56 protein-coding genes (2 of these 56 only partly in view) are annotated in these 57,671 nt (G+C 49.9%); 35 read left to right on the top strand and 21 right to left on the bottom strand.

What is annotated here, in order from left to right:
- Positions 1-192, top strand: partial view of an MFS transporter gene (locus M977_RS17430; protein WP_064517368.1) — the 3' end only. 1,032 nt of this gene lie to the left of the window's left edge; only the last 192 of its 1,224 coding nucleotides appear in the window; the start codon falls outside the window, past its left edge; its stop codon occupies positions 190-192.
- A complete protein-coding gene (locus M977_RS17425; protein WP_064517366.1) occupies positions 189-1,004 on the top strand; it encodes a Cof-type HAD-IIB family hydrolase in 816 nt (271 codons plus the stop codon). Before M977_RS17430 ends, M977_RS17425 begins: the two co-directional genes overlap by 4 nt.
- A gap of 40 nt (positions 1,005-1,044) precedes the next feature.
- Here the strand turns inward: M977_RS17425 and M977_RS17420 are convergent, their stop codons facing one another.
- Positions 1,045-2,163 carry an SLC13 family permease gene (locus M977_RS17420; protein WP_064517364.1) on the bottom strand — a complete coding sequence of 373 codons (1,119 nt, stop codon included), beginning with the start codon at positions 2,161-2,163 and terminating at the stop codon, positions 1,045-1,047.
- Positions 2,163-2,633: a manganese-binding transcriptional regulator MntR gene (mntR, locus tag M977_RS17415; protein ID WP_064517362.1), complete on the bottom strand. Its 471-nt coding sequence runs from the start codon at positions 2,631-2,633 to the stop codon at positions 2,163-2,165. Before mntR ends, M977_RS17420 begins: the two co-directional genes overlap by 1 nt.
- A 190-nt stretch (positions 2,634-2,823) precedes the next feature.
- On the opposite strand from mntR, the gene mntS reads away from it, so the two are divergent.
- Both mntS and M977_RS17405 read left to right on the top strand, forming a co-directional pair.
- On the top strand, positions 2,824-2,952 hold the full coding sequence (gene mntS, locus M977_RS17410) for a manganase accumulation protein MntS (RefSeq protein ID WP_034456469.1): 129 nt from the start codon (positions 2,824-2,826) through the stop codon (positions 2,950-2,952).
- 319 nt (positions 2,953-3,271) lie between these two features.
- On the top strand, positions 3,272-4,858 hold the full coding sequence (locus M977_RS17405) for a phosphoethanolamine transferase family protein (protein ID WP_064517360.1): 1,587 nt from the start codon (positions 3,272-3,274) through the stop codon (positions 4,856-4,858).
- Between the two features lie 68 nt (positions 4,859-4,926).
- Here M977_RS17405 and ompX read toward each other — a convergent pair whose 3' ends face one another.
- Positions 4,927-5,427 (bottom strand): outer membrane protein OmpX, encoded by a 501-nt coding sequence (gene ompX, locus M977_RS17400; protein WP_064517357.1) that lies wholly within the window; start codon positions 5,425-5,427, stop codon positions 4,927-4,929.
- A gap of 369 nt (positions 5,428-5,796) precedes the next feature.
- On the opposite strand from ompX, the gene rhtA reads away from it, so the two are divergent.
- The 6 genes from rhtA to ybiO all read left to right on the top strand — a co-directional run bounded on the left by rhtA (position 5,797) and on the right by ybiO (position 12,594).
- Entirely contained in the window at positions 5,797-6,684 is an 888-nt protein-coding gene (gene rhtA / locus M977_RS17395; protein WP_064517354.1) for a threonine/homoserine exporter RhtA, read from the top strand.
- Positions 6,685-6,990: 306 nt separating this feature from the next.
- A complete protein-coding gene (gene dps / locus M977_RS17390) occupies positions 6,991-7,494 on the top strand; it encodes a DNA starvation/stationary phase protection protein Dps (protein WP_064517352.1) in 504 nt (167 codons plus the stop codon).
- A 364-nt stretch (positions 7,495-7,858) separates the two neighbouring features.
- Positions 7,859-8,605, top strand: coding sequence for a glutamine ABC transporter substrate-binding protein GlnH (gene glnH / locus M977_RS17385; protein ID WP_064517672.1), 747 nt, complete (start codon positions 7,859-7,861; stop codon positions 8,603-8,605).
- Between the two features lie 211 nt (positions 8,606-8,816).
- On the top strand, positions 8,817-9,476 hold the full coding sequence (gene glnP, locus M977_RS17380; RefSeq protein WP_034456474.1) for a glutamine ABC transporter permease GlnP: 660 nt from the start codon (positions 8,817-8,819) through the stop codon (positions 9,474-9,476).
- Positions 9,473-10,195 (top strand): glutamine ABC transporter ATP-binding protein GlnQ, encoded by a 723-nt coding sequence (gene glnQ, locus M977_RS17375; protein WP_064517349.1) that lies wholly within the window; start codon positions 9,473-9,475, stop codon positions 10,193-10,195. Before glnP ends, glnQ begins: the two co-directional genes overlap by 4 nt.
- A gap of 143 nt (positions 10,196-10,338) precedes the next feature.
- A complete protein-coding gene (ybiO, locus tag M977_RS17370; RefSeq protein WP_064517346.1) occupies positions 10,339-12,594 on the top strand; it encodes a mechanosensitive channel protein in 2,256 nt (751 codons plus the stop codon).
- Here the strand turns inward: ybiO and rlmF are convergent, their stop codons facing one another.
- A complete protein-coding gene (rlmF, locus tag M977_RS17365) occupies positions 12,595-13,536 on the bottom strand; it encodes a 23S rRNA (adenine(1618)-N(6))-methyltransferase RlmF (RefSeq protein ID WP_064517343.1) in 942 nt (313 codons plus the stop codon). It lies immediately after the preceding gene.
- A 101-nt stretch (positions 13,537-13,637) separates the two neighbouring features.
- On the opposite strand from rlmF, the gene M977_RS17360 reads away from it, so the two are divergent.
- The 6 genes from M977_RS17360 (at position 13,638) to ybiJ (ending at position 18,521) form a co-directional block, all read left to right on the top strand.
- A complete protein-coding gene (locus M977_RS17360; protein WP_064517340.1) occupies positions 13,638-14,261 on the top strand; it encodes a flavin reductase family protein in 624 nt (207 codons plus the stop codon).
- 178 nt (positions 14,262-14,439) lie between these two features.
- Positions 14,440-14,700, top strand: coding sequence for a DUF1471 family periplasmic protein McbA (gene mcbA, locus M977_RS17355; RefSeq protein WP_034456479.1), 261 nt, complete (start codon positions 14,440-14,442; stop codon positions 14,698-14,700).
- A 369-nt stretch (positions 14,701-15,069) separates the two neighbouring features.
- Positions 15,070-16,056 (top strand): TRAP transporter substrate-binding protein, encoded by a 987-nt coding sequence (locus tag M977_RS17350; RefSeq protein ID WP_064517336.1) that lies wholly within the window; start codon positions 15,070-15,072, stop codon positions 16,054-16,056.
- Between the two features lie 81 nt (positions 16,057-16,137).
- A complete protein-coding gene (locus M977_RS17345; RefSeq protein WP_064517332.1) occupies positions 16,138-16,635 on the top strand; it encodes a TRAP transporter small permease in 498 nt (165 codons plus the stop codon).
- Positions 16,635-17,936 (top strand): TRAP transporter large permease, encoded by a 1,302-nt coding sequence (locus M977_RS17340; RefSeq protein WP_064517329.1) that lies wholly within the window; start codon positions 16,635-16,637, stop codon positions 17,934-17,936. The genes M977_RS17345 and M977_RS17340 overlap by 1 nt, the downstream gene beginning before the upstream one ends.
- A 324-nt stretch (positions 17,937-18,260) precedes the next feature.
- Positions 18,261-18,521, top strand: coding sequence for a DUF1471 family protein YbiJ (gene ybiJ / locus M977_RS17335; protein WP_034456483.1), 261 nt, complete (start codon positions 18,261-18,263; stop codon positions 18,519-18,521).
- Positions 18,522-18,655: 134 nt separating this feature from the next.
- On the opposite strand, the gene ybiB is transcribed toward ybiJ, so the two are convergent.
- Positions 18,656-19,624 carry a DNA-binding protein YbiB gene (gene ybiB, locus M977_RS17330; RefSeq protein ID WP_064517326.1) on the bottom strand — a complete coding sequence of 323 codons (969 nt, stop codon included), beginning with the start codon at positions 19,622-19,624 and terminating at the stop codon, positions 18,656-18,658.
- 14 nt (positions 19,625-19,638) lie between these two features.
- Positions 19,639-21,798, bottom strand: coding sequence for an ATP-dependent DNA helicase DinG (dinG, locus tag M977_RS17325; protein WP_064517670.1), 2,160 nt, complete (start codon positions 21,796-21,798; stop codon positions 19,639-19,641).
- A 166-nt stretch (positions 21,799-21,964) separates the two neighbouring features.
- Here dinG and M977_RS17320 point away from each other — a divergent pair, with 166 nt between their 5' ends.
- The 3 genes from M977_RS17320 to M977_RS25820 all read left to right on the top strand — a co-directional run bounded on the left by M977_RS17320 (position 21,965) and on the right by M977_RS25820 (position 24,095).
- A complete protein-coding gene (locus M977_RS17320; RefSeq protein ID WP_064517324.1) occupies positions 21,965-23,086 on the top strand; it encodes a ribosomal protein uL16 3-hydroxylase in 1,122 nt (373 codons plus the stop codon).
- Positions 23,087-23,156: 70 nt separating this feature from the next.
- Positions 23,157-23,912 carry a MerR family transcriptional regulator gene (locus M977_RS17315; RefSeq protein WP_064517321.1) on the top strand — a complete coding sequence of 252 codons (756 nt, stop codon included), beginning with the start codon at positions 23,157-23,159 and terminating at the stop codon, positions 23,910-23,912.
- Positions 23,913-23,987: 75 nt separating this feature from the next.
- The gene (locus M977_RS25820) at positions 23,988-24,095 is read left to right on the top strand and encodes a membrane protein (RefSeq protein WP_034456488.1); all 108 of its coding nucleotides are present in this window, start codon (positions 23,988-23,990) and stop codon (positions 24,093-24,095) included.
- On the opposite strand, the gene M977_RS17310 is transcribed toward M977_RS25820, so the two are convergent.
- The 5 genes from M977_RS17310 to bglX all read right to left on the bottom strand — a co-directional run bounded on the left by M977_RS17310 (position 24,076) and on the right by bglX (position 30,486).
- Positions 24,076-24,807 (bottom strand): ABC transporter permease, encoded by a 732-nt coding sequence (locus M977_RS17310; RefSeq protein WP_064517317.1) that lies wholly within the window; start codon positions 24,805-24,807, stop codon positions 24,076-24,078. The genes M977_RS25820 and M977_RS17310 overlap by 20 nt on opposite strands.
- Complete coding sequence (locus M977_RS17305) at positions 24,791-25,735, bottom strand: ABC transporter ATP-binding protein (RefSeq protein WP_064517314.1); 945 nt, start codon at positions 25,733-25,735, stop codon at positions 24,791-24,793. The genes M977_RS17310 and M977_RS17305 overlap by 17 nt, the downstream gene beginning before the upstream one ends.
- Complete coding sequence (locus tag M977_RS17300) at positions 25,732-26,889, bottom strand: ABC transporter permease (RefSeq protein WP_064517311.1); 1,158 nt, start codon at positions 26,887-26,889, stop codon at positions 25,732-25,734. Before M977_RS17300 ends, M977_RS17305 begins: the two co-directional genes overlap by 4 nt.
- A gap of 112 nt (positions 26,890-27,001) precedes the next feature.
- On the bottom strand, positions 27,002-27,913 hold the full coding sequence (osmF, locus tag M977_RS17295; protein WP_064517307.1) for a glycine betaine ABC transporter substrate-binding protein OsmF: 912 nt from the start codon (positions 27,911-27,913) through the stop codon (positions 27,002-27,004).
- 275 nt (positions 27,914-28,188) lie between these two features.
- Complete coding sequence (bglX, locus tag M977_RS17290) at positions 28,189-30,486, bottom strand: beta-glucosidase BglX (protein ID WP_064517669.1); 2,298 nt, start codon at positions 30,484-30,486, stop codon at positions 28,189-28,191.
- 193 nt (positions 30,487-30,679) lie between these two features.
- Here bglX and dld point away from each other — a divergent pair, with 193 nt between their 5' ends.
- Both dld and M977_RS17280 read left to right on the top strand, forming a co-directional pair.
- Positions 30,680-32,425 (top strand): D-lactate dehydrogenase, encoded by a 1,746-nt coding sequence (gene dld, locus M977_RS17285; RefSeq protein WP_064517304.1) that lies wholly within the window; start codon positions 30,680-30,682, stop codon positions 32,423-32,425.
- A 118-nt stretch (positions 32,426-32,543) separates the two neighbouring features.
- The gene (locus M977_RS17280) at positions 32,544-33,107 is read left to right on the top strand and encodes a GNAT family N-acetyltransferase (RefSeq protein WP_064517301.1); all 564 of its coding nucleotides are present in this window, start codon (positions 32,544-32,546) and stop codon (positions 33,105-33,107) included.
- A 125-nt stretch (positions 33,108-33,232) separates the two neighbouring features.
- Here the strand turns inward: M977_RS17280 and pbpG are convergent, their stop codons facing one another.
- Together pbpG and M977_RS17270 are read right to left on the bottom strand one after the other, a co-directional pair.
- The gene (pbpG, locus tag M977_RS17275; protein WP_064517298.1) at positions 33,233-34,174 is read right to left on the bottom strand and encodes a D-alanyl-D-alanine endopeptidase; all 942 of its coding nucleotides are present in this window, start codon (positions 34,172-34,174) and stop codon (positions 33,233-33,235) included.
- A gap of 133 nt (positions 34,175-34,307) precedes the next feature.
- Entirely contained in the window at positions 34,308-34,895 is a 588-nt protein-coding gene (locus M977_RS17270; RefSeq protein ID WP_064517294.1) for a Yip1 family protein, read from the bottom strand.
- A gap of 297 nt (positions 34,896-35,192) precedes the next feature.
- Here M977_RS17270 and M977_RS25505 point away from each other — a divergent pair, with 297 nt between their 5' ends.
- Together M977_RS25505 and M977_RS17260 are read left to right on the top strand one after the other, a co-directional pair.
- Positions 35,193-36,425 (top strand): MFS transporter, encoded by a 1,233-nt coding sequence (locus M977_RS25505; RefSeq protein WP_064517291.1) that lies wholly within the window; start codon positions 35,193-35,195, stop codon positions 36,423-36,425.
- A gap of 345 nt (positions 36,426-36,770) precedes the next feature.
- A complete protein-coding gene (locus M977_RS17260; protein WP_064517288.1) occupies positions 36,771-37,340 on the top strand; it encodes a DedA family protein in 570 nt (189 codons plus the stop codon).
- On the opposite strand, the gene M977_RS17255 is transcribed toward M977_RS17260, so the two are convergent.
- The 3 genes from M977_RS17255 to M977_RS17245 form a co-directional block, all read right to left on the bottom strand.
- The gene (locus M977_RS17255) at positions 37,337-38,110 is read right to left on the bottom strand and encodes an SDR family oxidoreductase (protein WP_064517285.1); all 774 of its coding nucleotides are present in this window, start codon (positions 38,108-38,110) and stop codon (positions 37,337-37,339) included. The genes M977_RS17260 and M977_RS17255 overlap by 4 nt on opposite strands.
- Before the next feature lie 65 nt (positions 38,111-38,175).
- Positions 38,176-39,621, bottom strand: coding sequence for a multidrug resistance outer membrane protein MdtQ (gene mdtQ / locus M977_RS17250; protein WP_064517282.1), 1,446 nt, complete (start codon positions 39,619-39,621; stop codon positions 38,176-38,178).
- A 165-nt stretch (positions 39,622-39,786) separates the two neighbouring features.
- Positions 39,787-40,251: a winged helix-turn-helix transcriptional regulator gene (locus M977_RS17245; RefSeq protein ID WP_064517279.1), complete on the bottom strand. Its 465-nt coding sequence runs from the start codon at positions 40,249-40,251 to the stop codon at positions 39,787-39,789.
- Between the two features lie 242 nt (positions 40,252-40,493).
- On the opposite strand from M977_RS17245, the gene M977_RS17240 reads away from it, so the two are divergent.
- From M977_RS17240 to M977_RS17230, 4 genes are all read left to right on the top strand, one after another.
- A complete protein-coding gene (locus M977_RS17240) occupies positions 40,494-41,642 on the top strand; it encodes an MFS transporter (RefSeq protein ID WP_064517666.1) in 1,149 nt (382 codons plus the stop codon).
- 130 nt (positions 41,643-41,772) lie between these two features.
- The gene (locus M977_RS17235; RefSeq protein ID WP_064517276.1) at positions 41,773-42,510 is read left to right on the top strand and encodes a class I SAM-dependent methyltransferase; all 738 of its coding nucleotides are present in this window, start codon (positions 41,773-41,775) and stop codon (positions 42,508-42,510) included.
- A 106-nt stretch (positions 42,511-42,616) separates the two neighbouring features.
- Positions 42,617-42,700, top strand: coding sequence for a small membrane protein YohP (gene yohP, locus M977_RS26010; protein ID WP_072009412.1), 84 nt, complete (start codon positions 42,617-42,619; stop codon positions 42,698-42,700).
- A gap of 120 nt (positions 42,701-42,820) precedes the next feature.
- Complete coding sequence (locus M977_RS17230; RefSeq protein WP_064517273.1) at positions 42,821-43,735, top strand: LysR family transcriptional regulator; 915 nt, start codon at positions 42,821-42,823, stop codon at positions 43,733-43,735.
- Positions 43,736-43,791: 56 nt separating this feature from the next.
- Here the strand turns inward: M977_RS17230 and M977_RS17225 are convergent, their stop codons facing one another.
- The 3 genes from M977_RS17225 to licT form a co-directional block, all read right to left on the bottom strand.
- Positions 43,792-45,183, bottom strand: a complete 1,392-nt coding sequence (locus tag M977_RS17225; RefSeq protein ID WP_064517269.1) for a glycoside hydrolase family 1 protein — start codon at positions 45,181-45,183, stop codon at positions 43,792-43,794.
- Between the two features lie 15 nt (positions 45,184-45,198).
- On the bottom strand, positions 45,199-47,046 hold the full coding sequence (bglF, locus tag M977_RS17220; protein WP_064517266.1) for a PTS beta-glucoside transporter subunit IIABC: 1,848 nt from the start codon (positions 47,044-47,046) through the stop codon (positions 45,199-45,201).
- Positions 47,047-47,190: 144 nt separating this feature from the next.
- Complete coding sequence (licT, locus tag M977_RS17215; RefSeq protein ID WP_064517664.1) at positions 47,191-48,033, bottom strand: BglG family transcription antiterminator LicT; 843 nt, start codon at positions 48,031-48,033, stop codon at positions 47,191-47,193.
- Between the two features lie 318 nt (positions 48,034-48,351).
- Here licT and M977_RS17210 point away from each other — a divergent pair, with 318 nt between their 5' ends.
- The 3 genes from M977_RS17210 to hpdC all read left to right on the top strand — a co-directional run bounded on the left by M977_RS17210 (position 48,352) and on the right by hpdC (position 49,697).
- Positions 48,352-48,747, top strand: a complete 396-nt coding sequence (locus M977_RS17210; protein WP_064517263.1) for a helix-turn-helix domain-containing protein — start codon at positions 48,352-48,354, stop codon at positions 48,745-48,747.
- A gap of 22 nt (positions 48,748-48,769) precedes the next feature.
- Positions 48,770-48,979, top strand: coding sequence for a multiple antibiotic resistance regulatory protein MarB (gene marB / locus M977_RS17205; protein WP_064517260.1), 210 nt, complete (start codon positions 48,770-48,772; stop codon positions 48,977-48,979).
- 430 nt (positions 48,980-49,409) lie between these two features.
- Positions 49,410-49,697, top strand: coding sequence for a 4-hydroxyphenylacetate decarboxylase small subunit (hpdC, locus tag M977_RS26140; RefSeq protein WP_134183664.1), 288 nt, complete (start codon positions 49,410-49,412; stop codon positions 49,695-49,697).
- 104 nt (positions 49,698-49,801) lie between these two features.
- Here the strand turns inward: hpdC and dusC are convergent, their stop codons facing one another.
- The gene (gene dusC, locus M977_RS17200; protein ID WP_064517257.1) at positions 49,802-50,734 is read right to left on the bottom strand and encodes a tRNA dihydrouridine(16) synthase DusC; all 933 of its coding nucleotides are present in this window, start codon (positions 50,732-50,734) and stop codon (positions 49,802-49,804) included.
- A 68-nt stretch (positions 50,735-50,802) separates the two neighbouring features.
- On the bottom strand, positions 50,803-52,170 hold the full coding sequence (gene rhlE, locus M977_RS17195; RefSeq protein WP_064517254.1) for an ATP-dependent RNA helicase RhlE: 1,368 nt from the start codon (positions 52,168-52,170) through the stop codon (positions 50,803-50,805).
- Between the two features lie 251 nt (positions 52,171-52,421).
- On the opposite strand from rhlE, the gene cecR reads away from it, so the two are divergent.
- The 5 genes from cecR to M977_RS17170 form a co-directional block, all read left to right on the top strand.
- Positions 52,422-53,117, top strand: a complete 696-nt coding sequence (gene cecR / locus M977_RS17190; protein WP_064517251.1) for a transcriptional regulator CecR — start codon at positions 52,422-52,424, stop codon at positions 53,115-53,117.
- 1 nt (position 53,118) lies between these two features.
- Complete coding sequence (gene hlyD, locus M977_RS17185; protein ID WP_413498117.1) at positions 53,119-54,105, top strand: secretion protein HlyD; 987 nt, start codon at positions 53,119-53,121, stop codon at positions 54,103-54,105.
- The gene (locus M977_RS17180; protein ID WP_064517246.1) at positions 54,098-55,846 is read left to right on the top strand and encodes an ATP-binding cassette domain-containing protein; all 1,749 of its coding nucleotides are present in this window, start codon (positions 54,098-54,100) and stop codon (positions 55,844-55,846) included. The genes hlyD and M977_RS17180 overlap by 8 nt, the downstream gene beginning before the upstream one ends.
- Positions 55,833-56,972, top strand: a complete 1,140-nt coding sequence (locus M977_RS17175; RefSeq protein WP_064517243.1) for an ABC transporter permease — start codon at positions 55,833-55,835, stop codon at positions 56,970-56,972. The genes M977_RS17180 and M977_RS17175 overlap by 14 nt, the downstream gene beginning before the upstream one ends.
- 146 nt (positions 56,973-57,118) lie before the next feature.
- Positions 57,119-57,671, top strand: partial view of an ABC transporter permease gene (locus M977_RS17170; RefSeq protein WP_064517240.1) — the beginning only. It continues 554 nt past the right edge of the window; 553 of the gene's 1,107 nt are visible here — the first part of the coding sequence; its start codon is at positions 57,119-57,121; its stop codon lies beyond the right edge, outside the window.

Raw genomic sequence — 57,671 nt, 5'->3', positions numbered from 1 at the left:
GTGGTTGCTGCATCGGGTTATATTGCATTCCTGGTGGGGCCACCGCTGCTTGGCTTCCTCGGTGAGCATTACGGCCTGCGCCTTGCCATGTTAGTCGTATTAAGTTTGATGGTCGTCGCAGCCCTGGTCGCGAAAGCGGTCGCAAAACCTACAGACCTTGTTACTAACTCGCTTGAAGGGAGAGTTCGATGAGTGTGAAATTAATTGCCGTCGACATGGATGGTACGTTCCTGAACGATAACAAAGAGTACAACCGCGCACGCTTTGCTGAACTTTATGCACAGATGAAAGAGCAAGGGATTCGTTTTGTGGTCGCTAGTGGCAACCAGTATTTCCAGTTGATTTCATTTTTCCCGGAGATTGCCCACGAGATCTCGTTCGTTGCCGATAATGGCGGCTGGGTAGTGAGTGAAGAAAAAGACACCTTCAATGGCGAGCTAACAAAGCAACAATTCAATACGGTTATTGACCACCTGCTGACACTGCCGCATGTGGATATCATCGCCTGTGGCAAACGTAACGGCTATACCCTGAAAAGCTATGACGATGCCTTTATCACCATGGCGCGTAGCTACTATCACCGCCTGGAGCTGGTAGAAAACTTCGCGAATCTGGACGATGTGTTCTTTAAGTTCGCGCTGAATCTGCCTGATAGCCTATTAGATGACACCATGAACTCCCTGTCTGAAATTCTTGATGGTGTGATGGTCCCAGTCACCAGCGGTCACGGCTCGATTGATCTGATTATTCCAGGTATTCATAAAGCCAATGGCTTGCGGATATTGCAGGAAAAATGGGGTATTGATGACAGCGAAGTCGTGACCTTTGGCGACGGCGGCAACGATATAGAAATGCTGCGCCAGGCCAAATATGGTTTTGCGATGGCAAATGCCCCTGAAAAAATCAAACAAATTGCCTCTTTTCAGGCTGGGCATTGCAACCAGCAAGGTGTGCTGGATGTGATTGAAAAAGTGTTGAAGAAAGAAGCGCCGTTTAACGCGTAATACGAAGCGAGGGGCGGTAAAGCCCCTCTCCTCTGCCGCCCTACAGTTGTTTTAGTAGCACCAGCAGACCGTAACCTACCGCAGCCGCCCACAACAGCATCGGCAATGAATAGTAGTGAAAGCGTATCCAGATGCGGCGATCGTTAGCCATGCGCAGAGCTATCAGATTTGCCAGCGAGCCCGGTAGTAGGCCAAAACCGCCGATGTTTACCGCAAAAGCGAGTAACACCGAGGCCGGAACGTAATTGAGCAGTAAAATGGTCGATGGAACATTGCTAATAAATTGCGATAAACCTATGCCCAGAGCAAACAACCCGCCGCTTGAAAGCTGATTAATCCCCGCCAGCGCATGCTGTAACACCGGCAACTGCGTTATCAGGTAAACGTCGATAAACATCACCATAAACACCAGCAGCAAACTCCAGTCGATACTCAGTAACACCCGGCGCGCCAGTAGCAAAAAGCCTACAGCCACCACAGCCAGTCCCCAGATCTCCTGCTTTAACTCCAGTGAAACAATAAATACAACGTAAAGTACCAAGCAGCTCAGCACTAATCGCGGCTGCCAGTCATGGCGTTTATCGTGAGTCTGATAGATAAGCTTTTTAGTGGGGAAGCAGAACCAGCACAACACAAGCAAACTGGCCATTATCGCCAGCGCCAGCGGGGCCATTTGCCAGGTGAATTCGCCAAACGATAAACCCGACCGCCCCCACAACAAAATATTCTGCGGATTGCCAATCGGTGTGAGCAGCGACCCGGCATTCACCGCCAGGGCTTCAAATATGATGAGCCGACTGGTCGGTATCGCACATAGTTTCTTCAACGTAATGGTCAACGGAACAATAATAAACAGAGCGACATCGTTAGTCAGAAATGTAGAAAGCAGAGCCGCTGCGCTGACCAAAAACATCGCCAGGGTTCGTTCGTTATCAAAACGCTTCACCATGCGGCGGCCCAGCACATCGAAATAACCGCTTAGCTCCACGCCTTTGGTCAACATCATTAAACCTGCGAGCGTAATGATGGTGTGCCAGTCGATAGCATGGACCCAACTCTTCGGCTGAAATGGCGCAACAAAACTCAGCGCCACACCGACAAGCAGCAATAGATGAAGAAAGCGGTCGCGCGCAAAGGGACGAACCAGGTTGAGCAACATTACTGCGTGAACCCTCGCTTCTCACTAAACAGGCGAAATGCTTCCAACGTCTCTTCACTAACGTGGTGCTCAACACCTTCGGCGTCAATTCTTGCAGTTTCTGCACTAATACCCAGCGCGAGGAAAAAGTTTTCGACGATCTGATGACGTTCACGACTCATTTGCGCCAGTTTCTCCCCTTCCGGAGTCAGAAACACACCGCGCCATGGAATTTGTTCAATAAGCCCAACCGAGGCGAGTCTTTTTAACATTTTTGCAACCGTAGGTTGGGAGACTCCCAGACGTGCGGCCATATCAACCTGGCGCACCTCTCCAACCTCGCGAATTAAATCAGAAATCAGCTCAACATAATCATCAATTAATTCACGGCGATGCGCTTCCCGCACCTGCCTAAAGCCTTCAACATGCTCTTCAACATTTACCAACGGCATCACTTTCTGTTTATTTTTTTGGCCCGTAGTACGGCTCATGATGCTTCCTCTAACAGTGGCACGGCATCGTCCAATGACGACATTTGGCCCCATTGTAAACCAGCAGCTCGGAAGCACAAAAATTTAACGAATTAGCAATAGCTATACAATATAGCCTATGCTATATCTGTATGTAATGCAGTCAGCCTTTAAAGGATCTAAGGGCAGCAGATGTTAAGAGGAGGAAAAAATGAACGAATTTAAGAGGTGTATGAGCGTGTTTACACATTCCCCGTTTCAAGTGCGGCTAATGCTGCTCAATATGTTGTGTGATTGGGTTTCCGGGAAACCACAGCAGGGCGAAAAACCGAAGTCGTAGGCAGTCGCCCTGCCTTCTTCTCCTTCAGTCTCTCTGAATGGTTTCTTTCGCCTGTTTGTCATTTTTCATTTAAATAGATTCAGTGAGTATCCCGCGTTTTCGGGCTTTAACCCTATCATTTGTCGGATTTGTTACCGGCTTCGCAAAACACATTTCGCTTATCAGTTGATCTTCTTATCGTACCGCTCTATCTTCTTGCAGCCCTGAACATGAAGCGGCCCGCAGATGCGGTCCAGTTTCCTTTCTTTTCCGTCTGTCAGGCAGGTTCTTACCCTCGTCGCCAGGGTTTTCGCATGGCGTTTAGTAGATCTCGATAAACATGAATTTAACGGTTAAAGATACCCTGACGACCCGCGCAATTGCGCTCAATCCGTGGACTGGCTTTTATTTCCTGCAGTCATTACTGATTAACTTCGCACTCGGTTATGAATTTAGCATTCTCTACGCAGTCGCATTTAGTTGCGTATTAATGCTGTTGTGGCGCAGCGCGCCCAAATTACAAAAAGGTTTGCTGGCGATTTGCAGCCTGATTGCTGCAATGTATTTCCCTTTTGGTCAGGCCTACGGCTCGCCGAACTTTAATACCCTGCTTGCCCTGCATTCGACCAACTTCGAAGAATCCACGGAATTGATGACTATTTTCCCGTGGTACAGCTATTTGGTGTCGGTGTTTATTCTGGTGCTCGGTGTTATCGCCGTACGGCGCAAAGTCACACCGAAAAAAAGATCATGGTGCCATTTCGACAGTTTATGTCTGGTGGTGAGCGTGGTCTGCTTCTTTGTCGCACCAGTACAAAACCTGGCTTACGGTGGCGTGTTCAAAATCAAAGACTCTGGTTATCCAGTATTCCGCTTTGTTAAAGATGTGGTGGTTAACAACCAGGAAGTCATTGACGAACAAACTCGTATGCAGGCCTTCTCACAAATGAAGGACACCTGGAATGTGCTGGCGGTTAAACCAAAGTACCAAATTTATGTAGTGGTGATTGGTGAAAGCGCGCGTCGCGATGCGTTAGGTGCATTCGGCGGTCACTGGGATAACACCCCGTTCGCAAGCAAGGTGAATGGCAATATCTTCATGGATTATGTATCGGCCAGTGGTTCCACACAGAAATCGCTGGGCATGACGCTTAACCGCGTCATTGATGGCAAACCGCAATATCAGGACAACATTATTACGCTGGCAAACCGTGCTGGTTTCCAGACCTGGTGGTTCTCAAACCAGGGGCAAATTGGTGAATACGACACTGCCATCGCCAGCATCGCCAAGCGTGCTGATGAAGTACAGTTCCTGAAAAGTGGGGATTTTGAAGCGGATAAAAACACCCGTGACGAAGCGCTGCTTAAGATGACGGCACAAGTATTTGCCACCCCGCGCACCACTCCACAGCTGATTGTGTTGCATTTGATGGGTTCACACCCACAGGCTTGCGACCGTACTCAGGGTAAATATAAAGATTTCGTTCAGTCGAAAGAGACCTCTTGTTATATCTACAGCATGACGCAAACCGACGACCTGCTAAAACAACTCTATCAGCAGCTGCAAAATAGCGGTGAAAGTTTCTCGATGGCTTACTTCTCCGATCACGGTCTTGCCATCAAAGAACGCGGCACCAAGGTGCAATATCTGGCGCATGATGATGAGTTCCAGCAAAACTTCCAGGTGCCGTTTATGGTGCTATCAAGTGATGATAAAGAACATCGCCAGATAAAAGCACGGCGTTCAGCGAACGATTTCCTGAATTTCTTCTCAGCCTGGACGGGGATTAAAACCAAAGAGTTAACGCCAAAGTACAAGTTCATTTCTGAGCAGAACGCGGGGCCTGTCTACATCACCAACTTTAAGCTTAAGAAGGTGGACTATACTCATTTGCAGACGGATGTATTTGAAACTAAAACGCGCTAACTCAAATTGCAGAGATAAAAAAATCCGCCACTATGGGCGGATTTTTATTTTCACTAGTTAAAGTGAAATTAGAAGCGGTAACCCACGCCTGCGATCCAGGTGCCAACATCAACATTACGGATGCGGCTCTGCTCGTAGGAAACGTCCAGAGCAACGTTTTCAATTGGGTTGAACTGCATACCTGCGCCGTAGGAGAAACCGTAGTCGCTGGTGTTTGTATCAGTTGCGCCAGTAGTCTGGAATTTACCGTAACCAACACCGACTACACCGTAGATGCTTGCCCAATCATTGATGCGGTAAGCTGGACCAGCAGTGATGCCGTAGTATTGTGATTTGTTATAAACGTCAGCTTCGCTGCGGTTTTTCTCGGTGTAAGTGAAAGAACCGATGTAACCCAGCGGGGTGTCGTTTTCATAACGGTATTTCAGGTTGAAACCGCCAGCTTTGTTAGCTTTGCCCTGCATATCGCTTTGTGCGTAGCCACCAGTTACGGTGCTAGCTGCAGATGCGGTACCAACGGAAACGGCCAGAACACAAGCCAGTGCTGAAAGACATGCAATTTTTTTCATAATCCACCTCAAATGTGCTTCAAGTAACTTCTAAGTTTTTAATATATCAAAATTGTGTAAGAAACTCTGCGACATTTACGTTGTCTAACGATTCCTTTCCTGTAACAGAACATTTCCATTACATCGTAGTCCCTTCAATTTGCAGCGCTTTTAACCAAAAACGCGCTAATTATTGGCATGAATCGCAACATCGTCATCCAGATAATTCTTAAACTCACCTGAACAAAACTTACGCAATCAGGCTGTTATGGTACTGCATCAGACAATTATTTTTTTCAATGAATTCTCAACCAGCCATAACTTATTCATTTACACTGGGGTTACTTTTATTTTCTTGACCGAATTAGACACTGACTGACAGGAAGCAGGATGCCGCTATCGCCACGTAAAACCCCAGTTTGGTTACCCATCGTCGTTCTTTTAATTGCTATGACCTCAATTCAAAGTGGCGCTTCACTTGCGAAATCTTTGTTCCCATTGGTTGGTGCGCCAGGTGTTACAGCACTGCGTCTTGCCTTGGGTACGCTAATTTTGGTGGTGATTTTCAAACCATGGCGTTTGCGTTTTAAAGCAGAGCAACGTTTCCCCTTGCTGATGTATGGCCTGGCTCTTGGTGGAATGAACTACCTCTTCTATTTATCTATTCAGACTGTTCCCTTGGGTATTGCCGTCGCCCTGGAGTTCACCGGCCCGCTTGCCGTAGCGTTGTTTGCTTCGCGCCGTGCCGTTGATTTTGTCTGGGTAATTCTTGCGGTGTTGGGTTTGTGGTTCCTGCTGCCGCTCGGGCAGTCGATTTCGAGCGTTGATTTAGCGGGGGCCGCTTTTGCTTTGGGTGCAGGTGCTTGCTGGGCGATTTACATTCTATTTGGCCAAAAAGCGGGGGCCGATCACGGCCCGGCAACAGTGGCTTTCGGGTCGTTAATCGCGGCTGTTATTTTTGTCCCAATTGGCGCCTGGCAGGCGGGTGAAGCGCTTTGGCACTGGTCACTAATACCGCTCGGTCTGGGTGTCGCGATTTTATCGACGGCTCTGCCCTACTCTCTGGAAATGATCGCTCTTACACGCTTACCCACACGCACTTTTGGTACGTTGATGAGCATGGAGCCTGGACTTGCGGCGCTGTCTGGCATGCTCTTCCTTGGTGAACATCTGACGCTTGTACAATGGCTTGCACTACTGTCAATTATCGCAGCGTCCATCGGTTCAACACTGACCATCAAACGTGAAGCTCAGATTACCAGCGTTGACGTAAATTAATTACCCATATTATATACCGTGGTTATTGTGACCACGGTAAATATTCTCCCGCAATCAAGCATTAATATTTAGACTTATTCTTAGATACAAACAAAAATTATTCCCATTTAATAATCACGCTTTGTTTATTTAAGTAACGCCTCGCAACAATAAATTTAAAATCCACTACTAACAATCAGTTACTAAAATCCATCCTGAAAATGCTATTTGTCTGATAGGTATAACCTGCTCCATTAAAATCAAAATCCGGTGCTATACTTATTTCCGGTAATTCAATTAGACATAACATCAAGAGGAAGAAAGATTATGACTACCGCTAAACTGGTAAAAACCAAATCTACTAACCTACTGCATACCCGTAATGATGTTGCAGACAGCGAAAAGAAAGCTACCGTTGAGCTGCTTAATCGCCAGGTCATTCAGTTCATTGATTTGTCGTTAATTACCAAGCAAGCGCACTGGAACATGCGTGGTGCTAACTTTATTGCCGTTCATGAAATGCTCGACGGCTTCCGTACAGCACTCACAGACCACCTTGATACCATGGCAGAACGCGCTGTTCAGCTCGGTGGTGTCGCACTGGGTACCACACAGGTCATTAACAGCAAAACCCCGCTGAAGAGCTATCCGCTGGATATTCACAGCGTGCAAGATCACCTGAAAGAGTTGGCTGACCGTTACGCGATTGTGGCAAACGATGTGCGTAAGGCAATTAGTGAAGCGAAAGACGAAGATACTGCCGATATTCTGACTGCCGCATCGCGCGATTTGGATAAGTTCCTGTGGTTTATCGAGTCAAATATCGAATAATTGCTAGCAGTTTGTTACTCCATCCTCCTTTTTCAAGGAGGATGGTTGCACTATTTTAGCGCATGAAATTGTTTATCCCTGCCGCATAAGTTACTCAATTGTAATAATCACTTCACACAATCGTTAACGGGCGATTGTTTTGCCGCCTTAATATGCGGTAAAACTACACTTCGCCCTCTCGCAATACTTCACGCACCATAATTGGGCACCATTACGGTGCACTGCAACCCGCTTGCAACCCTTATTGTGCAATGTTACATATTCACATCCTTGCAAAAACAGTAGGTTGAAAACCTGGCATGATTTTTCCATGTTGCGGCTTACTGATGCAGGGGATTGCCCCATGGATAAACAAGGAAATGCTATGAAGTCGATTTTGAAAGTTTCACTGGCTGCACTCACCCTGGCTTTTGCGGTGTCTTCCCACGCTGCTGAGAAGCAACTGGTCGTTGCGACCGACACCGCATTCGTTCCTTTCGAATTTAAACAAGGCGACAAATACGTCGGTTTTGATATCGATTTATGGGATGCAGTAGCAAAAGAATTAAAACTTGATTACACCCTCAAGCCAATGGATTTCAGCGGCATCATTCCTGCGCTGCAAACTAAAAATATTGACCTGGCGCTGGCGGGTATCACCATCACTGAAGAACGTAAAAAAGCGATCGAATTCTCTGACGGCTACTACAAAAGCGGCCTGTTAGTGATGGTTAAAGCTGACAACAACACTGTTAAAAGCGTCAAAGATCTCGACGGTAAAGTGGTTGCAGTGAAGGGCGGCACCGGTTCTGTTGATTACGCGAAAGCCAACATCAAAACTAAAGACCTGCGTCAGTTCCCGAACATCGACAACGCATATATGGAACTGGGCACCAACCGTGCTGATGCAGTTCTGCATGACACGCCAAACATCCTGTACTTCATCAAAACTGCAGGCCAGGGCAAATTCAAAGCTGTTGGTGAGTCTCTGGAAGCACAGCAATATGGTATCGCCTTCCCTAAAGGCAGCGACGACCTGCGTGTGAAAGTTAACGGTGCATTGAAAACGCTGAAAGAGAACGGCAAGTACAACGAAATCTACAAAAAATGGTTCGGCACTGAGCCAAAATAATAATTCTAAAGTTTTATGAGTAACTCAGGGGCGACCATTTTCGCCCCTGCTATTTTTGAACCACGGTATAACAACCCAAATAATTCGAGTTGCATCGCGGCGGCAAAAGAGCGAGTCCCGATGAGCTTACATAAGTAAGTGATTCGGGTGAGTGATTGCAGCCAACAAAGTGGCAGCTTGAAGTATGAAGGGTTAACAATAGGAAAGAATCATGGAGTTCGACTGGAGTGCCATTTGGCCTGCAATCCCGCTTTTGATTGAAGGCGCCAAAATGACTTTGCTGATTTCGGTCATCGGGTTGTTTGGCGGTCTGATAATTGGTCTGGTCGCTGGTTTCGCCCGTACTTACGGCGGCTGGATTGCCAACCACATCGCATTAGTTTTCATTGAAGTGATTCGCGGCACGCCAATTGTGGTGCAGGTGATGTTTATCTACTTCGCCCTGCCAATGGCCATCCCCGACTTGCGCATCGACCCGTTCAGCGCAGCGGTTGTCACCATTATGATCAACTCCGGTGCCTACATTGCGGAAATTACCCGTGGCGCGGTGCTGTCGATTCATAAAGGTTTTCAGGAAGCAGGCCTGGCATTGGGCTTGTCTAAGCGTGAAACCATTCGCCACGTGATTATGCCGCTGGCGCTGCGCCGTATGCTGCCGCCATTGGGTAACCAGTGGATTATCAGCATTAAAGATACCTCGCTGTTCATCGTTATTGGTGTAGCTGAGCTGACCCGTCAGGGGCAAGAAATCATTGCCGGGAACTTCCGTGCGCTGGAGATCTGGAGCGCCGTTGCGGTCTTCTATCTGATTATTACTTTGGTGCTGAGCTTCGTGCTGCGTCGCCTCGAAAGAAGGATGAAAATCCTATGATTGAATTTAAAAACGTCTCTAAGCACTTTGGCAAAACCCAGGTGCTACATAACATCGATCTCGATATCAAACAGGGCGAAGTAGTTGTCATTATCGGGCCGTCAGGCTCAGGTAAATCTACGCTGCTGCGTTGCATCAACAAACTTGAAGACATCACTAGCGGTGACCTGTTTGTTGATGGCCTTAAGGTCAACGATCCGAAAGTTGATGAGCGCCTGATTCGTCAGGAAGCAGGAATGGTGTTCCAACAGTTCTACCTGTTCCCACACCTGACTGCGCTTGAAAACGTCGCCTTTGGCCCGATTCGTGTGCGTGGCTTAAGTAAAGATGCCGCCGATAAACTGGCGAAAGAGTTGCTGGCAAAAGTGGGTCTCGCAGAGCGTGCACATCACTATCCATCAGAGCTTTCCGGTGGACAGCAACAGCGTGTAGCGATTGCTCGTGCGCTGGCAGTTAAGCCAAAAATGATGCTGTTTGATGAGCCAACCTCAGCCCTTGACCCTGAACTTCGTCACGAAGTGCTGAAGGTTATGCAGGATCTGGCTGAAGAAGGTATGACGATGGTTATCGTGACTCACGAAGTGGGCTTTGCCGCCAAAGTTGCTTCACGCCTGATCTTCATTGATAAAGGCCGCATCGCTGAGGATGGCAATCCGCAAGAGCTGATTGATAACCCGCCAAGCCAGCGTTTGCAGGAATTCTTGCAGCACGTTTCCTGAGTTTTCTCCCTCACCCTAACCCTCTCCCCCAGGAGAGGGCCGGGGTGAGGGGCGACCCTCCAGATAATTCCTGTTTTCCCGACCACAAACCCCCGCGCTCTATACTTATTCCTTTGTCTGACTTTTCAGTTCGGAGGAACGCCGTGCCGCTACTCTTGCTACTGCTGTGCATGTTTAGCTTTCAAACGCAGGCCGTCACTCTACCGGCTGCGGCAGTTGCTGCGTCTGCTCAACAGAACGCGACCACCCCGCCCGCTGAACCCAATCTCGAAGAAAAAAAGAGAGCCTATTCAGCCCTGGCCGATGTGCTGGATAACTCGCAGTCGCGTGATGAACTGATTGGGCAATTGCGCAAAGTGGCCGCCACGCCACCGCCTGAACCGGTGCCCGCTATCGTTCCACCAGAACAACTGAGTGAAGACAAAACCGTTCTCGAAAATGTGACCGATGTAAGCCGCTATTACGGCGGTGAGCTTGCCCAACGCTTCGCTCAGCTGCATCGCAATATCGCAGGCGCCCCGCACAAAACATTTAACCCGCAAACTTTTTATAACGCCCTGACCCACTTTACGATGCTGGTTGTCTCGGTCTTTGCCTTTTACCTGCTGATTCGCGCCTGCATGACGCCAGTCTGGGCGCGTATGGGGAAATGGGGGCGCAAAAAGAATCGCGACCGCTCAAGCTGGTTCCATCTGCCGCTCATGATCATCGGCGCGTTTATTATTGATTTGTTATTACTGGCGCTGACTCTTTTCGTCGGGCAAATATTTAGCGACATGATGAACGCGGGCAATCGCACCATCGCCCGTCAGCAAGGGCTGTTTCTGAATGCTTTTGCGCTGATCGAGTTCTTTAAAGCGACGCTGCGTTTGATTTTCTGCCCACGCTTCCCCGACCTGCGCCCATTCCCGGTGACCGACCAAAGCGCAAAATACTGGAATATTCGCCTCGCGGGCTTAAGCAGCCTGATTGGTTACGGCATTCTGGTCGCGGTGCCGATTATCTCCAACCAGGTGAATGTGCAGGCAGGTGCAATCGCCAATGTGGGGATCATGCTGTGCATCACGCTCTGGGCGCTGTATCTGATTTTCCATAATAAACGCCAGATCCAACAAAACCTGATCCAGTTGGCCGACCGCTCAATGGCGTTTTTTAGTCTGTTTATTCGAGCCTTCGCGCTGGTGTGGCACTGGCTGGCAAGTGCCTACTTTGTAGCGTTGTTTTTCTTTTCGTTATTCGACCCGGGAAACAGCCTGAAATGGATGATGGCGGCGTCACTTCATAGCCTCGCCATTATCAGCATCGCCGCCTTTGTCTCTGGCATGCTTTCGCGCTGGCTGGCGAAAACCATCACGCTGTCACCACAAGTGCAGCGCAACTACCCTGAGCTGCAAAAACGCCTCAACGGCTGGATATCTGCCTCGCTGAAACTGGCGCGAGTGCTGACGGTTTGCGTGGCGGTAATGTTGCTGCTCAACGCCTGGGGGCTGTTTGATTTCTGGGCGTGGATTGCCAACGATACCGGTGAGAAAACTATCGATATTATGATTCGTATCGTGCTCATCTTACTGTTTTCAGCCGTTGGCTGGACATTGCTGGCAAGCCTGATTGAAAACCGTCTGGCGTCGGATATTCATGGCCGCCCGATGCCCAGCGCGCGTACCCGCACGCTGTTAACCCTGTTCCGCAACGCTCTGGCGGTGGTTATCAGCACCATCACTATCATGATTTTGCTTTCAGAGATTGGAGTGAATATTGCCCCATTACTAGCCGGGGCTGGCGCATTGGGTTTAGCCATCAGTTTCGGTGCGCAAACCCTGGTGAAAGATATTATTACCGGCGTCTTCATACAGTTTGAGAATGGGATGAATACCGGTGACTTAGTCACCATCGGGCCGATTACCGGTTCCGTTGAACGTATGTCAATTCGCTCAGTAGGCGTGCGCCAGGATACCGGTGCTTATCACATCATTCCGTGGTCCTCGATAACCACTTTCGCCAACTTTGTGCGAGGTATCGGTTCGTTTGTCGCGAACTATGATGTCGACAGGCAAGAAGATGTCGATAAAGCCAATCGTATTTTGAAAGAAGCCGTTGATGAGCTGATGAAGCAGGATGAGATTCGTATGCTGGTGATTGGAGAGCCGTCATTTGCGGGTATTGTCGGGCTGACCAACCAGGCCTTTACGGTGCGCGTATCGTTTACCACCCAACCACTGAAACAGTGGACGGTAAGATTTGCGTTAGATGGGATGGTGAAAAAGCACTTCGATGCGGCGGGGATTCGCCCGCCCGTGCAAACCGTGCAAGTGAAACAGCCTGGCGGCGATGCCGCTCAGGCGCTTCAGGAGTCACAGGCAGCGGCGGGGATGCTGCCGCCTGCCAACCCCACAATTTGACTACTTGTAACGCGTAGCAGCCCAACGAGCGCGTTGTGCGTCATTCATAAAGGTCCAGGCGACGAAGCGGCTTTGCTTCTGACCCTGGGCCATCTCTTTCTTCACAACTTTCTCAACACCTGCTTCCTGCAACGCACGATAAATCAACGGCAGGTTTTCGCCGCGAGAAACCAGCGAGGTGAACCATTGAACCTGGCGAGCAAATGCTTTGCTTTCGTCAACCATCTGATTGACGAATGCCACTTCGCCGCCTTCACACCACAGCTCTTGCTCGCGGCCACCAAAGTTCAGCGCGCCATCTTTAGCCTGGCCAAGGTTGACGCGTTTACGTTCGCTGCCACTGCGTGCCGCCTGCGCGGAATCGTGGAACGGCGGGTTACACAATGTGGCATCAAACATTTCATTCTTATGAATCACACCTGGCAAAATGGCGCCTGGGGTTTTCTGGCGACGCAAACGAATCAGGCGTGTAAGCCCTGGGTTGGCATCAATAATTGCCGTTGAATTGGTCAGCGCTTCAGGATCCACATCTGTTCCGGTGAAACGCCAGCCGTATTCGTGTTGACCAATCAGCGGATAAATACAGTTTGCGCCAACACCCACGTCCAGCACTGAAGCCTGAGAAGGCACCACACCGCCATTACTGTCAGCCAGCAAATCAGCCAGATGGTGAATGTAATCAGCACGGCCTGGAACGGGAGGGCAAAGAAAACCTTCAGGAATATCCCACTGTTTCACACCATAGAAATGCGCCAGCAGCGCCTGATTCAGCGCTTTCACCGCCAGAGGATCGGCAAAATCAACCGTGGTTTCACCGTGAGGGCCGGGGCGTAAAAACGCGCCGAGTGCCGGGCTGCTTTGTGTCAGCGCGGGGAAATCATAACGGTCACGGTGACGGTTGCGTGGGTGCAAACCAGGTTTAATGGTGGCAGGGGTTTTCATTGCGGCTTCTCCTTGTGTGGGCGCGTAAGATACTCTGTGAACCCTGCGGGGTAAATACGCCGCGTGATTTTCGCCTGAGATAAATCAACATAAGGTGCGCTATGTCTAAACGCTATTACTACGAACCTGCCGTTGGGCACGGTTTGCCACATGACCCGCTTAACGCCATTATCGGCCCACGCCCTATCGGCTGGATTGCTTCATACAACCAGCAGGGCGTGCGCAATCTTGCACCGTACAGTTTCTTTAACTGTTTTAATTATCGTCCACCGATTATCGGTTTTGCCAGCAGCGGCTGGAAAGACAGCGTGCGCAATATCGTTGAGACAAAAGAGTTCGTCTGGAACCTCGCCACGCGTGAACTGGCAGAGCAGATGAATGAAACTTCTGCCTCAGTACCCCACGGGGAAGATGAGTTTCTCCGCGCAGGGCTAACCGCCGTTGCAGGGCGTAAAGTCAAAGCAAGCCTCGTTGCCGAAAGCCCGGTCAACTTTGAATGCCGTTTGTCGCAGTGCATTCAGCTTACAGCTGCCGACGGTACGGCAATTGATACCTGGCTGGTACTTGGTGAAGTGGTCGCGGTTCATATTGATGAATCACTGCTTAAAGATGGCATTTACCAGACCGCGCTGGCAAAACCCGTGCTACGAGCGGGCGGACCATCAGCTTATTACATGATTGATGAGTCTCACCGCTTCGATATGATTCGCCCTGACGCGCGATAAAATCAGCAAAATCATGAACCTGTATCTCACTGATCTGTAAGTATTTCGTCAAGTTTTGTTGTTCAAAAAACAAGCACAAGTCCATCAGTTTTTTGCGGCTATTGTTTACCACATTGCACCTACACTTTTAGTGCCGATGGTTTTTAAATCGGCCCCCAAAAGCGATGAGGATGTGATTATGAAAAAATTTCTGTATTTTTCTGCGGTTGTCACCCTTGCGGCATTACCGTTTGCAACCATGGCAGCCCAGGAATTGTCTGCGGGAAACACTGGTCAGCTTCGCCCCGCAGGAACAGTCACTGTTACCGGTGCAAGCAACCTTGACGATCTACAAACCAAGCTTGGAGAGAAAGCGAAAGAAGAAGGGGCAAAAGGCTTTGTTGTTAACTCAGCTAGCGGTCAAAATAAGATGTTTGGTAGCGCAACTATTTATAAATAGCCCAAACGATTATCTCCGGGATATGTTCAATAACGGTTTCCTTTACAGGAAGCCGTTATTATTTTAGTGCAATTACTATTCGCCTTTCCCCAGCCATTAATAAATACACAACTATTTCCGAGCATTCCATTCGAGCATTCCTTGCTTTTGGACGATAATCACACACCCTCACAAATACCATTTCCTTGTAATTATTAGCATGCTTAATAAATTAATGCGTCAGAACACAAAAACAGGATTATTCGCATATAAAAATCAAAAGTGTGAAGTCAGTCCTTCATAGATATCGGACAAATACAATAAGCTGTCATACAGCAATGCATGTAACGACTACATTCATCATTTCAATTTTGCAGGGAGCTATTTGTTATGAAATTGTCATCATTATCTCGCCATCTACTGGGTGCTTCATTATTAACACTGTGCGCAAGTGGCGCTATTGCCGCTGAAAAAGTGACCTTAAAACTCGCTCACAACCTGGACCGCAGCCATGTCGTCCATCAAGCTTTTGAAGAAATGGCAAAAGAGGTCCAACAGCTTTCAAACGGCAATATGCGCGTTCGGATATATCCAAGTAGCCAAATGGGCAGCGCCCGAGAAACTCTGGAACTGTTACAGAACGGCGCTTTGGATATGACCAAAGGTTCAGCAAGCGATCTGGAATCATTCGATAATACTTACGCGATTTATAATTTACCGTACCTCTTTAAAGACCAGGCACATTTTAATCGAGTGGTCTTCGGTGAAGTCGGAAAAGAAATTATGGAATCCACCAAGGAGAAAGGTTTCTTTGCTATTTCCGCATATGTTGCCGGCACGCGTAGTTTCTATGCAAAAAAACCTATTACCAAACCAGAAGATTTAAAAGGGCTGAAAATTCGTGTTCAGGCGAGTCCAACCACACTGAAAATGGTTGAGTTAATGGGCGGCTCCCCGACACCAATTTCATTTGGCGAAGTGTACACCGCTATGCAACAAGGCGTTGTCGATGGCGCAGAAAATAACGTGCCATCATGGGTTCAGACCCGTCATATTGAAATTGCCAAAGTGTTTTCTGAAGACGAACATACCTCCATTCCGGACTTCCTGGTGATCTCCACCAAAACCTGGAACAAACTCACGCCAGACCAGCAGCAAATTCTGATGAAAGCCGCCAAAGATTCAGAAGCCTATCAGCAAAAACTTTGGGAAAAAGTGGACAGCGATTCACGTGCTCAGGCCAAAGCCATGGGTGCCACCATCATCAGTGTCGATAAAGCCCCGTTCCGTGCCGTTGTGAAGCCGCTGTATGACGACTTTGCGAAAGATCCGAAACAGGCTGCGCTGCTCGAGAAATTTGAAGCCGCCGCACAATAACCCTTAAGTTTTTAGTTTGAACATGTCGGGCGTGCAGTACGCGCCCGGCATAACCAAAAGCTCGTTTTCAGGTAACCCAAAATGATACTTAAGCCCATAAAGCTTGCGGTAGACCGGACTATTGCCACTTTTTCAGTGTTGGTGATGATAGCCCTGGTGGTATGCGTAGTCTGGCAAGTTTTTAGCCGTTATGTCCTCAGCCAACCCAGCACACTGACCGATGAACTCGCCCGTTTTCTGATGATTTGGGTCGGGTTATTAGGCGCGTCCTATACCGTGGGGGCGCAGCGCCATTTGTCCATCGATTTCCTCAACATGATGCTTCCTGATGGGAAAAAGCCACTGTTGAATATTCTTATCAATACCCTGATTTTGCTTTTTGCAGGTCTGGTAATTGTTAATGGCGGGCTGAAACTGATTGATAAGACATTGGCGACCGCGCAACTTTCCGCCGCCATGCAAATTCCGATGGGATATGTCTACATCGTGCTGCCTTTGAGCGGAGCCATCATGATGTTTTATTCATTGTACTTTATCTGTAGCGACGTCCAGACATTAGCTGGCAAAGGGGTCAAATAATGGAAAGTTACATTGCCCTCACCCTCTTTGGTGCATTCTTCGTACTGGTATTTATTGGCCTACCAATCTCCTTCGCCATCGGTATTGCGACTGTTGCCTCGATGCTTCTGATGTTCCCGTGGGATGTTGCCATCATTACCGTGTCGCAACGCCTGGCAAACGGTCTGGATAGCTTCGCGCTGCTTGCAATTCCGTTCTTTATCTTTGCCGGAACACTGATGAACAGCGGGGGAATAGCGATACGCTTAATTAATCTGGCCCAGATTATGGTTGGCCGTGTGCCTGGATCGTTAGGCCACGTGAATGTGTTAGCTAATATGATGTTCGGTTCCATTTCTGGCTCAGCGGTGGCAGCAGCCGCAGCTGTTGGCGGCACACTTTCGCCGATTCAGAAAAGAGAGGGTTACGATCCGGCATTTTCAACGGCAGTTAACGTTTCATCTTGTATTACCGGTTTGCTAATTCCACCTTCTAACGTGCTGATTGTTTTCTCGTTGACTGCCGGCGGTGTTTCAGTAGCATCACTGTTTATGGCAGGTTACCTGCCTGGCATCCTGATGGGTTTGTCTATCATGGTGGTATGCTGGATTATTGCTAAAAAACGCGGTTATCCGGTATCAGAACGCCCAACTTGCAAGCAAGCGGCGATAGCCTTCCTCGATGCTTTGCCAAGTTTATTGCTGGTCATTATTGTGATGGGCGGCATTCTCGGAGGTATTTTCACCGCTACAGAAGCATCGGCAATCGCGGTGGTTTACACCTTTGTGCTTTCGGTTCTTATCTACCGTGAAGTGAAATGGCGCGATTTACCGAAACTCATTCTTGATTCCGTCGTCACGACATCAATTGTGCTGTTACTGATTGGCTTCTCCGTCGGCATGTCCTGGGCGATGACCAACGCCGATATCCCGTACATGATTAGCGACACGCTAATGGGTATTTCAGATAATCCACTGATTATTCTGCTGCTTATCAACATCGTCCTGCTGATTGTCGGCATCTTTATGGACATGACCCCTGCGGTATTGATTTTCACACCAATCTTCCTGCCGATTGCCCAAGAGTTGGGTATGGACCCCGTTCATTTCGGTATCATGATGGTGGCAAACCTTTGTGTCGGGCTGTTGACACCGCCAGTGGGTAGTGCGCTGTTTGTCGGTTGCTCCATCACTGGGGTTAAAATTCAGAACCTCATTAAACCGCTGTTACCCTTCTACGCTGCCCTATTCGTCTCACTGATGATGATTACCTACATCCCGGAAATTTCCTTGTTTATTCCTAAACTTCTGGGATTGATGTAACCCCTCGATAAAAAACGGCTTTCGGGCCGTTTTTTATTTCTTCGTCCGGAAAAATAGTACGCAAGCGATTGCAGGCTAGACCAGACGCGTGATGGCAAAAAAGAGTAGCAAAAGATGCGAAAAGCGAAGCGGGATTTGTGTCACATAAACACGGATGATAATTCGCATGCTAATCATTACTCATTTCAATGAGTTAGCTTAGCTTCAAAAATTTTGAATAAGGTGGTCAATTCTATTCGATTTATTATTCTGCTCAAAAGTGTGACCATAATCACATCGACGGAACAACGTCACCTTAAACAGAATAACCTGCGAGAATTAATTATGAAAACCATCAAATATGCTGTAGCGGCCATCGCCCTTTCTACTCTCTCTTTCGGTGCTTTCGCTGCACAATCCATCAACCCATCTGAAGCTCAGAACTTAAATAAAGTGGGTGTGGTTTCAGCGGTTGGCGCAACAACACTGGATGGCCTGGAAGCAAAACTGGCTGCAAAAGCACAAGAAGCTGGTGCAAGTGCGTATTCCATCACTTCAGCTAACACTAACGGCAAAATGAGCGGTACTGCGGTTATCTACAAGTAAGACTGCTGTATTGCCCTGATACACCCTCATTTTGGAGCTCTGCTCCACCCTGTTTGACTCTGTTATGACCCTTGTTGCCCGCGACCATTTATCGCGGGCTTTTTTTTGTCTTTTTTCTGTCAAACAACCATGAATCAGAAGACCTGATTAACGCGGGTTAAGCCTTCCTCATATGTCACAGCTTCACCCGTTGCCACAAGACAACATGCCATTTGTGTTTTTAATGACTGTGGTACGGGTTCAACGCCTGCAACGCAACGTTCAATCCAGCGGGCGGTCAGTTCCGGGTCTTTCCCAGCAGGCAGCATCACTTCTTCGTCGCTGACTTCCGTCTGACGCTCACTCACTACGCGCGAGCCGAGGCTGTCGATAAGCGTAATCTGCGGGCAACGTTGCGGGTTGGCATACACTTCCCCTTCTGTACCGTGCATCAGCAAGCCACGGCCGCCAATATCGGCAAAGAATTTTGCTACTTTCGGGACATATTCAGGATGAGAAACGCTGGCAAGACGTAATGCGGCGTCTTCTTCAAAGGGTGTCGCGAGTTTGGCAAGTGTATGCGCGCTGTTACGTACACCCATACGCCAGCGCATCGCGAGTTGATCTTCCATCGGTGGGCAAAGCGCACTGACAGGAATATAAACCGGGTGATGTAAATCCAGTTTGGCTTGCGCCTGACCCGCATGTAACGTTGGTTCAATGCCCATCAGTGTAAAAATGGTTTCTGTTAATACACGAGTTGGATCGTGGCTAACGCCGTGTACAACCACCGGAAATCCAAGGCGATTAAGCAAAATAGCCAGCAATGGCGTGAGGTTAGCTTGTTTGCGCGCACCATTGTAAGAAGGAATAACAATTGGCATCGGTTTGTTGGCAGGAGGCGTAAGTGAAATCATGTGGTGCTTCATCGCGTCATAGAAACCGAGCATTTCCGCCTCGCCTTCCCCTTTGATGCGCAATGCAATCAGCACTCCACCCAGCTCCAGTTCTGGTACTTCACCTCTGAGCATATGGGCATATAAGCCACGAGCGGTGTCAAAATCCAAATCGCGAGCATGGTTCTTACCGCGCCCGACTTCTTTAATGATCTTACGGTAATCCACTCAGATTCTCCTTTCTATTTCTTGCTCACACGTTTGCGCCGCACCGTCTTTTTCGGCGTTGTATCAATCAGTTTAGCTGCTGGCGCCTCGGGTTGACTGATCGGAAACACCGGTAACGCACCCAGTAAACGTTGACCATAATTTTTGGTCAACAGGCGGCGGTCATAAATCACTACCTCACCATAACAGCCATGGCTACGAATTAAACGCCCAACTTGTTGGATAAGATTAAATGAAGCACTTGGTAAACTCTGTACTTCAAAAGGATAGCGTTTCAGGGTTTTTAACCATTCCCCCTCAGTCAGCACCACTGGGCTGTCGATAGGTGGGAAAGCGATTTTATGGATGTGTACCTGACTGAGTAAATCACCCTTTAAATCAAGCCCTTCAGCGAAGGATTGTAAACCAACCAGCACGCTGGTTTCGCCCTGTTCAACACGTTTACGATGCAGTTCCACCAGCCTGTAACGTGGCATATCCCCTTGCACCAGTAATGTGAGACGCAAATCGGTGACATGCGTCAGGAACACCTGCATCGCGCGGTTGCTGGCAAACAGCACCAGCATGCCTTTATGTTCACCTTTCGCCAGCTCAGCACGGAAGAACGCCGCCATTTCAGCCAGATGTTGAGCTTCGTTTTCCATCGTTGGCTCAACGGTTAACTGCGGGATAACCAGCTTGCCCTGCTCGACATGGTTAAATGGGGAATCCAGCGCAATAAACCGATCGCCCGCATCTTCATCCAACCCACTCATCTCTTGCAGGCGGTCGAATTTATTGAGCGAACGCAACGTTGCAGAAGTGACAATCACATGTGGAACGTTACGCCAGACCAGTTTTTCTAACTGATCGCAAACACGAATGCCCACACAATGGAAATACAGATGTGGCTGTCCTTCGCGGATTTCACGCGTCACCCACTTCGACACCGGCGCTCCCGATGCCTTTTCCATTGCCGAAAGCCGCCACAATTTGCTCTGCGTTTCGAAATAGCCTAATGCCCGGTTCATGTGCAGCAGTGAACGGTGCAAACGCACAATATCGTGCGTTCCGGTTTTTTCGCCAAGATCGTTAAGCAAGGCCTCTGACAGGCTGCGCAGCCCTTCCATCAGCTTCGCCAGTCGCTTACAAATCACCATAATTTCTTCGGGCAGCACGCCCATTTCAAAACGATGCTCAGCCTCTTTTTCGCCCGGCAACCACAATGAAACAATGCAGTTAAATGAGCTGAGCAGCTCAAAAATTTCGTCACAATGGTTGGTCAAACGCTCTGGATTAGTCAGCGGCGGTGGACTTTTTGGGCGGAACTGCGCCATGCAGGTTTCGACCAATTTGGTGAAGAGATCGAACTGCAAACGGCTATAACCCGGCGTAACTTCGGCACTCATTTCCAGCGCGTCACGCGCCACATCCGGCAGATGGTGGCCTTCATCTAAAATCAGCAGCAGGTTTTTGGCTTCAGGCAGCACCGCATCACTTTCCATCGCGGCCATCACCAGCGCGTGGTTGGCGACCACCACTTCGGCGTCGTCTATTTCACGGCGAGCCACAAAGAACGGGCATTCACGATACCAGTGGCAATTGCGCCCCAGGCAACTGGCCTTGTCAGTGCTTAGGCGCCGCCAGAGATCGTCTTCAATATTTTGCGAAGTGTGGTCACGCAACCCGTCCCATTTATAGGCATCAAGGTCGGTTTTCAGTTTTACGCAACGCTGCTGTTCGTCTTTGCTGGTCGGTGCCATCTCATCTTCAAGAAAAGCCAGCAAATCGCCCTGTGAGGCGTTGTCTGTCGCCAAAGCGGCAAGGTTGCGCGGGCAAACGTAACGCCCACGGCCAAACGCGGCGGTAAATTTCAGATCGGGAATGATTTTGCGCAGCAGCGGCAAATCTTTGCTGAATATTTGATCCTGAAGGGCAACGTTTGCCGTACTGACCACCAGGGTTTTTTGCTCGCCGCGCGCAATAGCGATACCGGGAATCAGATATGAAAGCGTTTTCCCCACGCCAGTGGGAGCCTCGATCGCCAGATGTCGCCCCGCTTCACCCGCAAGCGTTTTTGCCACTTCGGCAATCATTTGCCGTTGCGGTGGGCGCGGAATGAAGTCTGGGATCTGCTGTTGTAGCGCCTTATACCAGGCGGCGATTTGCTCTTTTTGAGCGGAGGACAAGGCCATAAAAACCACTTCTACTGTATAAACAGCCACTATTGTCCCACTTTTTACCGTGAGGCTGTATTGTTTTTTCTAAGCCCTCTTACCGCTTGCCTTGACTCATGACAAGGCGGCCTGTAGCCGCTCTTCTCTATAATCGAGCCCGTTTATCCTCCACTGGTATCAAAAAATGGATTATCAACTTAATTTAGACTGGCCTGAGTTCTTAGAGAAATACTGGCAAAAAAAGCCGGTCATCTTAAAAAATGCGTTTCCTGATTTTGTCGATCCGATTACCCCGGATGAATTAGCCGGTCTTGCGATGGAAGCAGAGGTGGATAGCCGACTGGTTAGCCATACCAATGGTCAATGGCAGGCAGCCAACGGTCCTTTCGAGAATTTTGACAATCTCGGTGATACCGGTTGGTCATTACTGGCGCAAGCCGTGAACCACTGGCATGCGCCTTCTGCTGAACTGGTGCGCCCATTCCGCGTATTGCCAGACTGGCGTTTAGACGACCTGATGATCTCTTTCTCCGTACCTGGTGGCGGTGTTGGTCCACATATCGATCAGTACGATGTGTTTATTATTCAGGGCATGGGTAGCCGTCGCTGGCGCGTGGGTGACAAACTGCCAATGCGCCAGTTCTGCCCACATCCCGCGTTGCTGCACGTTGATCCGTTCGAGCCAATCATTGATCAAGACCTGGAACGTGGAGACATTCTGTACATTCCACCGGGCTTCCCACACGATGGCTTCACTCACGAAACTGCACTCAACTATTCCGTTGGTTTCCGTGGCCCAAATGGCCGTGATTTGATCAGCAGCTTTGCTGATTACGCGTTGGAAAACGATCTGGGTGGCGAGCACTATAGCGATCCTGACTTAACCGTCCGCGAACATCCTGGCAAAGTTGAAGGCTACGAGCTTAATCGCCTGCGTGACATGATGATGGAAGTCATCAGCCAGCCTGAAGATTTCAAACAGTGGTTCGGCCGCTTTGTTACCACACCGCGCCACGAACTGGATGTTGCTCCAGCAGAGCCGCCATATCAGCAAGATGAAATCCTTGATGCGTTACTGGGCGGTGAAAGCCTGACACGTCTGAGCGGTTTACGAGTGCTGAATGTTGACGGTGAGTTCTTCGTGAATAGCGAAGCAATGGAAGCACCTGTTCCGGCAGCAGCGGACGCATTGTGCCGTTACACCACACTTGGTCAAACAGAGCTGGGCGATGCGTTAGAGAACCCGGAATTTGTTAACGTATTGACTGAGCTGGTTAATCAGGGCTACTGGTATTTCGACGACTAAATAATCCTGCAAACCTGGGTCCACTGACTACAGTTATACGGGGGCTTCCCGGGCAGACAGTGGATTTAACATGGCGCTTTATACCATCGGTGAAGTGGCTGTGCTTTGCGATATTAACCCCGTGACATTGCGTGCCTGGCAACGACGTTACGGGTTATTAAAACCTCAGCGTACGGATGGCGGGCATCGCTTGTTTGATGATGACGACATCGAACGTATCCGTGAAATCAAACGCTGGATTGAAAATGGCGTTCAGGTCGGCAAGGTGAAAGTCTTATTGGGCGGCGAGCGCCAGGATCTGGAAAGTGGTTGGCGTGAGCGCCAGGAACTGCTGCTCCACCATTTGCAAAGCGGCAGCCCGAACCGATTGCGTACCTGGATGGCTGACATTGGCCGTGATTACCCCGCAGAAACCCTCGTCCACCAGCTTTACACTCCCCTTCGTCGCCGCCTGCAATGCCATCAAGTCACATTGAATACCTTACTTAGCCTACTGGATGGCGCACTGATCAACTACATTGCACTATGCCTTGCCTCAGCGCGCAAACGCAGCGGAAAAGATGCGTTACTTGTAGGTTGGGACACGCCCGATACCACACGCTTGTGGATGGCTGCGTGGATGGCAATCCAGCAGGGCTGGCGGATTGATGTGCTGGCGCACCCGCTACATCAACTGCGACCTGAGCTTTTTGCTCAACAGACATTGCTAGTGTGGTGTGGTGATACGCCGACCACCAATCAGCTCGAACAACTGGAGCTTTGGCGCTGTGCAGGAATGCAAATTTTCCCACTCATGAGCAACGGGCAGTCGACTGAACGCGCATAAGGCAAAGTTAATAGTTCATTAACAAGCCCGCTTCATCTTATAATCGCCTGCGTAACGTATGGAGCGGACATAAAGATGAAACTAAGTAAAATAGCCTTGGTAGGCGGCATGCTGGTAATGGCTATCGGCGGAATTGGCGGCGTGATGCTGATGGGTTATATCGTCATTCTTCATAACGCGTGATGTAGCGCAAAAGACGCTCAAACAGGCGGTCAATAACAATTGCCGCCATCGCGACCAGCAGAGCCCCCTGAATCACATAAGCGGTGTTAAAACCGCTCAAGCCGATGATGATCGGTGATCCCAACGTGCTGGCCCCCACGGTGGATGCAATCGCCGCAGTACCAATATTAATAATCACCGACGTACGAATTCCCGCCAGAATGACCGGTGCCGCCAGCGGTAACTCCACTTTTCGCAGCATCTGCCAGCGGCTCATTCCGGCCCCCAGCGCAATCTCTTTTGTCGCGTCCGGCACCGTCCCCATTCCGGCGAGTGTCCCCTGTAAAATCGGCAGCAAACCGTAAATCACCAGCGCGATAATCGCGGGCTTCGGGCCAAACCCCATCACCGGTACCGCAATGGCCAGTACCGCTACCGGCGGGAATGTTTGCCCGGCGGCGGCGATAGTTTCGACCAACGAGCGAAATTCCAGGCCCGCCGGGCGTGTGACAGCAATCCCCAGCCCCATACCAATCACCACCGCCACCAGGCTTGAAATACCCACCAGCATGAAGTGTTTTAGTGCCAGGGCGATAAAACTGTCTTGCTGGTAGAGCGGCCTTTCCAGCTCCGGAAACAACCAGCTAAACAAGGGGCTGCTGTAAGGCATCACCACCAGAAGTGCGATGAAAAACGCAATCAGCCACAACAGAGGGTCACGAATCAAGCGCATTTTCACCCCGAACTAAATCGCTGAAATGCAAAACGCCGCACAGTTCGCCCTGCTGATTAACTACCGGCAACTGCTGGCACTGGCGATCAACAAACAGCGATAACGCCTCGCGCAAACTTAACATTTCGCTTATCGGCTCACCCGCTAAGCGTTCATGTGAACGCACGCGATCGGCGACGTGGCGGAGTGACAACAACCGCACGCCCAGTTCGCTACGACCAAAGAAATCACGCACAAAGTCTGTCGCTGGGTGAGTTAGCAACTCCAGCGGTGTACCTTGTTGAATCACCTTTCCCCCGTCCATTAGCACAATGCGGTCAGCCAGCGTCAGTGCCTCATCGATATCGTGCGTCACCAGCACGATGGTGCGTCCAAGCAGTTGGTGGATGCGAATAATCTCCTGCTGAAGCGCCCCGCGCGTGACCGGGTCCAGCGCACCAAATGGCTCATCCATCAGCAACACTTCCGGATCGGCGGCCAGTGCACGTGCCACGCCAACACGCTGCTGTTGCCCACCGGAAAGCTGATGCGGGTAGCGGTCACGGAATTGCGCGGCATCAAGACCAAGCAGATCCAGCAATTCGTCGATACGCGCATTGATTCGCGCTTTCGGCCATTTCAGCAGTTGCGGTACGGTGGCGATATTCTGCGCCACGCTCCAGTGGGGAAACAGGCCGATGGACTGAATCGCGTACCCCATGCGGCGGCGCAACGCTTTGGCGTCAAAATTACGTATCTCTTCGCCGGCAAAGCGGATACGCCCGCTATCATGTTCCACCAGGCGGTTAATCATTTTCAGCGTGGTGGATTTACCGGAACCGGAAGTACCAATCAGCACCGTAAATTCACCCTCTTTGATGTTCAGCGATAAATCCTTAACCGCCGCCGCCCCCTGAAAGGATTTGCTGACATTTTCAAATTCGATCATGGCTGTTTTTCCTCAAGCAATGAGATAAACAGTTTAAAAAATGCATCCAGAATCACCGCCAGGGCGATCACCGGGATCACGCCGAGCAACACCAGATCCAGCGCGCTGCTGAGTAGCCCCTGGAAGATAATCGCACCGAAACCTCCGGCGCCAATGAGCGCGGCAATCACCGTCATACCAATGGTCTGAACACAAACCACGCGCAGGCTGCGCAGCAAAACCGGCAACGCCAGCGGCACTTCGGCCTGCCAGAAAATCTGCCATCGTGACATGCCCATACCTTCGGCACTTTCAATGATATTGCGCGGGACATGCTGCAAACCTGCGACGACACCGCGCACCAGCGGCAGCAGTGCATACAGCACCAGCGCGATGATCGCCGGAGCCACACCAATTCCGCTTACGCCCATTGAGCCTAACCACGGTAAAAACTTCACCAGTCCCGCAAGTGGTGCAATCAACAGGCCAAACAACGCCACTGACGGCACCGTCTGAATAATGTTGAGTACCGAAAATACCGAAGACTGCCAGCCAGGGCGGGCATAACAAAACACCCCCAGCGGCACGCCAATCACTAACGCAGGGAACAAGGTACCGAGCAACAAAGCCAGATGGCGCGTGAGTGCATCATCAAAAACATCCTGGCGGTTGGCGTACTCTTTGAGCAGTGAAAGGTCGGAAAAATAACCACTCCAGAGCAGCGCGACGGGCACAATCCAGATCTGTAGATTCACCAATAAACGCCAGAGCGCTTTGGGCGTCAGGCGGTTGATGGCATCTGCGCACAACAACAGACATAAGGTCAGCGACAGCCATGACCCGCTGCCCGGCGATGTTCGCGCAAGCGTGCTTCCCTGCTGCGCAAATTGCGTCGCCGTCAGCCCCATCACCCACAGAATGGTGATAAACAGCAGTTCACCGATAATGAGCGTGATAAACAGTGGAAATGAGCGGCAAGGCAGTAGCACCAGGAAAGCCAGTATCAACACCGGAAGGGTAAGCAGGAGCCCAGCGTGTGCGGGGAGTTGGCTAAGCGCGACAGGCTCCCCGGAAACCAGGCGGTTGGGTGCAAAGTTGATAAACGGCAAAGCCGCGCCTGCCACCACCAGCAATATCACCAGAAGCAGCAGGACGCGATTATGAATTTTGAGCAAACAGACATCCTGTTGTTTTTATCGTGGTAGGAAAGCATTACGCGTGTCCGACCGGGGTTAAAGCCATTCCAGGGTGGATAGGCACCAGCCCATCCACCAGTCGTTCAGTAACCTACTTCACAAAGCCTTTTTGTTTCAGGTAATCAGCAGCCACTTTTTTGGCATCCAGCCCTTCCACCGCAATGCTGGCGTTAAGCTGTTGCAGTGTTTTCTCATCAAGTGATGCAAACACCGGTTTAAGCCATTCGTCCATCTGCGGATAAGCCTTTAGCACTGCTTCACGCACAACAGGCGTTGGCGCATAAATTGGCTGCACACCTTTCGGATCGCTCAGCGTTTGCAGGCCAAGTGCCGCCACCGGGCCATCCGTTCCGTAAGCCATTGCCGCATTCACACCAGAGGTTTGCTGCGCCGCAGCTTTTATGGTCACAGCCGTGTCGCCGCCAGCCAGCGAGAGCAGTTGCGGCTGTTCAAGTTTAAAGCCATAGGCTTTTTCAAAGGCAGGAAGCGCGTCAGAGCGTTCGATAAATTCAGCGGAAGCAGCAAGCTTAAACTCACCGCCTTTTTTCAGGTACGCGCTGAGATCGTCAAGCGAGGTGAGTTTGTTTTTCTCAGCCAAATCTTTGCGCACCGCGATGGTCCAGGTGTTGTTTGCCGGAGCAGGTGTCAGCCACACGAGATGATTTTTTTCAGCGTCGAGTTTTTTAACTTTCTCATAGCCCTGTTGCGCATTTTTCCATGCAGCATCTTTTTCATCTTTAAAGAAAAATGCCCCGTTACCGGTGTATTCCGGGTAAATATCCAGTTCGCCCGCCGTAATCGCGCCACGCACGACCGGGGTGGTGCCTAATTGCACTTTATTGACCGTTTTGACACCGTGGCTGTCCAGTACCTGCAAAATGATATTGCCGAGCAGTGAGCCTTCGGTATCAATTTTTGAACCAACTTTCACCGGCTCCGCAGCTTGTGTCCCTGCAGCCAGTAAGACTAACCCCGCCATACCCCAACGCGCTGATACGTTCATCGTGCTTCCTCACTGTTTTTCTTTGCTTAAAAATCATGAACTCGCAAAAGTTTAGACGAGAATTGACAGGTTGGTGAGGGATGAGGTGCAGAATAAGAAAAGAGCCGGAAAACCGGCTCTTGATGGGGGGGTGTTATAGCCATTACCCAAAATAGTTGGAGTTGCGGCAAGGCGGCAAGTCCATAAGTCCATAAGTCCCCAGAAGCATAGATAACTATGTGACTGGGGCGAATGGGCGCAGCCAACGCAGGTGCAGCTTCAAATATGAAGGGTAATTACTTGAGTTCAAACTCGCTCTGTTTCACACGGGCAGAATCCAGACCGATAAACACATTAAACTTGCCAGGCTCGGCAACATGTTTCATCTGCGCGTTCCAGAACTTCAGCGCTTCAACATCAATCGGGAAGCTTACAGTCTGCGTTTCACCAGGTTTGAGTGAAACTTTCTTAAAGCCTTTCAGCTCTTTAACCGGGCGGCTCATCGATGCGGTGACGTCCTGCAAATACATCTGTACGACAGTTTCACCTTCACGATCACCGGTGTTTTTCACTTCGACAGAAGCTTCGACTTTGCCATCCGCTTTCATTGATGGTGCAGACATTTTCACATCAGACACGCTGAAAGTGGTGTAGCTCAGGCCATAACCGAATGGGAACAGCGGGCCGTTCGCTTCATCAAAGTAGCGAGATGTATATTTGTTTGGTTTTTCCGGATTGTACGGACGCCCTGTATTCAGGTGGCTGTAATAGGTTGGGATCTGCCCGACAGAACGTGGGAAGGACATCGGCAATTTGCCTGACGGGTTGTAATCGCCAAACAGGATATCGGCCACCGCGTTCCCGCCTTCAGTGCCGCTATACCAGGCTTCCAGCAGCGCATCAGCCTGTTGATTTTCTTTCACCAATGCCAGAGGGCGGCCGTTCATCAACACCAGCACTAGCGGTTTACCGGTCGCTTTCAAAGCGGCAATTAAATCACGCTGGCTTTGTGGCAGCACCAGATCGGTACGGCTTGAGGCTTCGTGCGCCATCCCCTGAGCTTCACCAACAACAGCAACAACAACATCAGCAGATTTCGCAGTATTAACCGCTTCATCGATCATCGCCTGTGCAGAACGGGTATCAACCGTAACGGCTGGTTCGTACTGGTTTAGGAAATCAACAATGCCTTTTTCATCAGTGACGTTAGCGCCTTTGGCAACCACGATTTTGGCTTTGTCACCCACGGCACTTTTGATGCCCTGAAGTACTGTGATGGTTTGATCGGCAACACCAGCAGCTGACCAACTCCCCATCATGTCACGTTTGCTGTCAGCCAACGGGCCAACCACGGCAATGGTGCCGGATTTTTTCAGTGGCAATACGTCCAGACGGTTTTTCAGCAACACCATGCTTTCACGTGCAACTTCGCGAGCATCTTTACGGTGCAGGCGGCTTTCAGCGTTGGTGTCTTCAGGGTCAGATTCTTTCGGCCCTAAGTGGCTGTATGGGTCGTTGAATAGCCCCATATCATATTTCACGTTAAGCACATGGCGCGTGGCATCATCAAGTTCAGCCATTGGCACATCACCGCTTTTCACCAGCTCCGGCAAGTACTTGCTGTAGTACTCATCGCTCATACTCATGTTGATGCCGGAATTCAATGCTATGCGCACTGCGTCTTTCGGATCGCTCGCCACACCGTGTTTAATCAGCTCTTTAATGGCACCGTGGTCTGAAATGGTAATGCCTTTAAATTTCCACTCATCGCGCAGCAAATCTTTCAGCAGCCATGAGTCGGAAGAGGCCGGAGTGCCGTTAAGGGAATTGAGCGCCACCATCACACCACCACTGCCAGCATCCAGTGCGGCTTTGTATGGCGGCATATAATCGTTGAACAGTCGCTGCGGGCTCATATCAACGGTGTTGTACTCTTTGCCGCCTTCAACTGCGCCATAGGCCGCGAAGTGTTTCACGCTGGTCATGACCGAATAACGGTCTGCCGGGCTTTTGCCCTGCATCGCTTCAACCATGGTGCGACCCATGATGGAAGTCAGGTAAGTATCTTCACCAAAACCTTCGGAGACACGGCCCCAGCGTGGGTCGCGCGACACATCCACCATTGGTGCCCATGTCATGTTCAGGCCATCATCTGCAGCTTCATAAGCAGAGACGCGACCCACCGTTTTCACGGCGTCAAGATTGAAAGAAGAAGCTAAACCAAGGCTGATTGGGAAAACAGTACGTTGGCCGTGAACCACATCGTAGGCAAAGAATAATGGGATTTTCAGGCGGCTAAGACTCATCACCTGATCTTGCATCGCGCGGATATCCTGGCGGGTGACGGTGTTAAAAATCGCCCCCACCTGCTCGTTTTTGATCATCTCGCGAATGGCTTCTTTCGGGTTATCCGGCCCAACGCTGATTAACCGCAACTGGCCGATTTTCTCGTCGGTGGTCATTTTCTTCAGCAAATCAGTGACGAATGCGTCACGCGCCTCAGGTGTTAACGGGTGTGGACCAAACATTTCGTTAGCCAGCGCGGGTTGCAGCGCAAGGCTAACTGCAATACTTACAGAACAGAGCCATTTCATCGACATTACTCTCTTGCTCAAGCCGCCACAGAGGGCCGCACGAAGTGATAAGACGAGCAGTGTGCCACAAGGTTACTGCTGTAAGAAGTGTCGCTTCGGTGTTATGTGCTGATTTTTCGAACCTTTAAGACGATTCATTATCGATTTGCGAGCTATGCTTGTAGTCGTCAATATTTTCCCAAGGAGCGGATAAATGTCTAACCCTACGCCATCCCAAAAACAAACATTTATAAATGAGCTGAACCGTCTGGTGGGCAGCCAACATGTATTAACCGATGCGGCAAAAACGGCACGTTATCGTAAGGGTTTTCGTTCAGGCCAGGGCGATGCGCTGGCAGTAGTGTTCCCCGGAACACTACTTGAGTTATGGCGTGTTCTAAGCATTTGCGTCAGTACCGATAAAATTATTCTGATGCAAGCCGCTAATACTGGCCTGACCGAAGGCTCAACGCCGAACGGCAACGATTACGACCGCGAAATTGTCATTATCAGCACGTTGCGCCTGGATAAATTGCAGCTGTTAGATGGCGGAAAGCAGGTGCTGGCCTTCCCTGGAAGTACGCTCTATCAACTAGAAAAAGCCCTAAAACCATTAGGTCGTGAGCCCCATTCAGTGATTGGTTCATCGTGCATTGGCGCGTCGGTAATTGGCGGGATTTGTAATAACTCCGGTGGTTCACTGGTCAAACGTGGCCCGGCATATACCGAGATGGCGCTATATGCCCGTATTGATGAACAAGGCAAATTAACGCTGGTGAACCATCTGGGTATCGATTTGGGTGTGACGCCCGAACAGATTCTCGGCAAGCTCGATGACGAGCGCGTAAAACCTGAAAATGTGCTCCATGACCAGCGCCAGGCCTCCGATAAGGATTATGCCGAGCGTGTACGTGATGTAGACGCTGATACCCCATCGCGCTTTAACGCCGACCCAAGCCGCCTGTTTGAAGCCTCAGGCTGCGCCGGAAAGCTCGCGGTATTTGCTGTGCGTCTCGATACTTTTGTGGCAGAAAAACAAAATGAGGTGTTCTACATCGGCTCCAATAAACCAGAAGTGCTGACTGAAATACGCCGCCACATCCTGGCTAATTTTGAAAACCTGCCGGTGGCGGGCGAGTACATGCACCGCGATATTTACGATATTGCCGAAGTGTATGGCAAAGACACCTTCATGATGATCGACAAACTCGGCACCGATAAAATGCCGCTGTTCTTCACCCTGAAAGGCCGCACCGATGCGTGGATTGAAAAAGTTCCGTTTATAAAACCCCACTTCACTGACCGCGTATTGCAACGCCTGAGCGGCTGGAGCCCAAGCCACTTACCTCCACGTATGAAAGAGTGGCGCGGTAAATACGAACACCACCTGTTATTGAAAATGTCTGGGGAAGGCATTGCCGAGGCCCGTAACTGGCTGGAGAGCTATTTCGAGCAGGCTGAAGGTGGCTTTTTCGTCTGCACACCAACCGAAGGGGCGAAAGCCTTTTTACATCGTTTTGCCGCCGCCGGTGCCGCCGTGCGTTATCACGCAGTGCACGCCAATGAAGTGGAAGACATTCTGGCACTCGATATTGCCCTGCGTCGTAACGACCAGGATTGGTTTGAGCATCTACCGCCAGAAATCAGCAGCCAGATAAGCCACAGCCTCTATTACGGCCACTTTATGTGCCATGTTTTCCATCAGGATTACATTGTTAAGAAAGGGGTTGATGCTCATGCATTGAAGGAGCAGATGCTTGAGTTGCTGCGTACACGTGGTGCGCAATATCCGGCAGAACATAATGTCGGACATTTGTATGAAGCACCTGAAAGTTTAAAACAATTTTATAAGGCGAATGACCCGACCAACAGCATGAACCCAGGGATTGGTAAAACTACAAAGCACAAGTGGTGGGAAGAGCAGGCTTGTAGCCATACGCTTCACCACGATCCCCATTAAGTGAAGCTGTCAACTGCCAGAACTCGCGCTGTTTTTCGCTTGTTTTTCGTACTAAATTAAAATACGAAAAGTGGTGTGACCTCATGCCACTTTGATTTTTTACGTACAGGAGCGAGAAATGTCTGTCCTCGAAACAATGCCGTCCGCTCGGATACAGATTCGTGATGCCACTAACGATGATATCCCATCCATCACTGCTATTTATGAATGGCACGTCCTGCACGGTCGGGGATCTTTTGAGGAGTCCCCTCCAACATTCAGCCAAATGGAAGAACGTTTGCAAGCCATACGCAAGCAGGAACTTCCCTGGCTGGTGGCACTGTATAGCGGAATTGTGGTGGGTTATTGCTACGCAACTGCCTATCGCCCTCGTCCGGCGTATCGTTTCACAATTGAGGATTCGGTGTATATCGACGCCAGCATGACCGGGCAAGGTATTGGACGCGAACTCTTAAGCCATCTTATAGAGCGTTGTGAAAATGGGCCGTGGCGGCAAATGGTGGCGGTAATTGGCGATGGCGAGAACAATACCGGTTCATGTCGCCTGCACAGTCAACTCGGTTTCGAAGTGGTCGGTCAATTACGTAGTGTGGGGTTTAAGCTTGGCGGATGGCGGGATACGATAATTATGCAGCGTCCGCTCAATGCAGGAGACAGGACGCAGCCGAAATTCCCTTCATAGTTCAAGCTGCAACTGCGTTGGCTGCGTTCATTCGCCCAAATCACTTAGTTAACTAAGCTCATTGGGACTCTTTCACTTGCCGCCTCGCCGCAACTCGAACTATTTAGGGAATGATTTTAAATGCCTTAATCGTCGATCGCGTTGCCTTGAATACTGTTACTCGCCATCTGCGCAGCCTTTTGCTTTTTATACGCTAATGCCGAGCCTGGAACTGGGGTCACCTTGCCAGTTTCCAGGTAGGAACGCAGACGGTTTGCATCCGCAAAGTGGGTATATTTCCCAAACGCATCCAATACTACCAGCGCCACCGGGCGATTGTTAATCATGGTGCGCATCACTAAACAATGTCCGGCATTGTTGGTAAAGCCGGTTTTGGTCAGCTGGATATTCCATTTATTGTTATAAACCAAATGGTTGGTATTACGGAATGGCAGCGTGTATGGCGGATTGCTGAAAGTAGCCATATCTTCTTTAGTGGTGCTCAACTGGCCGAGCATCGGATATTGCTTAGAGGCAATCAGCAGCTTAGACAAGTCACGTGCCGTAGAGACGTTGTGAATCGAAAGCCCGGTCGGCTCAACATAACGTGTATGTGTCATGCCAAGAGATTTCGCTTTAGCATTCATCGCACGAATAAATGCGTTATAGCCACCAGGATAATGGTGTGCCAGGCTCGCTGCCGCACGGTTTTCTGAAGACATTAATGCCAATAGCATCATGTCTTTACGGTCGATTTTACTATTCAGGCGCACGCGGGAATAAATTCCTTTCATTTCCGGCGTTTGGCTAATATCGACACTCAGCATTTCATCCATCGGTAACTTCGCATCAAGCACTACCATTGCCGTCATCAATTTGGTAATTGAGGCAATCGGGCGTACCAAATCAGGATGGCTGGAATAGAGAACTTTATTAGTTTGCAGATCGACGATCATGGCACTGCCAGAGGCGATCTCTTGCCCGGCACTGACCTGTTGTACGGTGGTTTTATTCGCAGCCTGGGAAGCGAATGGTACGGCAATCATCAGCGCAAGGCTGAGCAACGATAGACGGATTTTTGTCGGCATGGTGACACTTCTGTAATTATTCAAAAAAATAATGTGTCCTTCGAATCTCTTCACAGCGCGTATGAATAGATGAGGCGCCAGCATAATACGCTGACGCCCCTGAAAACTGCCACTATTGATTCGTAAACAAGTATCAAAATAGACGGTAGCCATAACCCCAAAGAATAACACTCAGGGCTAACAGTACCTCAAGCACCAGCACGCCAATGGCGAGTGTTGAGCTGGAAAAGCTCATCCCCTCTTCTTTGTTGATGCCAAGGAACTCAGGCACCCCTACATACAATAGGTATCCGGTATAAATAAGGGCTGCGGCCCCTACCAGCACGCACAACCACACCAATGGATACAATGCGACTAAGCCGCTGATAAACAGCGGGGTTGCAACGTAACCTGCAAACACCATGCAACGAGCAAGCGACGGACGATGCGGGTAGTTACGCGCCATCCACCAGATGACCCGCCCCATGACGGCCACACCAGCCAGCATCAGGGCATAAAACAGTACTCCTAGATAGAAGCCGTTAAACATCGATAATTGAACGAAGGTACCATCACCAAAATTCCAGCCAATTTGGGTTGTGCCGATAAACGCACAGATAACCGGAATGGCCGCCATGATTAATACATGGTGAGTGTAGTGATGCGTTACCGTTTCGTTCTCGCGTTTTATGTCCTGCATTTCACGATTAGGATGGGAAAAAAGCCCCCAGACATGACTCATAACGCCTCCTGACATGTCAAAAAAATCGATTGAGCACAGTCAAAGTATAATGCACAGCGGCTTGATTGTTTTTTAATCATCTGAAAATATCTGCATGCTGCAAATAGCAAAATTTATGCCGCCACGTTGACGAAACGGCGAAAGAGTCATATTTAAATAACACCGCCCAATAATGCTTTATCAGGACAGCTCCCCAATGTAATTCCGTAACCAATAAGCCTGTATCTACACGATGACTTTGTCATTTCTCACCTCTGTTGAGAAATGTGCACTTATTGGATTATTACGGAAACAATCATGCTAAAAGCACTATACCAGGCCCTGGCTGACAAACCGTGGCTACTACTTCTTGGGTTCTCTTTTGTTGTTTCATCTATCGGAAATGGCATAACCTACATCGTCATTTTTAGCGAACTCATTCGCCTGGCGGCACCGACAACCTCACTAGCCCTCGCCTACGTTCTTTCTACCGTTCCTGGTTTAATTGGCAGCAAAATAGGCGAGCGCTACTGCCAAAGTGCAAACCCCTTCAAGATTCTGATAGTGGGGGAATGTTTGGGTATGCTAGGTCTTCTCGCGCCACTCAGCGCTGTAATGACGGGTTCTATTCCGATGTTTCTCATTGCTCAGACCGCCTCAGCATTCACTATCGGGATGACATTCCCGGCAATCAGTAAGATTTTTAAAACGGGACTGACCGAGAAAGAACTGCCGGTTGCCACCACACTCGAAACCATCATTTTCGCCTGCTATGTGATTTTTGGCGTTTGCCTGGGTCTGTTGCTGCTAGGGCATATCAGCGTAATGTCACTGCTGGTTCTCGATGCTTCAAGCTTTGTCATCGCACTAATATTATTAAGATTGTCGCAGTCACGTTTCGCTAAAACCTTCATTAAAGTTTCCCCCTCACAAGCGCAGATTAATTGGCGAACATTGTCAGGCGTACAGCGGCGTGGGATTTTACTTTTACCCCTGCTGGCGTTAGCTGCAGCCCCTGCCATGGCACTGCTACCCGCACTGGTTCCACCAACATTTTCAGGTTCTGAAGCGCAAAGCATGGCACTGGCGTTACTTTTCGCCCGTAGTCTCGGGCAGTTAGCGGGCCCATTAATCTTAAATCCTGAGAAATTTGAGAAAAAAAGTAACAGTAATGTGCTGATGGTCAGTTGTCTGTTCGCCTTTATCACCTGCTACGGTTTAGTCCCCTTTTCACCGTCAAAATATCTGGCGCTGGCGTTCATTTTTATGGCTCACCTGTTCTCAAACGTGGTGTTTTCATTGGCGATTTATACCATCCTGAAGAAGTTTGATGAGGTTCATATCTCGGCCGCAATGGCAAAAAGTTACCGGTTACAAATGATGGTAACGGCATTGGTTTCCATAGGTGCAGGTTACTGTGCGCAGTATTTTGGCGTGGTTTATTCACTGTATTTATTCAGCGGAACGGGGTTTGTATTGATTGTTATGCTTTCTTTAGGCGAGCGTTGGCTAAAACAAAAGTCGGTAAATTTCCGATCTGAGCAGCAATAAGCGAGAAAGCACACAGAAGTGTCGTAACAACCGCTATACCCAAAATAATTCGAGTTGCAGGAAGGCGGCGACGCAGTGACAAATTCGTCGGGAACGAATTTGACCAGCCAAAGGCTGGCCTCCGGTGAGAGACAGGAGTCTCTCATTAATCCCCGGGAGCTTACTCCAGTAAGTGACTGGGGTGAGCAAAGACAAATCTGCCGGGAGCAGATTTGAACGCAGCTTGCTGCGGCCCCAAAGGGGCGAGGCCCTGGGACGGGCCGAGTAATACCAACGCACCTGCAACTTGAAGTATGACGGGTATATACTGATGTTGTAAAAGAACAAGGAGTTAGATTCATCATTGTGGATATTAATAATCTGATTGAGCATTACGGCTATGCCGCACTGGTTGTGGGTAGCATGGCGGAAGGGGAAACAATTACGCTGCTAGGCGGTGTTGTAGCACACCAGGGGCTGCTCAAATTCCCACTTGTGGTGCTGTCTGTCGCACTCGGCGGCATGATTGGTGATCAACTGCTGTATCTGGTTGGCAGGCGTTTTGGTGGCTCAATTTCACAGCGTTTTAAAAAGCATCAGAAGAAAATCACTAAGGCGCAGAAGCTGATTAACCGCCACCCTTACTGGTTTGTGATAGGTTCGCGCTTTATGTACGGTTTTCGTGTGATTGGGCCGATTTTAATCGGAGCCAGCCGCCTTCCCCCGAAAATTTTCCTGCCTCTTAATATTGTTGGCGCATTAATTTGGGCAACGCTTTTCACCACCCTGGGTTACGTGGGCGGTGAAGTTGTTGGCCCATGGCTGCATAACCTGGACCAACATATTAAGCACTGGATTTGGCTGCTCGGCGTGGTCGCCTTAGTGTGGCTGGTGCGATTGTGGTTTAAACACCGCGAGAATAAACAGCAAGACTAACCTTTCGGTTTAAAATGCGGGTTGGCAAACATAAAACCACCGTCGACGATAAACGATTGCCCGGTCGTGTAGCTGGCACTTTCTGAACAAAGCCACGCGACAAGGCTGGCGATTTCTTCGGTATCCCCCGCTCGCCCCAGCGGGATTTCCGGGATTTTGCTCCCCGCGCCGTCGCCTTCTTTCATGTCGTTCATCGGCGTGGCGACAGCCCCGGGCGCCACGGCATTGACCAGAATGTTATGGTGCACCAGCTCCATTGCCATTGATTTAGTTAACCCACCCAACGCATGTTTTGCCGCCGTGTACGCGCAGGCTTCAGGAAGCGGCGTGTGCTCGTGAACAGAGGTGATATTCACGATTCGCCCACCCTCACCTTGCGAAATCATCGCCCGTGCCACTTTTTGCGAGCAGAGAAATGCGCCGTCTACATCGACAGTAAAAAGCTTACGCCACTCTTCGAGAGTGACATCAAGGAAAGGATTTTTGCTCATCGCTCCCGCATTATTCACCAGCGCGTCGACACGTCCGAAGCGGCTAATCAGCTCATCAATACCTGCGGCTCCGTGCGGGAGGTTGGCTAAATCAAGCTGCACCGTTTCGGCTCGTTGCCCGAAACCTCTGACCTGGTCTGCTGTTTCTTGCGCACCTTGTTCATCGGAATGCCAGGTAATACCCACGTCATAGCCCTGCTGCGCGAGAAGCAACGCGCATTTTTTGCCAATTCCTGAATCCGACGCCGTGACGATAACGACTTTATTAGCCCCAGACATCACCACCTCCAGACTACTTTTTGACCTGTACGTAATTATAGGAGGTGGTGAAAAATCTGTGTTCGTTACGCTTTTCCTGCTCGATAACCACCACCTAATGCAGAGACTAACTGCACATCAGCGTTCAGCCACTGGCCGTGGAGTTGTATGGCTTTGGCCTGCTCGGAGAGGTCTGGAAGCAACGCGGCACTCATCTTCGCACCGGAAATAATACCGGCTTTATAACGAGCTTGAGCTAGCGTCTTGAGTTTTTGCGTGTCTTGCAAAACGGTAACCTGATGCTGGTTTTCAGCTGCAATAGCATTTAATTGGCTGGCTGCTTTCTCCACATCGTTTACCGCTCCAACAACAGCTTTGTTGTAGCTGGCAATCGACAAATTACTTTCCGCGCGCACAATATCGAGGTTGGCATTGAGACGGCCGCTGTCGAAGATTGGCAGCGTAAAGCCCCCTATCACACCCATTTGCTGAGCGGAACCGCGGAACAAATCACTCAAGTGCAGAGCATCATTTTGCAAGAAGGCACTCAGGTTTACATCCGGGTAGAAAGCGGCTTTTGCGGCATCAACACTACTCAGTGAGGATTCGATGTACCAGTGCGCCTCCTGAAGATCTGGGCGACGTGCTAACAATTCATAACCCATGTGATCAGGTACCTGGCTTTTCACGCTCGGCAACGATACACGTTTAATATTTGATGCGGCATGGGTATCACCAGTAATTGCGGCGAGCTGCGCTTTAGCCATGTTGAGACGCCCATCTATTTCATCAATCTGCTGCTGAGTTTTCACAAAATCGATATTGGGTTCTACGCCGTCCACAGGTGAGTTAATCCCTTCGGCATACAGACTTGTTTCTACATCTACTATCTTCTTCTGCGCAGCAAGCGTTTGTTGTTTCACATCTTTTAATGCCAACAGGGTCTGCATATCCCAATACAAACGCACGACATTTGCCGAAATAACCTGTTTCGCCTGGGCCAGTTCCGCCTGTTTCGCCCTCATAACCCCCACTTTAGCTTCCACTTCCGAGCGGTTCTTACCCCACAAGTCCAGATCCCAACTGGCGGTCAACCCAAAGTTACCGTTGGTGTAGTACGGGCCTGTAGTACCCGCGGCGGGATCAGTCAGGGCAAATGGCCCCATCACCCCCTCCTGAGACATTTTCTGGCGCTCAATGTTGGCTGAGAAATCCATCTGCGGCCCGTCGCTTGCCTCCTGCATTTGCGTCTGAGCCTGGGCAAGTTTAATGCGCTGTTGCACGACGGCGAGGTCTGGTGAGTCTTTGAGTGAGCGTTCTACCAAACTGTCTATCTGGCTATCGTGGTAACCACGCCACCAATCGCTGCCCGGCCAGCCGTGAGCCAACTCAGGCGGAAGTTTGGTATCTAGCTGTTGTGGAGGAGTTTTTTGAGCGAGAGGTGCATCGTCATCATGCATTGGCGCGCAGCCAGACAAAACGAGCATTAACGCGACGCCAGTCGCCGCGAGAGGGAAACGTGAGGAAGTCATAATTAGCCACAGAGTAATAGAAAGGGCTCAGGTTACGTATTCCGGGAATGAAAAGTTTAGGTATCAGTGGCAATACACATAAGGTTAATAAGGGATACAATTTGAAATTGATTTATGTCACTTATTATTACCATGCTAAATATAATTATAGTTACTACATCTTCTTTATGCGCTGTCTGCGGTTTTGACCACCAGGCGTCTGTGGCAGTCTCCCGCCTCAAGTTTTTTCCCCCGAGCGGAACGTACTTCTAGTGGCAAAATGGTCTGCTCAAGCTCGTTATCCAGCAACACAGAGTGCGTCTCTCCTTTTTCGAACATGTAACGCTCGCCCCACTGGCGCATAGCGACAACGATAGGAAAGACGGAACGTCCGCATTCTGTGAGCACATATTCTTTATAGGCACTACCGTCTGAAGCTGGACGTATCTCAAGCACCCCAAGTTCGACCAACTGCTTCAACCGTGCAGCCAGAATATTTTTTGCCAGACCCAGGTTTTTCTGAAACTCGCTGAACCGGCGAACATCGTCAAATGCCTCGCGAATTATCATCAAACACCATCGCTCGCCAATCGCCTCTAAAGTCCTTGCGACAGGGCATTCGCTGCCTGTGAGTGATTCCTGTTTAGCCATTTGAGCTTCCTTTTAATCGCGTACTTATATTTCGAGAGCATAATCGCATAATAAACTGGTTGCAAAATAAAACCACCACTGATAAAAACAAATAATCTGGTTGCTAAAAGCAACTACAATGTCACTGGGAACTAGCTATGAATATGAAACCAGTCGTATCAGTCATTAAAAAAGAAATAACAGCTGGCAGTACTGTTTCTAAAACAAAAAATAATAGTCAAAATCACGCGCTGGCTGCTCCTTTGTTAACACCAGCTCTAACATTTCTCTTTTCATTGACGTCTGCGCTTGCCGTCGCGAATGTTTATTTTGCGCAGCCTCTCCTCGAATCTATGGCAAAAAGTTTCAGCGTACAGTCAGCTGCGATCGGTATGGTTGTGACAATGACTCAGGTCGGATATGGGGCTGGCCTACTTTTTATCGTTCCCCTTGGCGATATCGTTAATCGTAAATATCTCGTCATTACCCAGATGGTGCTTTTAGCGACAGCATTATTCATTGCTGGTTTCTCTCAAAACTGGGCAACATTTCTGGGGGCGATGGTTTTTGTCGGACTAATGGCAGTGGTCGTTCAGATAGTCGTGGTCTATACGGCTTCGCTGGCGGCAGCACATCAGAGAGGAAAAGCCGTCGGTACTGTGACAAGTGGCGTGGTACTGGGCATTCTCCTGGCTCGTTTTACATCAGGTGTCATTGCCGACCTTGCTGGGTGGCGAGCCGTGTATTTGAGCTCTGCCTGCCTCATGCTAATGATGGCTGGTGTACTTTACAAAGCAATCCCCTCCTTGCCACAGCCACGGGTTAAGAGTTCTTATTGGGTGCTGATAAAGTCAGTATTTATGCTTTTTATAACTGAACCAACGCTAAGAGCCAGAGGGATATTTGCCCTGCTTATTTTTGCCGCTTTCAGCGTATTGTGGACATCCATGGTATTACCGCTAAGCGCGCAATCGCTCTCACATACTCAAATAGGTATGTTTGGCCTGGCAGGTATTGCTGGGGCATTAGCTGCGTCAAAAGCCGGGAAGTGGGCCGATCGGGGCATGGGACAACGTACTACGGGGTTATCACTGATCTTATTGCTGCTTTCCTGGTTACCCATTGCATTCGCCGAAAGATCCCTCCTGTTACTAATTGTTGGTGTCATAGTTCTGGATTTCGCCGTACAAGCGGTACATGTGACAAACCAGAGTCTTATATTTTCCGCAATACCTAATGCACACAGCAGCCTGGTCGGGGCCTATATGTGCTTTTATTCTTTGGGCAGCGCACTGGGCGCCATCGCCTCAACCCAGTTTTACTCACTTTGGGGTTGGTACGCAGTATGCGCGTTAGGTGCAGGAATCAGTGCGGCAGCTTTGCTATTCTGGTTATGGTCACAGAAAGAATGAAATTACAGCCAGAGGCATGGATTTTCTAAAGATATAATTTGAGCAGTCCAATGTCTCACTATCAGCTCAGCAACGCAGACTTCTACCTGCTGATAGCCTGCCAATCACGGCTTTGCGAACAGGAGTTGCAATGACACAAAATATCTATGATAACCCGGCATTTTTTGAAGGATACGCCACGCTCGAACGCTCGATTAAAGGTTTGGATGGCGCACCTGAATGGGCAGCAATGCAAATACTGTTACCTGAACTGCAAAGCAAATCGGTGGTCGATTTAGGTTGCGGTTACGGCTGGTTTTGCCGTTACGCACATGACCAGGGTGCCGCAAAAGTACTGGGGCTGGATGTCTCCGTAAAAATGCTGGAGAAGGCTCGGGAGATGACAACTGGCGAAGGTATTGTGTATCGCCGTGAAGATCTCGAACAGTTGCAGCTTGAGCCACAAAGTGTCGATCTGTTTTACAGCTCACTTGCCCTGCATTACCTGGAAAATATAGACGCGCTGTTTGCAACGCTTCATCAGGCGCTGGTGCCCGGTGGCATGCTGGTGTTTTCAGCAGAACATCCAATTTATACCGCACCAATGCAACAGGGTTGGCTGGCTGACCAGACCGGGCAAAAATCCTGGCCGGTGAATCACTATCAGCAAGAAGGCGAGCGCATTAGTAACTGGTTTGCCGACGGTGTTAAAAAGCAGCATCGCAAACTTTCGAGCTGGATAAACGCACTCATTGCTAGTGGGTTTGTCATCGAGAAACTTGATGAGTGGGGCCCGAGTGCCGAGCAAATCGCGCAAAACCCAGCGCTTGATGAAGAAAAAGAGCGCCCGATGATTTTTCTGCTGGCGGCGCGTAAACCACTTATCTAATTGCCTTCAACTATTCTCATTTTCCGCTCAAGGGGAGGTCGCTCCCCCCGCGTTTTCCATCCTTGCCTATACTCTTTAAACACTAGTCATAAAATAGGAAGCATTGATGAAAATTATTCTATGGGCAGTTTTGATTATCTTTATTATTGGCTTACTGGTAGTGACTGGCGTGTTTAAAATGATTTTCTGATATCTGCGGGTGCCACCATGGTGGCACCCCTTTGCTTATCCCTTCCTTCGATTTAAATCCCCCGCACTTGCGAACTCTGGTGGCGAAGCATTATTATCACTCCAATTGATTGGAGAAATAATGACTATCAAAGAAAGTGATTTTCGCAAAATTGACCTCAACCTGCTGATTGCCTTCGCGGTTTTATTTCGCGAACAAAGTGTCTCGCTGGCGGCTGATAAGCTGCACCTGGGGCAGCCTGCGGTGAGCGGCTCGCTCGCTCGTCTACGTGAGATGTTTGACGACCCACTATTTATTCGTAGCGGGCATCGCATGCAACCAACTGCACGGGCCACAGAACTGCACACCGAGCTGATGCCATTGCTGGAGCAATTGCAGAGCGCACTGTTCCAACAGGCAGAGTTCAACCCTGCGCATGCGAAAGCAACCGTTACCATCGGCATGAACGATTGGGTAGAGATGTGGCTGATGCCGCAACTGGTTCCTGCGTTGCGCGAGCATGCCCCGGGTGTGCGCCTTAACGTGGTGGCAAGCGATCCTTTCACTGATGCACAGCGTCTGGAAGGTGGCGAAGTGGATATGATCATCAGCGTGGCGAATCAATCAGCGCGCTGGATGGAGCGTGAACAGTTGAGTGCAATGGAGTTTGTCACTCTCTGGAATCCCACTCAGCTACAGCTTGAGGAACCGCTAAGCGCTGAGACATATGCCGCGCAGCAACATGTTCTGGTGAGTTACCGTGAAGCCTCCAGTAGCCACATCGACACATTGTTAGCCAGGCAGGGTCTAAAACGTGAAATTAGCTACACCACGCCACATTTCTCCGCATTACCGGGTTTGTTAAGCATGATGCCTGTGCTTGCGACCGTGCCGCAGGGGCTTTGTGATAGTTGGCAGAAAACATGGGGATTATGCAGCAGCCCAGTTCCGTTGGAGATGGCCCCGTTTGATGTGGCATTGCTATGGCATCAGCGCCATAACAGTGACGCGGCGCTGATGTGGGTTCGTGGGTTTATTAAGCGCCTGGTAGGTTAAGCTTATTTAAAATAAGTGCCATCCGCCAAATGTCGGATGGCACTAGCTTATCCGGCCTACTTCAGACTTGCCCCATTACTGGCAATCACTTCTTTATACCAGTTGAAGCTTTTCTTACGGCGGCGCTCAAGGGTACCGTTGCCCTGGTCGTCGCGATCGACATAGATAAAGCCATAGCGCTTAGATAACTCGGCTTTCGATGCGCTCACCAGGTCAATTGGGCCCCAACAGGTGTAGCCCAGCACTTCCACGCCATCTTCAATTGCTTCACGCACCTGCACCAGATGGTCGTTGAGGTAGCTAATGCGGTAGTCGTCATGCACTGTGCCATCGGCTTCGAGTTTGTCTTTAGCACCGAGGCCGTTTTCAACAATAAACAGCGGTTTCTGATAACGATCCCACAGCTTGTTGAGCAATATACGTAGGCCAACTGGGTCAATTTGCCAGCCCCACTCAGAACTCGGCAGGTGCGGGTTTGGCACCATGTTGAGGATATTGCCACGCGCCTTCTCATTCAGAGCTTCATCAGAAGTGACACAACCCGTCATGTAATAGCTGAACGAAATAAAGTCGATTGTGGTTTTCAGCGCTTCGCGGTCGCTATCTGAGATCTCAAGCTTAATGCCGTTATCACGGAAGTAACGCAGCATATAGCCCGGGTACTCCCCCCGGCACTGCACATCACCAAAGAACAACCAGTTGCGGTTTTCCTGCATGGTTTCCAGCACGTCTTCTGGCTTACAGCTCAGTGGATAAACCAGGCCACCAAGCAGCATGTTACCGATACGCGCATCAGGAATGATTTCGTGGCAGGCTTTCACGGCCAACGCACTGGCAACCAGTTGATGGTGAATCGCCTGGTAAATTTCTGCTTTGCTGCTGCTTTCACTTAGCCCAACACCCGTCATTGGCGCATGCAGTGACATGTTGATTTCGTTAAACGTCAGCCACAGTTTCACTTTGTTTTTATAACGCGTGAACACGGTACGGGCGTAACGCTCAAAGAATGTGATGACTTCACGATTGCCCCAACCGCCATAATTTTTCACCAGGCCCCACGGCATTTCATAGTGGGACAGCGTCACCATTGGCGTGATGTTATGTTTTGCCAATTCATCAAACAAACGGTCGTAATAGGCAAGGCCCGCTTCATTTGGCTGAGTTTCGTCCCCTTGCGGGAAAATACGCGTCCAGGCAATAGAGACGCGCAGGCAGCTAAAGCCCATTTCTGCGAATAGCGCGATATCCTCTGGATAGCGGTGGTAGAAATCAATGGCGACGTCTTTAATGCCAAAATCACCTGGTTTGCGTTCGGCGACATCACCAAATACACCATGCGGCTGAACGTCGGACGTTGAAATCCCCTTCCCGTCTTCCTGCCACGCGCCTTCTACCTGATTTGCGGCAATCGCGCCGCCCCACAGAAACTTCTCAGGAAATGCTTTCATCTACTTCTCCTTTGTTTAGCGAGTGGCCGTCAGGAACGGCATACCCGAATCAATTGAATGGCCATTAGTTAAGCGTGTCACTGCTGTGTATTCATCGCTATTGCTGATAATCACCGGCGTGGCCAGGTCGTATCCAGCATCCAGGATAGCCTGTCTGTCGAATTCAATGAGCAGGTCGCCTGGTTTAATTTTGTCCCCCACTTTCACATGGGTCGTGAAGTGCTGACCATTCAGTTTTACCGTATCAATACCAATGTGAATCAGTACTTCAATGCCGCTATTACTAAGTAAACCAATGGCATGGCGTGTCTGGAATAACGAAGCTACTTCGCCATAGAAAGGTGCGATAACTTTGCCAGTAAGTGGAATGATTGCCGCCCCCTCACCGAGCAAACCACTGGCGAAGGTAGAATCAGGGACCTGATCCATCGCCAGAACGGTGCCACTCATTGGCGCAAGAATGTCGTTTTCATTCGTGTTCGTCTCGACATTCTCTGTGGCTTCGCTGCGAGGTAATCCCGCGATATAGGTCAGCGCGCAAGCCAGCACCAACGCCAGAACCATCCCAATTACCGCGCCCCACACGCTGGCATCAATACCGCCTGGCGGAATCATTTGCGCGATGGTGAAGATATTGGCAAAGCCAAATGAATAAACGTTACTGTGGCTGAACCCCACGATGGCACCACCAAACGCCCCTGCTACACATCCGAAAATAAACGGACGACGATTCGGTAATGTGACGCCATAAACGGCGGGTTCAGTGATACCAAAGATCCCGGCACTCACCGCCGACCCTGCCAGCATTTTCAAGCGTGTATCACGAGTTCGCAGGAAGACCCCGAGACAGGCACCAACTTGACCCATAATCGCCGGAAGCAGCAGCGGCAACAGTGTGTCGTGCCCAAATACCGATAAATTGTTAATCATCAGCGGCACCATGCCCCAGTGCAGGCCGAAGATAACGCAAACCTGCCAGATAGCACCCATCACGGCACCTGCAAGCCAGGGTGCAAAGGTGTAAATCGCCTGATATCCATGCGCCAGCATCTGGCTAAGCCAGGTTGCCGCCGGGCCAATCAACAGGAAAGTCAACGGTACGGTAATCGCGAGGCAAAACAGTGGGGTAAAGAAATTACGCACCGCAGAAGGCAGCAACTTATTGCCCTGCTTTTCCACCCAACAACTTACCCATGCAGCAAAAATAATGGGGATAACCGATGAGCTGTAGTTAATAAAAGTAATGGGTATGCCGAGGAAATATTCAGTCGCAGCGCCCGCATCTAATGCCTGCATCACCACCGGGTGGGTTAACGCTCCACCAATAGCCATGGTAATAAATGGATTTCCACCAAATTTCTTGCCTGCCGTATAACCGAGCACCAGCGGGAAGAAATAAAACAGTGCGTCACTTGCCGCAAACCATAGCTTGTAAGTACCGCTATCGGTCGCCAACCAGCCGAACACCACCGCCATAGCCAGTAAGCCTTTGAGAATACCCGAGGCCGCCATCACACCAATAAAAGGGGTGAAAACTGCCGAGACAATATCAATCAATCGGCTGAGCAGACTGACTTTTTCACCTGTTTCCTGTTCTTGTTGGGCTGTATCTTCCGTAATCCCCGCTTCAGCACAAACGGCGTTGTAAACATCATGGACGTGGTTACCAATCACCACCTGGAATTGCCCGCCGCTTTCCACCACCATAATGACGCCCGGATTTTTTTTGAGCGTCTCCGCTGCGGCTTTTTTCGGGTCTTTTAACTTAAAACGCAGCCGTGTAGCGCAATGCACCAGGCTTGCTATATTCTCGCGCCCACCAACATGGGTCAGAATGTCTCTGGCAACCTCTTGATATCCCATAATGCTTTCCTTCCACCTTTCGGCATGTGTGTCTTGAGTAAAAAAAAACCTGAGACCAGCCTCCCGTGAAGGGAAGCCAGTGCTCAGGTTTTGCCTGCCGCAGCAGTAACAATCCGTTTTTATCACACGTCTCACGACGCGCATTTATGAAGCTTTAAGACTCTCTTTACGCACTCGCTCAATGTGAATAGCGAGAAACATAATCTCTTCCGTCGTCAGTTCGCGCTGGTATTCACTCACCAAATGACGGCTAATTTTTTCAGCACAGCACCATGCGTGGGGATAATTATCTTTCACCGCCGCATGGAGCGTTAAGTCATCATCTGCCACCACATTACGACTTAGCATCCGCTGGGCGAAAAACTTAAGATGGGTAACAAAGCGCTGATAACTCAAACTATCTTCATCATACTCAAACCGTAGCTGGTACTTTACGATTTGCAAAATCTCCTGCATCACCCGGGTAACATGCATCACTTCGGGCATTTCGCTGTTTAACTGCGCGGTGACCAGATGCAGCGCGATAAACCCGGCCTCATCTTCAGCGAGCTGCACATTAAGCCGTTTTCTAATCAGCTCTACGGCTTCCTGACCCAGCAGAAACTCTTTAGGGTAAAGGCGCTTAATTTCCCAAAGCAGCACGTTACGGATTGCCACCCCCTTCTTTTGCCGCTCGATGGCAAAATGGCAGTGGTCGGTCAACGTGATGTAGAGACTATCTTGTAACTTCCCCAACTTCTGGCGAGAAAGCTCGATAATACGATCACAGGTAGTCATCACTTCCAGCGGGATTTGGCTTAACAGCTCACCTAAACGCGCTACCAGTTCATCACTTTTCAGGGCAAACACTTTCTCGATCTTGTCGTTTTCCAGGGTGTCGCCAATATGCTTCTGAAAGCCAAGGCCACGCCCCATAACCACTTGTTCACGTCCGTGTTCGTCAAGAATCACCACTACATTGTTATTGAGTATTTTGGCGATTTTCATCAGTACCCCAGAAACAAAAAAACCTGACATCCGGCAGGAGCCAGAAAATCAGGTTTTGCCTGCCGCAGCAGTAACAATCCAACTGGGACACTCTATCAGCTTCGAAATATCACTCAAATGAATGTATTGAAAATCGTGACGAAGATCGCGGCTTAATGCCTCCCTGTAGGAACACGGTATATCAGATCTTAAGCTTTGTTTTTGTCAGAGCATTCATAACATTGACAAATGGTTAGCGTGGTAATGATATCACTATCAAATTAGAAGCCAGCTAATCAAATAGAAAAAGCGATTTTTAGCTTGACTGGAGTTGTAGTGATGTCCAGACGAAACAACGATGCAATGACAATTGATTGCATTTTGGATTGGATAGAAGAGAACCTGGAAGCTTCAATGTCAATTGAAAGGGTTTCAGATCGTTCAGGCTATTCGAAGTGGCACTTGCAAAGGATGTTTAAAAAAGAGATTGGCTATTCATTAGGCCAATACATCCGCAACCGTAAACTGACGGAGATAGCCCGCAGACTCAAACAAAACGATGGGTCAATTATCCATTTAGCCTATCTTTATGGGTTTGAATCACAACAATCTCTCACGCGTGCCTTCAAAAACTTTTTTTCCGTACCACCGCACAGATACCGTATTGCGCACGTAGAACGCGCAGAGGAAATGTATTTCCTCCGCATACCACATTCAATGCATTCCATCGCTTAAGCGGTAGATAGAACGAGGGGTTATGAAAAGTTTTGTTTTGTTTGTCATTCTTCTACTGACATCGAATAACATTCTGGCGGAACAACCCAATAACTTTAACGCCTCCCAAAGTAACGAGGGAGAAATGGTTATTCCGCACACTGATGATCCTTACGATATCAATGCGCTCCATAATTATAGTGATAAATCTGAATCACTCTCTTCACCTTATTATAATGACAACATTATTTAATACTTTCATTGATAAAGAAAAATCCAGCATTTTTAATATTAATCCCTGGGGTAAGATTTCTCTCCCTGTACTTTTTTTACAACTCACTCTCTACAAATAAACCCGCTGAATTTTTACCTATTTGTGGTGGTAATACGCGAGTTAAAGGTTATGACTTACCCGAACCCTTTGGCGTTGGTGTGAACTATATTAACCGGTGACAGAATATTATTGTTGATGGGTGTGCAGTATGGAGTCATTCGCAATTTCAATTTTATTACAGAAAGTTTCATTGCCGAACGTATTAGTTTTATGCACCGGGATAATTCCGTTTTTAATATGCGGAATTATTGATTATGAAAACCCTTAATTTATATTCATCACTAAGAGCTAACCAACTCTCCCAGGCTATAGGAAATTTCATGCTGTATGCCCTTGATTATCTTTCTGCATGGAAAATTCATTGCAAATAAAGGTATTAACCATGAGCAAGCTTAACCATACCCACTGCAATCACTTTTGCCCGATTGATGGAACTAAAGGTCAATGCCAATTAAGCGGGAATATCATCATGAATAACGATCCGCGTTGCAGAAACTTCAGCGAGAGATTGTGCTGTAGACATTGCTACCATTTTTGTGATGCAACAGTACCCGCACTATGCTCAGGTCTAACAAAACTGAGCATAGTCGATGCCGACACCCATGCCGAACAATGCAATGCCTTTAAACCTTATTAGCCGATTAATTCTGGTGATGACACCAAAGCGTTAATGCCATAAACATTTCGTTTTCCAGGGTCTGCAATGCTAGTCACAATTATGCTGGATACTTCAAATACAAATCAAAGCCGTTGAATAGATGATGCAATATCTTTCGATGTTTTCAATGTGCGAATTTCAGCAAAAACATCCGTCGCTTCAACATATTCTTTACGCAAATACCCCAGCCACTGCTTGATGCGCGCAACGTGATACATACCGGTATCGCCCTGCTTTTCGAGCTGGCTATATTTTTGCAGAAGTTTGACTACATTCGGCCATGGCATACGCGGCTCGTTGTATTTAATCACGCGGCTTAAATTGGGGATATTTAACGCGCCGCGGCCGATCATCACTGCATCACAGCCCGTTGCCGCCATACAATCCTGCGCACTTTGCCAATCCCAGATTTCACCGTTGGCAATCACCGGAATCGATAACCGTTTGCGGATTTCACCAATTGCTGCCCAGTTAATACGCTCAGCTTTGTAGCCATCCTCTTTGGTACGTCCGTGAACAACAAGTTCAGTAGCACCGGCCTGCTGCACCGCATCAGCAATTTCAAACTGCCGCGCATCGCTGTCCCATCCGAGTCGAATCTTAACGGTTACGGGTAGGTGCGCAGGCACGGCCTCACGCATCGCTTTCGCACCACGGTAAATCAGATCGGGGTCTTTGAGCAGTGTGGCACCGCCGCCGCTACCATTCACCAGTTTGGATGGGCAGCCGCAGTTAAGATCAACACCCCAGGAACCTAGCTCCACCGCACGCGCAGCGTTTTCAGCCAGCCATTGTGGATGTTGCCCCAGGAGTTGAATACGCACTAACGTACCGGATGATGTACGGCTCGACTGATGAAGTTCCGGGCAAAGTTTATGGAAGGATTTTGCCGGCAAAAGCTGGTCGACCACACGCAAGAACTCGGTGATACACAAGTCGTAGTCATTGACCTCTGTCAGCAGTTCACGAACCAACGAGTCGAGAACCCCTTCCATTGGCGCAAGCAGTACACGCATAGCGTTTTTCCGGTAAAAAAAGAGGCGCTATGTTAGCGCCTCTGTTTGAGTTGGCAAAGCCTAATTAATTATGCGGATGCAGGCTTACGCGCCGGACGACGACGAGCGTTCGCCCCAGCCGGTTTCGCAGCACCATCACCTTGTGGGCGAGATGGACGACGCGGTGCATTGCTGCGCTCAGAAGATGCGCCACCATTGCCACCACGACGTTGCCCCTGGCCCTGACCACCGCCGTTGCCACGACCGCCACCACGTTGCTGCTGGCGACCGTTAACAATCGGCTCAGCAGGAATTGATGGGTCAACTTCATAACCTGGCAGCGCCATACGCGGAACTTCACGTTTAAGCACGCGTTCGATATCACGCAACAGTTTGTGTTCATCAACACAAACCAGAGACAGCGCTTCACCCGTTGCTGCTGCACGGCCAGTACGGCCAATACGGTGCACGTAATCTTCCGGTACGTTTGGCAGTTCGTAGTTCACAACATGTGGCAGTTCTTCGATATCAAGACCACGCGCGGCAATGTCAGTTGCCACCAGCACACGAATGCCACCGTTTTTGAAGTCAGCCAATGCACGTGTACGCGCGCCCTGGCTCTTATTACCGTGAATAGCCGCAGCGGTGATACCGTCTTTGCCCAGCTGTTCTGCCAGGTGGTTTGCACCATGTTTGGTACGGGTAAACACCAGCACTTGCTGCCAGTTACCTTCACCAATCATCTGAGACAGCAGTTCTCTTTTACGTTTCTTATCAACGAAATGAACGTGTTGAGTCACTTGCTCGGATGCGGTGTTACGACGCGCAACGGACACTTCTTCTGGATTATGCAGCAGCTTTTCAGCAAGGCCCTTAATCTCATCAGAGAAGGTCGCGGAGAACAGCAAGTTCTGGCGACGCGCAGGCAATTTAGCCAGCACACGACGGATATCGTGGATAAAGCCCATGTCCAGCATGCGGTCAGCTTCATCCAGCACCAGGATTTCTACCTGATCGAGTTTCACAGCGTTCTGGTGTTCCAGATCTAACAGACGGCCAGGTGTTGCCACCAGTACATCTACACCGCTGCGCAGTTTCATCATCTGCGGGTTAATGCTCACGCCGCCGAAAACCACCAGCGAACGGATATCTAAATACTTGCTGTAGTCACTCACGTTTTCGCCAATCTGAGCGGCAAGCTCACGAGTTGGCGTCAGGATGAGCGCACGAACCGGGCGACGACCTTTGGCATGCGGCTGATTGTCGACCAGGCGCTGCAAGAGCGGCAAGGTAAAGCCAGCTGTTTTACCGGTGCCGGTTTGGGCACTGGCCATCAGGTCACGACCTGCTAAGACGACCGGGATCGCCTGGCGTTGAATAGGGGTAGGCTCACGATAGCCCTGCTCTTCCACTGCACGCAGAATATCGGCGTTCAGGCCGAGAGAATCAAAAGACATAGGTACTCCAGAATCGCCCTGACCGCGAGGTGCGGTGTAGTTTCCAGGGGTTCATATGACGCCAGTCATTCTGGCGCGAGAGAGGGGCACAAACCACGGTGCCGTAAGCCGCGCAGTGTAACAGGTTTTGTGACTTTGCGCACAAATTCTATTTTTCGACGCATTCACAAGATAATTGTTGGGAACTGGACACTTGGGTATCACGCGCCTACTCTTAATCAATCGATTGATTAACTTCTTAAGAGGTCGGTATGAATGCAACACCGACGCCTGCAACTTCCCGCGGCGAGCACGCAAAAAATACGCTGATTGCTTCCGCTATCGCCCAGTTTGGTGAGTATGGTCTACACGCCACCACTCGCGATATTGCCGCCCTTGCCGGGCAAAACATTGCCGCCATCACCTACTATTTTGGTTCAAAAGAAGAGCTGTATATGGCATCCGCGCAATGGATAGCCGATTTTATCACGCAAAATTTCAAGCCTCATGTCGAACGCGCCGAGGCTATTCTCAACCAGCCACAACCCGATAAATCACAAATTCGCGAGCTCATTCATACAGCTTGCGAACATATGATTGTCCTGCTGACCGCCGATGAAACACTAAACCTCAGCAAGTTTATTTCCCGCGAACAGCTCTCGCCGACTCCCGCTTATCAACTGATTCACGACCAAGTGATTGCACCAATGCATACGCATCTGACATGCCTGGTCGGGCGATATACCGGGCGCCACCCGGATGATACTGAAACAATTCTCCATACCCATGCGCTGCTCGGACAGATACTGGCTTTTCGACTCGGGCGAGAAACCATTCTGCTGCGCGCCGGGTGGCCAACGTTTGATAAAGAGAACGTGAAACAAATCAGCGATGTGGTACGCAGCCATATCGATTTCATTTTGCAGGGGTTATCAACGGAACGAGGAAATGCCAGCAATGAAAAGTAAAATGCCAATAATTATTGTGGCGCTGGTGGCGCTTATCGCGGCGGGACTTGGCGGTTGGTACTGGTACAAAAGCCAGCAAGACCAAGGCCTGACACTGTATGGAAACGTGGATATTCGCACCGTTAATTTGAGCTTCCGCGTTGGCGGGCGTCTTGCGGCGTTACAGGTTGACGAAGGTGATGCAATCAAAGCCGGGGAAACGCTGGGCGAGTTGGATCAAGGGCCGTATCAAAACTCATTGCTGCAAGCGCAGGCGAATGTCGCAGCATCCCAGGCAAAATTTGATTTGATCATCGCCGGTTACCGTGACGAAGAAATAGCTCAGGCCGCAGCGCAGGTAAACCAGGCACAGGCCGCTTTTGATTACGCGCAAAACTTTTATCAGCGCCAGCAAGGTTTGTGGGCGCGCCGGGTTATTTCTGCCAACGAACTTGAAAATGCCCGTTCATCAAGCGACCAGGCGAAAGCGACGCTGAAAGCCGCGCGCGATAAGTTAAGCCAGTACCGCACCGGTAACCGCCCACAGGAAATTGCCCAGGCACAAGCCAGCTTGCAACAGGCGAAAGCGCAGCTCGCCCAGGCGCAACTGGATTTACAAGACACCACACTCATCGCGCCATCTGACGGCACGCTGCTGACCCGCGCGGTTGAACCTGGCACCATGTTGAACGCCGGAAGCACCGTGTTAACCCTCTCCCTCACCCGCCCGGTTTGGGTGCGGGCTTACGTCAACGAGGTGAGTCTGAATCAGGCAAAACCAGGCACAGAACTGCTGGTTTACACCGATGGTCGCCCGGATAAGCCGTACCACGGCAAGATTGGCTTTGTCTCGCCAACTGCTGAATTCACTCCGAAAACTGTCGAAACACCTGATTTACGCACCGACCTGGTTTATCGCCTGCGAATTATTGTCACCGATGCCGACGACGCGCTGCGCCAGGGAATGCCGGTCACCGTGAAATTCAATGACGAGAAAGCGCATGAGTAGCCAGGAAGGTATCATTCGCCTGCAAGGGCTAATGAAGCAGTTCCCCGGTCAGGAAAAACCAGCTGTGGCACGCCTTGAGTGCGAGATTCATACCGGTTCAGTGACAGGTCTGGTCGGCCCGGATGGCGCGGGGAAAACCACGCTGATGCGCATGCTGGCGGGGCTGTTAAAACCAAGCGAAGGGAATGCCAGCGTAATCGGCCTCGATCCCATAGAAGATGACCGCGCGTTACATGCGGTTCTGGGATACATGCCGCAAAAATTTGGCCTGTATGAAGATTTAACCGTGATGGAAAACCTGACGCTGTACGCCGACTTGCGTGGCGTAACGGGGGAGGAACGCGAAAAAACCTTTAAGCGGCTGCTGGAATTTACAGCCCTTGGCCCTTTTACCACGCGGCTTGCCGGGAAGCTCTCCGGCGGGATGAAGCAAAAACTCGGCCTCGCCTGCACACTTGTCGGCCAGCCAAAAGTGCTACTGCTTGATGAACCCGGCGTTGGCGTCGACCCGATTTCGCGCCGTGAATTGTGGCAAATGGTGCATGAACTGGCAGGCGACGGCATGCTGATTCTTTGGAGTACCTCGTACCTCGACGAAGCCGAACAGTGCCGCGACGTGCTACTGATGAACGAAGGCGAGCTGTTGTATCACGGAGCCCCTAAAGAACTGACGCAGCAAATGGCTGGACGCTCGCTGCTGGTAACTCATAGTGATGAGAACAACCGTAAGTTGCTGCAACGTGCGCTGAAATTGCCGCAGGTCAGCGATGGCGTGATTCAGGGGCGGTCGGTGCGTCTGATACTCGCCAAAGACGCCTCCGTTGAAGAACTCACCCAGGCGCTGAATGTGCCGCCAGAAAATATTTCACAAACCGAGCCACGCTTTGAAGATGCGTTTATCGACCTGCTAGGCGGCGCGGCAACCCAGGAATCTCCGCTAGGGAAAATTCTGCATACTGTGGAAGGAAAGGCTGGGGAAACCGTTATCAAAGCCGAATCACTCACCAAAAAATTCGGTGATTTTGCTGCCACGGATAACGTTGATTTCACCGTCCAGCGCGGGGAAATTTTTGGCCTGTTAGGGCCAAACGGTGCTGGAAAATCCACCACTTTTAAAATGATGTGTGGCCTGCTGGTGCCAACTTCAGGCAAAGCTCTGGTGCTGGATATGGACTTAAAAACTAGCTCAGGAAAAGCACGCCAGCATCTTGGCTATATGGCACAGAAATTTTCGTTATACGGCAACCTTACCGTGGAACAAAACCTGCGATTTTTCTCCGGCGTGTATGGCCTGCGCGGCAAAGCTCAGGAGGAAAAAATTAACCGTATGAGTGAAGCTTTCAGTCTAAAACCCATCATGAACAGCTCAACAGATGCGCTACCCCTCGGCTTTAAGCAGCGTCTGGCGTTGGCCTGTTCGCTGATGCACGAGCCAGATATTTTGTTCCTTGATGAACCAACATCGGGCGTTGACCCAATCACCCGCCGTGAGTTCTGGCTGCATATCAATAGCATGGTGGAAAAAGGCGTGACCGTTATGGTGACCACGCACTTTATGGATGAAGCCGAATACTGTGACCGCATCGGGCTGGTGTATCGCGGTAAGTTAATAGCCAGCGGCACACCGGATGACCTGAAAGAACAAGCCGCCGACGACGAGCAAACTGACCCAACTATGGAGCAGGCATTTATTACGCTTATCCATCAATGGGATAAGGAGCACGAAAATGAGCGAGCATAATCAAGCCGTTTCCTGGCGGCGCGTACGCGCTCTGTGCGTGAAAGAAACACGCCAAATCGTGCGTGACCCAAGCAGTTGGCTGATTGCAGTGGTTATCCCACTGTTGTTGCTGTTTATTTTTGGCTATGGCATCAACCTCGACTCCAGCCGTCTGCGCGTTGGTGTGCTGCTGGAGCAGCAAAGCGAAGAAGCGCTGGATTTCGCCCATACCATTACGGCCTCACCCTATATCGACCCAACCATTAGCGACAACCGCCAGCATCTTATTCAACTGATGCAGGCAGGGAAAATTCGCGGTCTGGTGGTTATCCCTACTGATTTTGCGCAGAACATGGCACGAGCTGGGGCTACGGCACCTGTGCAAGTGATTACCGACGGAAGCGAGCCCAATACTGCCAACTTCGTGCAGGGATACATGGAGGGGATTTGGCAAATTTGGCAGCAACAGCGGGCGGAAGATCGCGGTGAAAAGTTTGAGCCGTTAATTGACGTGCAACTACGTTATTGGTTTAACCCGGCGGCTATCAGTCAGCATTTTATTATTCCTGGAGCCATTACAATCATCATGACGGTGATCGGTGCGATCCTGACCTCGCTGGTGGTAGCGCGCGAATGGGAGCGCGGCACTATGGAAGCGCTACTCTCAACCCAAGTGACGCGCACCGAGTTGCTGCTGTGCAAACTGCTGCCTTATTACGTGCTGGGTATGCTGGCGATGCTGCTGTGTATGTTGGTATCGGTGTTTATTCTTGGCGTGCCTTTTCGCGGTTCGCTGCTGATTCTGTTCTTTATCACCAGCCTATTTTTACTGAGCACGCTTGGCATGGGGCTGCTGATTTCCACGATTACTCGCAACCAGTTTAATGCAGCGCAGGTCGCATTAAACGCCGCGTTTCTACCGTCGATTATGCTGTCTGGCTTTATCTTCCAGATTGACAGTATGCCGGCGATTATCCGCGCGGTGACTTATATCATTCCGGCGCGCTATTTCGTCAGTACGCTGCAAAGCCTCTTTCTGGCGGGAAATATTACGACCGTGTTAGTCATCAACGTGTTGTTTTTAATTGCCTCGGCGGTGATGTTTATCGGCCTGACGGCACTTAAAACCAAGCGCCGCCTTGATTAGGTACAACTGACTAAAGGCGTAATTGTTGCAGCCAGTTTGGGCGCGGACAGCGCGGAGGAACCGGAGCGTACATGAAGTACGTGAGGATTCCGAGCACTGATCAAACCCAAAATGGCAAATAAAATAGCCTGTTAATGGGGAAAGTGATGCTATATCGACTCTGGACACTGATTCGCAAAGAACTGCAATCCCTGCTACGCGAACCGCAAACGCGGGCGATCTTGATTTTGCCTGTGGTATTGCAGGTCGTACTGTTCCCGTTTGCCGCAACGCTTGAAGTCACTAACGCTACTATCGCGATTTATAACGAAGATAACGGCAGCCATTCGGTTGAACTCACCCAACGCTTTGCCCGTGCTAAAGCATTTAGCCATGTATTGCTGCTTAAAAGCCCGCAGGAGATCCAGCCGACAATCGACAACCAAAAAGCGCTGCTGCTGATTCGTTTCCCGGCAGAGTTTTCACGCGATATCGCCAGCCAGCAACCGGCAAAACTACAAATTATTCTCGATGGGCGTAACTCCAATAGCGCGCAGATTGCGGCAAATTACCTGCAACAGATCGTCAAGAATTACCAACAGGAACTGGTCTCCGGGCAGCCAAAACCGAATAACAGCGAATTGGTGGTTCGCAATTGGTACAACCCTAATCTGGATTACAAATGGTTCGTGGTGCCGTCGCTGATTGCGATGATCACTA

Source organism: Buttiauxella gaviniae ATCC 51604 (assembly GCF_001654835.1).
GTDB lineage: Bacteria > Pseudomonadota > Gammaproteobacteria > Enterobacterales > Enterobacteriaceae > Buttiauxella > Buttiauxella gaviniae.
The sequence above is the reverse complement of the archived record's forward strand: the minus strand, read 5'-3'. Positions and strand labels throughout refer to the sequence as shown.

Coding starts and splice junctions, on each gene's coding strand:
- mdtQ (WP_064517282.1), bottom strand. CDS start 39,621: ATGACTTCCTCACGTTTCCCTCTCGCGGCGACTGGCGTCGCGTTAATG.
- M977_RS17245 (WP_064517279.1), bottom strand. CDS start 40,251: ATGGCTAAACAGGAATCACTCACAGGCAGCGAATGCCCTGTCGCAAGG.
- dps (WP_064517352.1), top strand. CDS start 6,991: ATGACTACCGCTAAACTGGTAAAAACCAAATCTACTAACCTACTGCAT.
- M977_RS17230 (WP_064517273.1), top strand. CDS start 42,821: ATGACTATCAAAGAAAGTGATTTTCGCAAAATTGACCTCAACCTGCTG.
- rhlE (WP_064517254.1), bottom strand. CDS start 52,170: ATGTCTTTTGATTCTCTCGGCCTGAACGCCGATATTCTGCGTGCAGTG.
- M977_RS25820 (WP_034456488.1), top strand. CDS start 23,988: ATGAAACTAAGTAAAATAGCCTTGGTAGGCGGCATGCTGGTAATGGCT.
- mntR (WP_064517362.1), bottom strand. CDS start 2,633: ATGAGCCGTACTACGGGCCAAAAAAATAAACAGAAAGTGATGCCGTTG.
- osmF (WP_064517307.1), bottom strand. CDS start 27,913: ATGAACGTATCAGCGCGTTGGGGTATGGCGGGGTTAGTCTTACTGGCT.
- bglF (WP_064517266.1), bottom strand. CDS start 47,046: ATGGGATATCAAGAGGTTGCCAGAGACATTCTGACCCATGTTGGTGGG.
- M977_RS17180 (WP_064517246.1), top strand. CDS start 54,098: ATGAGTAGCCAGGAAGGTATCATTCGCCTGCAAGGGCTAATGAAGCAG.
- M977_RS17255 (WP_064517285.1), bottom strand. CDS start 38,110: ATGTCTGGGGCTAATAAAGTCGTTATCGTCACGGCGTCGGATTCAGGA.
- marB (WP_064517260.1), top strand. CDS start 48,770: ATGAAAAGTTTTGTTTTGTTTGTCATTCTTCTACTGACATCGAATAAC.
- M977_RS17310 (WP_064517317.1), bottom strand. CDS start 24,807: ATGCGCTTGATTCGTGACCCTCTGTTGTGGCTGATTGCGTTTTTCATC.
- mcbA (WP_034456479.1), top strand. CDS start 14,440: ATGAAAAAATTTCTGTATTTTTCTGCGGTTGTCACCCTTGCGGCATTA.
- M977_RS17420 (WP_064517364.1), bottom strand. CDS start 2,163: ATGTTGCTCAACCTGGTTCGTCCCTTTGCGCGCGACCGCTTTCTTCAT.
- bglX (WP_064517669.1), bottom strand. CDS start 30,486: ATGAAATGGCTCTGTTCTGTAAGTATTGCAGTTAGCCTTGCGCTGCAA.
- glnH (WP_064517672.1), top strand. CDS start 7,859: ATGAAGTCGATTTTGAAAGTTTCACTGGCTGCACTCACCCTGGCTTTT.
- M977_RS17340 (WP_064517329.1), top strand. CDS start 16,635: ATGGAAAGTTACATTGCCCTCACCCTCTTTGGTGCATTCTTCGTACTG.
- rlmF (WP_064517343.1), bottom strand. CDS start 13,536: ATGAAAACCCCTGCCACCATTAAACCTGGTTTGCACCCACGCAACCGT.
- M977_RS17225 (WP_064517269.1), bottom strand. CDS start 45,183: ATGAAAGCATTTCCTGAGAAGTTTCTGTGGGGCGGCGCGATTGCCGCA.
- dusC (WP_064517257.1), bottom strand. CDS start 50,734: ATGCGTGTACTGCTTGCGCCAATGGAAGGGGTTCTCGACTCGTTGGTT.
- cecR (WP_064517251.1), top strand. CDS start 52,422: ATGAATGCAACACCGACGCCTGCAACTTCCCGCGGCGAGCACGCAAAA.
- ompX (WP_064517357.1), bottom strand. CDS start 5,427: ATGAAAAAAATTGCATGTCTTTCAGCACTGGCTTGTGTTCTGGCCGTT.
- mntS (WP_034456469.1), top strand. CDS start 2,824: ATGAACGAATTTAAGAGGTGTATGAGCGTGTTTACACATTCCCCGTTT.
- dld (WP_064517304.1), top strand. CDS start 30,680: ATGTCTAACCCTACGCCATCCCAAAAACAAACATTTATAAATGAGCTG.
- dinG (WP_064517670.1), bottom strand. CDS start 21,798: ATGGCCTTGTCCTCCGCTCAAAAAGAGCAAATCGCCGCCTGGTATAAG.
- M977_RS17350 (WP_064517336.1), top strand. CDS start 15,070: ATGAAATTGTCATCATTATCTCGCCATCTACTGGGTGCTTCATTATTA.
- M977_RS17425 (WP_064517366.1), top strand. CDS start 189: ATGAGTGTGAAATTAATTGCCGTCGACATGGATGGTACGTTCCTGAAC.
- M977_RS17270 (WP_064517294.1), bottom strand. CDS start 34,895: ATGAGTCATGTCTGGGGGCTTTTTTCCCATCCTAATCGTGAAATGCAG.
- pbpG (WP_064517298.1), bottom strand. CDS start 34,174: ATGCCGACAAAAATCCGTCTATCGTTGCTCAGCCTTGCGCTGATGATT.
- M977_RS17360 (WP_064517340.1), top strand. CDS start 13,638: ATGTCTAAACGCTATTACTACGAACCTGCCGTTGGGCACGGTTTGCCA.
- M977_RS17175 (WP_064517243.1), top strand. CDS start 55,833: ATGAGCGAGCATAATCAAGCCGTTTCCTGGCGGCGCGTACGCGCTCTG.
- M977_RS17315 (WP_064517321.1), top strand. CDS start 23,157: ATGGCGCTTTATACCATCGGTGAAGTGGCTGTGCTTTGCGATATTAAC.
- hlyD (WP_413498117.1), top strand. CDS start 53,119: ATGCCAATAATTATTGTGGCGCTGGTGGCGCTTATCGCGGCGGGACTT.
- licT (WP_064517664.1), bottom strand. CDS start 48,033: ATGAAAATCGCCAAAATACTCAATAACAATGTAGTGGTGATTCTTGAC.
- ybiJ (WP_034456483.1), top strand. CDS start 18,261: ATGAAAACCATCAAATATGCTGTAGCGGCCATCGCCCTTTCTACTCTC.
- M977_RS17210 (WP_064517263.1), top strand. CDS start 48,352: ATGTCCAGACGAAACAACGATGCAATGACAATTGATTGCATTTTGGAT.
- rhtA (WP_064517354.1), top strand. CDS start 5,797: ATGCCGCTATCGCCACGTAAAACCCCAGTTTGGTTACCCATCGTCGTT.
- M977_RS17405 (WP_064517360.1), top strand. CDS start 3,272: ATGAATTTAACGGTTAAAGATACCCTGACGACCCGCGCAATTGCGCTC.
- M977_RS17235 (WP_064517276.1), top strand. CDS start 41,773: ATGACACAAAATATCTATGATAACCCGGCATTTTTTGAAGGATACGCC.
- M977_RS17320 (WP_064517324.1), top strand. CDS start 21,965: ATGGATTATCAACTTAATTTAGACTGGCCTGAGTTCTTAGAGAAATAC.
- glnQ (WP_064517349.1), top strand. CDS start 9,473: ATGATTGAATTTAAAAACGTCTCTAAGCACTTTGGCAAAACCCAGGTG.
- M977_RS17345 (WP_064517332.1), top strand. CDS start 16,138: ATGATACTTAAGCCCATAAAGCTTGCGGTAGACCGGACTATTGCCACT.
- hpdC (WP_134183664.1), top strand. CDS start 49,410: ATGGAAAATTCATTGCAAATAAAGGTATTAACCATGAGCAAGCTTAAC.
- yohP (WP_072009412.1), top strand. CDS start 42,617: ATGAAAATTATTCTATGGGCAGTTTTGATTATCTTTATTATTGGCTTA.
- glnP (WP_034456474.1), top strand. CDS start 8,817: ATGGAGTTCGACTGGAGTGCCATTTGGCCTGCAATCCCGCTTTTGATT.
- M977_RS25505 (WP_064517291.1), top strand. CDS start 35,193: ATGCTAAAAGCACTATACCAGGCCCTGGCTGACAAACCGTGGCTACTA.
- M977_RS17305 (WP_064517314.1), bottom strand. CDS start 25,735: ATGATCGAATTTGAAAATGTCAGCAAATCCTTTCAGGGGGCGGCGGCG.
- M977_RS17280 (WP_064517301.1), top strand. CDS start 32,544: ATGTCTGTCCTCGAAACAATGCCGTCCGCTCGGATACAGATTCGTGAT.